This is a genomic window from Oerskovia merdavium (assembly GCF_014836755.1).
Taxonomy (GTDB): Bacteria; Actinomycetota; Actinomycetes; order Actinomycetales; family Cellulomonadaceae; genus Oerskovia; species Oerskovia merdavium.
In genome coordinates this window covers 205,399-261,959 of the sequence record NZ_JACSQF010000003.1, presented here as the reverse complement: position 1 = coordinate 261,959, position 56,561 = coordinate 205,399, and the positions used below count along the sequence as shown (strand labels likewise).

The window sequence follows — 56,561 nt, the reverse complement described above, 5'->3', positions numbered from 1 at the left end:
TGCGCAGCCTCGGCGTAGTCGGTCGCGACCGACGGCACGACCACGGCGTCCAGGTCACCCGTCGTGACGAGCGTCGGGACACCGAGCGGGAGCAGCGCGGTGGGGGATGCGAGGTCGTACCGGTCGTCCCGGACCCCGCTCGTGGAGCCGCCCATGAGCGCCTGGACGGCTCCCTCGACGGGCCCCTCGGCCCCGGCCGTCTTCAGGTCGTTCACGCCGGCCTGGGTGACCACGAGGTCGGGCCGGACGAGCGGAGCCGCGCCGGGGGCGCCGTCGGGCAGGGTGTGGCGGGCGGCGAGCCACAGGGCCATGGTCCCGCCCGCGGAGTGCCCGACGACGGCCACGCGCCCGGGTGCGAGCCCCGCCTCCCCGAGGGCATGGGGGAGGAGGTCGAGGCCTGCGGCGACGTCCTCGAACGTCCCGGGCCAGCCGCCCTCGTCGAGCGGGTCGGCCGCGCCGACGCCGCGGTAGTCGAGGTTCCACACCACGATGCCGTCGTCGGTCAGGTCACGGGCGACCTCGGTCTCGGACGAGCGGTCGTAGGCGGCGTCCCAGCCGCCGCCGTGGACGAGGACGACGACGTCGACGACCTGCGGCGCGGGAGCCTCGCTGCCGGACGGTGTACGCAGTTCCTCGGTCCGCTCGGTGAGCGACGCCGGCAGGATCAGGTCGGCAGTCTGCGCGGGGCGCGGGCCGTAGGAGTACGTCGTGAGCGCGGCGTCGTCGGGCTGGGCCGGGCGTGACGGCGCGTCGGTCGCGGCGGACAGCACCTCCGGGTCGGGCGACGCGGGCGCGGTACAGCCTGCTGCCGTGAGCGCGACCGCCAGCGCGAGGGCCGACAGCCGGCGAGCGCGGCGGGAGAGGGAGCGACGACCGTCCTGCCGTGCGAGGGCGAACATCATGTGCCCGACCTGTCGGCCGACGGGCGGGGGTGCGGTACCGAGGTGTCGAGCAGGCCCTCGAGCGCGACCGCGACGCCGTCCTCGTCGTTGGACGCCGTGCGGTGCGTGACCGCGCCCAGCACGTCGGGGTGCGCGTTCGCTACGGCGTACGAGGTTCCGGCCCAGGCCAGCATGGGCAGGTCGTTGGGCATGTCGCCGAACGCCCACACGTCCCTCGCCTCGATGCCGTGCGACGCGCACCAGGCGGACAGCGCGCCGGCCTTGGTCACGTCGGGAGGGAGCAGCTCGGCGAGCCCCGCGGCCCCCGAGTAGGCGAGCAGGGCCCGGTCGCCGACCGCGTCCAGCACGCGCTCGAAGAACTCGTCCTGCGAGGTGTCGTCGGTGCGCGCGAGCAGCTTCGCGACGGGAGCGTCGAGCGCACGCTCGACCGGTCCGCGCCATTCCTCGGGCATGCCCTCGTCGTGCCGGAACGTCGGGTCGAACACCGGCCCGTCGACCCGTTCGACGGCCAGCGCGACCCCCGGCACCGCCGCCCGCAGGTCACGGACCACGTCGCCCAGGGCGAGCGGCGCGAAACCGCGGGACTCGACGACCTGGCGCGTGCCGACGTCGTACACGCACGCCCCGCCCAGGCAGATGATGACGCCGTGGCCACCGACCAGCCGCCCGACCTCCGTGAGCCAGCGCGGCGGGCGAGCGGTCACGAACACGACCTGGGTCCCGGCGTCGTCGAGGGCTGCCAGGACCTCGCGCGTGCGCTCGGAGACGGAGCCGTCCGAGCGCAGCAGGGTCCCGTCGAGGTCGGTCGCGACGACGCGGGGCGGCCGCAGGGGGCTGGTCATGCAGAGCAGCCAGCAGGGTGGGCCGGGACGGCGCGGTGGACCCCGTGGCTCAGCACGGGCACCGCCGCCGGGAGTCGATGAGTGTCCACGCCGCGAGTCTAGGTCCGTGCGGCGGCGACACGCCCGCGCGTCGTGGGCGTGACACGGCGGGACCCGACACGCGGACGGGCGCGCCGCCGTCGGGCACGAGCCCGACCGGCGACGCGCCCGTCGCGAGAGGGTGTCAGCGGTAGTTCGTGTAATGGTGAACCCACAGGTCAGCGGCCCATTACGTGCCCTCAGTCCGCACAGAGTCCGCAGGAGATTCAAAAGCCGACATCATGAGACCAGCCGCAGCGGTGCGAGTCCGGTCCTCAGCGGTCGGCCACAGGTGCGAGTACGTCCCGAGCGTGATCGTCGGTGACGAGTGCCCCAGGGCGCGCTGGACGGTCACGACGTCGCAGCCGTCCGCAATGAGGCCCGACGCGTAGAAGTGTCGGAGGTCGTGCAGCGTGTGCTCCCCGAGGCCTACAGCGTCCCGTACGGCCCGCCACTGGTTGCCCGCCGAGTTCCGGTTCCACAGGTCCCCGGACGGTGCGCAGAACAACCACTCTTCCTCGCCTCGCGTCCCGAACCCCTCGACGTGCCGGGCGATCATCGTCGTCAGCTCTTCGGGGACGAACACTGTCCGCTCCGACCCGTACTTCGGCGGGACGATCTCCACCGTCTTCGACGTCGCACCCTGGACCTGACGGTCAACGCGGATCGTCCGACGCAGGAAGTCAACATCCGCGAGCTGAAGTCCCGCCGCTTCCCCGAGCCTCAGGCCGGCGAACGCGCACACCCCGATGAACGGTGCGAACCACTCCGGGGCCTCCCGTAGCGCGTCCCCGACACCCCGAGCTGTGGGTATCGCCATGCTCGCCTCGGCCTTGCGGATGCGGGGGAGCGGCACCCGGGAGGACGGGTCCTCGGGAATCACCCGGTCACGCACCGCAGCACTCAACGACATGCGCACGTACGTGACCCGTGTCTTGATCGTGGACGCCGCCAGGCCGCCCTTGCGCGACGCAGCAGGCTGCGACATGGACTTCACCCACGCCTCGACGTGCGAAGCCCTCAGGGCGCTCATGGGAAGGTCCCCGAACGTCACCGAGTCCGCAGCCTGCTTAGCCGCCTCGAGCGTGCCCCTGGCCCACACCTGCCGCGCCGACCAATCAGCCCACCACATGTCGAACGTGATCCGCCCGGCCTTCGGGTCTACGTACCGGCCCGTGACGACCGACGCCGTGACCTCGTCCAGCCACCTCTGAGCGTCGACCTTGCGGGGGAAGTGCTTCGCATGCTCCTTGCCCGCAGCGTCGCGGTACCGGGCGCGCCAGACGCCGTCAGCTCGTCTCTTCAGGCTCGCCATGGCTGGCCTCCTCCTTGTCGATTGCCCACTCCAAGGTGAACCTCTCGCGCGCCTCGACCAGTGTCTCCCGGTACCTGGGCGAGATCATCGTGCCCGTTTTGATGAGGTAGTCGACGCGCTCGCGTGCCTTGCGGAAGTCCTGGAGCGCGGCGACCAGGTCAGCGCACCGATTGCGCAGAGTCGACGCCGCAGCTCGTGCATGAGCATCAGCGGGCGACATCGACGACGTCAATCGGTCCAGGGGTACTTCGAGGATGCTCGCGACGTCCTGCGCCTCAGCCAATCGCAGCGGCCTCTTCCCGGACTCGACGCTCCAGACCGTCGCCTGCGACCACTTCCAACCCATGTCGCGCATGGCGTCCGCCAGTGCCTGCTGGGACCGATCTCCGCGCGCTGCCGCAACGGCGTTGCCAATGACCTCATCTCTACTCACCGTTGGAGCGTACTACGAATGCCAGTAGACGCATGACTACGTTTGTGGAAGACTAGGAACGAAGGTCCCTCCGGGACTAGGAATTGGAGTTGAAGATGACCGCTTTGCTGAGGACTGCCGAGGTGGCCGAGCTGCTCGGCCTGCCGGAAGCCACGCTCCGGTACTGGCGCCACTGCGGTACTGGCCCCAAGTCGTTCACCCTCGGCCCGCGCCGCGTCGTCTACCGCGAGGACGACGTCCTGGCATGGGTCCAGGCCCAGTACGACAAGGAACACGCCACGACGTGACCAACCCCGCCCCGACCGCTCCGAGTACCGCCCCGGACGCAGACACCCCAGACTTTGGCGTGCTCACAGTCACCGCCTGGGAGAAGCGCGTTGCCGCCCACCCAGACGCAGGCCACCTCTCCCGAGGCCAACGCCAACGCCTGGCCCTGAAGCTCCACAAGCGGGCGCTGAGAGCCGAAGACGTCGACCTGAACAAGGTCCTCCAGCACTCCGACGTCACAGGGGAGGAAGCGGTCGGTCTCTACGTTCGACAGCCCGCCCTCGACCGCGACCGACAGCCCTACGCACACCTACGACTCTGACCATGCCCAAGGAGGCACCTCGTGAACGAGAATCCACTGATTCACACCGGGGAGTACATCGCGTACTTCCCCGAGATCGGCAGGACCCTCGGCAGCACCGACCGTGCGATCGTGCTCCAGTACCTCTGGTACCGGCGCGACAGGACCACCGGACGCGCCGTCCTGCCCCTTGACGAGATCGCCGAGAAGACTGGCATCACATACGCGACGGTCCGTCGTGTGACCGACTGGCTCATCAAGAACGGCCACCTCGTCAAGCACCGGGCAAGCACCTGGGACCCGACCTCCACATGGGAGATTCGTTGGAACGACGGTGCTGCGCAATCTGAGCAACACGTGGTGCCCAATCTGAGCAGCAGTCTGGTGCGCAAAGTGAGCAGCACACAGGTGCGCAATCTGAGCAGCACTTCCTCTAAGAACCCTGAAGAACAATCTAAGAACACCCCTATAGTCCCCAGCGGCTTCGAGGAGTTCTGGGCTGCATACCCTCGCAAGGGTGGATCGCTCCCTGCCGCTCGTGCCGCATGGCTCGAGGCAAAGAAGAAGCTCGAACCAGTCGACATCATCGCCGCAGCCAAGCGTCACGCCGACGACCCCAACCGAGTCGACCGCTACACAGTCGCCCCGGCCAAGTGGCTCACCGAGGAACGCTGGAACAACGACCCCGAACCCTCACGAGCCGAGACCAGAAGCCACGACCCACAAGCCGACCTAGCCCGCGCCGAAATGGCGAAGGCGCTCGCACGAGCAAACCAGACAACCAACCCGACAATGATCGGAGCCTGACCATGAACGAGCCCGAAGCCCTCAACATCCTGATGTACCTCAACCGCGCTGGCCTCATCCGCATGATGGAAGACCAAGGCGCCGTCTGGGCAGACATCCTCCAGAACGTCGCGTTCAAAGACGCCGAGGCAGCCGCACGAGAGATCGCCAGGACCCGACTCTCCACCGACCGATGGGTCGTCCCCGGCGACATCCTCGCCCTCGTCAACAAGACTCGCAATCGGTACTACAACCAGATCCCCCCTGCTCTGCGCGAGGTGCCCGAACTGGAAGCATTCAAAGTCGCTGACAGGCCGTGGGAGAACGCGCATCCCCGGCAGTACCACACGTTCTCAATGACCTACACGCGCGCGCTCACGGACGGCCTCGACCCTCAGGCCGCGCTCGACATCGCCTGCGAGCGCGCAGGTATCCCCACCACCAAGCACGAAGCATGGGCCAACCACAAGGCCAACCAAGGCGCACTGCCCGCACGGTCCTACGAAGAGCCGCCCATCGACCGCCGCAACGAATGGATGTTCCGATGACCACGAACACCGAGCACGACAACCTCATCGCCCTCGCACAGAAGCACCTCGCGCACCGCCTCTACGGCCTCGCACGACGCACCGAGACCATGAGCGTCGACACCATGCTCGAGATGCACCGCCACCTCGACACGTTCAGGGACGAGCAGAAGGACAAGCTCAGGCTCCCCGCGAGCGACGCATGACCTGGAGACCCTGCTCCATCTGCGGCGAACCATGCGACGGCTACCGCTGCCCAGAACACACGCCACCACCGCCACCCAAGCGCTCGAAGGACGAGCGCGGGTACGACTGGACATGGGTCAACCTCTCGCGTCGCGCCCGCAAGCTCCAACCGTTCTGCACCGATTGCCAAACGACCGACGACCTCACAGCAGACCACCTCCCAATCGCCTGGGAACGCAAGCTCGCAGGCAAGACCATCCGACTCCAAGACGTCGAAGTCGTATGCCGCTCCTGCAATTCCAAACGCGGCCGGGCAAGACCAGGGGGGTTGGGGTCAACGACCCGCTAGTTCACCCTCTGGGTAAGGCATTTTCTCAGACTGACTTCCGCGCACGACCCCCTCAGGCAAGCGAGAAGGGGCCGTGCGCGTCTTTGTGCCCGGAATACGGGTTAGGACCACTGGACGACTAGACAGGCTCTCAGATCGCCGTACACGGCTTCGGGGCTTACAGACAGGAGAACCCATGGCGATGATGGGACCGAAGGCGAAGGTGACCGCGCCGCCGCTTGACCTATCCGATCTGCCGGCGAATGGGTGGAAGCGCGTGGATGCTTTCGCTCGGGAGTACTTGAAGGTGCCGAAGGGGACGGGCGCTCTGACGCCGTTCAAGTTGCGGAAGTGGCAGTTGGAGATCATTCGTGGGCTGTTCCCGGCCCGTGGGCAGCGCCCTCGTCAGGGGTTGCTGTCGATCCCGCGAGGCAACGGGAAGACGGCCCTCGCTGCCGTGCTCGGCGCCTACGCCCTGTTCGCAGACGGCGTCGAGGGTGCACAGGTTCTGATCGTCGCGTCGGATGAGCGACAGGCGGGCCATGTGTTCAAGGCTGTGAAGCGCATGATCGAACTGGATGAGCGGCTGGCCGAGCAGGTGCAGGTGTATACCGATCGAATTGTCGTCCCGCACACCAACTCTGAATTGCGGACCTTGCCGGCTGAGCCGGGCGCATTGCAGGGGTGGGACCCGACGCTCATGATTGTCGATGAATTGCACGTTGTGACGGAGCCTGTTTGGGAAGCTGTCACGTCGGCGTCAGGTAAGCGGGAACAATCCTTGACCCTGGCAATCTCGACACCCTCGGACACTCCGGAATCCATCATGTGGAAGCTGGTTGAATGGGGCCGGGAGAACAACGACCCGGCTTTCTACTTCAAGGAATATGCGGCGCCCGAGGGTTGTCTGGTCGGTGACGAGAAGGCGTGGAAGATCGCGAATCCGGCGCTCGGGGATTTCCTCCACATTGACGCATTGCGCGCCACGATGAAGACGACCCGCGAACCCGCATTCCGCAGGTATCGCCTCGGGCAGTGGGTTGGGCAGGCAGAGGGTTGGATGCCGTGGGGCGTCTGGGACCTGTGTGCTGACCCAACTCGCGAGGTGCGCGACGGGGAACGCGTGGTCCTGGGCTTCGACGGGTCCGCGTCGGGTGACAGTACGGCTCTTGTGGGATGCACGGTCGGTGAAGACCCGTTCGTGTTCGTCGTGGACATCTGGGCTAACCCTGGCGATCGGGGCTGGCGTGTGCCCCGTGAACAGGTCGACACGGTCGTCCATGCGGCGTTCAAGCGGTGGGACGTCGTCGAGCTCGCCGCCGACCCGTGGGGATGGCGGTCCGAGATTGAATCATGGGCGAAAGCGCACGGGGAAAAGAAGGTCCTCGAGTGGAACACGGCTAATGCTCACCGAATGGCGCCGGCAACTGACCGCATTTACCAGGGTGTGACGGCGCAGACCATGACCCATGACGGCGATGTTCGGCTAGCGGCTCACGTCGCGAACTGTAAGGCGAAGGCAACGCCGATGGGTGATCTTGTCACTAAGGACAAGCGCGGTTCGCCTCGAAAGATTGATGGCGCTGTTGCGGCCATTGTTGCGTTTGATCGTGCCGCTTGGCACGCGAATAAGTCCGTCCGACGAAAGGCAGTTTCCTTCCGATGAATGATCTCCTCAAGAACCTCAGTGACAAGCTCGATGCCTCCGGGGGCACGCTCGCCCGGCTCGACACGTACTACTCCGGCACGCAGCCCACGGCCTTCCTGAGCAAGGAGGCCCGCGAGGCGCTGGGGGACCGGCTCAAGGTCCTGGCAGTCAACTTCCCCCGCCTGGCCGTGCACGCTCTCGCCGAGCGGTTGCAGGTGTCGGGCTTCCGGCGGGCGGGCTCCGAGGCTCCGGACAGCGCACTGTGGGCTGACTGGCGGCGTAACCGCATGGAGGACGCCGCCGCGCAGGCCCACGTAGACGCCCTCGTGTACGGGCGTTCGTTCGTCATCGTGTGGGCTGGTCCTCGCGGACCGCTCGTGACCGTAGAGTCCGCCCGACAGGTCGCCGTGATCCGTGACCCCGCGACGCGTGAGGTCACGGCAGCGTTGAAGCGTTGGGTCGCTGACGGCAAGGGCCACGCGGTCCTCTACGAGCCGGACCAGATCACGCGGTACACGTCGGCCGCGAACGTCGAGGACCCGGCCGCGATGCCTGCGACGTCGTGGGAGCACGCAGAGACGATCGCGAACCCGCTTGGAGTTGTCCCGGTCGTGCCCATCGTGAACCGTGGCCGGTTGCTTGAGGTTGACGGTGTCTCGGAGATGGACGACCTCCTCGACCTGTCCGACGCCCTGAACAAGCTCCTGGCCGACATGATGGTCACGAGCGAGTTCTACGCCCGCCCGCGACGGTGGGCGTCCGGGCTCGAGATCCTTGAGGACGACGACGGCAACCCCGTGAAGCCGTTCAGTGCGGCCCTCGACGACATCTGGCAGTCGGAGGACCCGGTTACGAAGTTCGGGCAGTTCGACGCCGCCCGGCTCGACGGGTACGCGGACGCGGTCGCGCTCATCACGCAGCAGATCGGTGCACTGTCAACCCTGCCGCCGCACTACCTCGGGCTGAACGGTGACCAGCCGCCGAGCGCGGACGCGATCCGTTCCGCTGAGGCGTCCCTGGTGTCGCGCTGCTACCAGTTGCAGCGCACGTTTGGTCAGGCGTGGGCAGACGTCGCACGCCTCATCATCGCGGTTCGTGAGGGTGTGGACCCGCTCGCGATCGACCTTGACGTCGTGTGGGGTAACCCGGAGACCCGGACCCCCGCACAGGCCGCAGACGCCGCCGCCAAGCTCGTGAGCGTCGGTGTGCCGCTGACGGTCGTCCTCGAAGACCAGATGGGCTACACGCCCGCCCAGATCGACCGCGTGCGCACGGCACAGCGGACGCAGGCCCTCGACGGTGCCGGGGTCGACCTCGCCGGGCTGATCGCTTGACCTACCGGGACAAGCTCCACCTACTCGCCGGGGATGTCGAGGCAAAGGTCCTTGACATCTTCGGCGAGTACTCGGTGGGAAGGATCACGCAACCGGTTGCCGTCCGGCTCATCGCGGTCGTCATCGCCAAGGGAAACGCCCGTGCCGTCGCCCTGGCTGACATCGCGTTTGCCGCGAACATGATGCTTGCCCTCGGACAGCCCGTGCCGGTCCTGGGGCTCGTCCCGCGGCCGGGGGAAGTGGAACGCCTCACCAAGGCCGCGCAGACGCTCCTGAGCATCCAAGGAGTCACCTCCGAGCGGGTGGCCCGGCTTGGGCGCGTCGAACCCCTCAACACTGCCGTGACGACGTACTCAGAGGCAATGCAGAAGCGGGCCGGCAACGTGAAGGGCTGGACCCGGAACATGTCCGCTGACCCGTGCCAACTCTGCACCTGGTGGTCACGCGAAGGTCGCGTGTGGCCCGCGTCGCATCCCATGCAGCACCACAAGGGATGCACCTGCACACAGTCAGTCGTGTTCGTCGACAAGGTCGAAGAGACCGAATACACCCGCAAGCAGGCCCGGCTAGCTGCCGGGGTCGAGAACCGCAAGAGATCCGACCTATGGATCGACAAGCAACGAGCAAAGGAAGCCACCAAATGACCGCTGAGACCATCGAGAACACCGAGCCCCAGGACGTCGTCGAAGAGACCCCCGAGGACGTCGAAGAGACCACTGAGCCCACGACCGAGGACGCCGAGACATTCCCCCGGGAGTACGTGCAGAAGCTCCGCGACGAGTCCGCGAAGTACCGCACCCGGGCACAGCAGACCGACGCCCTCGCGCACCGCCTGCACGAGGCACTGACAGCCGCTACGGGCCGCCTGGCCGACCCTACGGACCTCCCGTTCGACGAGGCCCACCTGGACGACCCTGACGCCCTCAGCGCCGCCGTGGACGCCCTCCTGGTGTCGAAGCCTCACCTCGCGTCCCGCACGCCACGCGGCGACGTCGGGCAGGGTGCGAGCGGGGGTCCGGAAGGATTCTCCCTCGCGGGTGCACTCCGGGCCGGTGCCCGATGACAGATACCCCCTAGGGGTATACAATGGCGGGGACGGCCCAGGTGGCCGTCCCCGTCGCACGGGCCAGGCGTCCAAGTGCGAGAACCCATCCGTAGTTCTCACCTTGGAGTCATCTCATGGCAGTTTCCGTTTCGACCGCCGGCGAACTTACCGCCGAGCAGGTCCAGCACATCCTGGTCAAGCCGCTCGAGGCAAAGTCCGTCTTCCTCGCCGCTGGCCCCCGCATCTTCGACACGAACGGTTCCCCTGTTCGTATCCCCAAGGGTGGCGCACCGACGACCCCCACGTTTGTCGGGGAGAACACCCTCATTCCCGAGCAGGACGCGACGTTCGACGAGGTCGAGCTACTGCCCTCGACGATGAAGTCCGTCAAGGTGCTCACCCGGTACAGCAACGAACTGGCCCGCCAGTCCGTCGTGTCCCTCGACGCCGCACTGCGCGACCGCCTCGTCACCGACGTCGCCGCGACCCTCGACACCCAGTTCCTCGGGTCCACGGGTGACGGCATCGCGACCCCCACGGGCCTGTTCGCCTACGCGGGTGTGCAGAACGTCGCCGTGGCTGGTGCACTCGGGCTGGACCACCTCCTCGACGCCTGGGGCAAGGCCCTCAGCGCGAACGTCGACACGTCCGCCCTGAAGTGGGTCATGACCCCGCGCGAGTTCATCAAGCTCCGCAAGGTCAAGCAGGCCACCGGGTCCAACCAATACGTCCTCACGCCCGACGCCACGCAGGACGGCGTGTTCCGCCTCTTCGGGTCCCCGGTGATCGTCACCGGTCGTGTCCCGGACGCCGCCGGCACCCCGAACACCGGCCGCGCGGCCCTGGTCGACTTCTCCCAGATCGCCGTTGCCCGCGACCTGGCCCCCTCGGTCAAGATCCTCACCGAGCGGTACGCGGACTACGACCAGCAGGCCATCCGCGTCATTGCCCGCTACGACGCCAAGCCGATCAACCCGCAGGCGATCGTGACCCTCTCGGGGATCACTCTCTGATGGCAGTCACCGCCGCGCAGGTCGCGGCAATCCTCGGCCGGGGCGACGACAGCGAGACCGTCGCCCTGGCCGGGGCGCACCTGCCCTTGGTCACCGTCTTCGTCAAGGCGTACGTGCGGGGCAACGGCTTCACCGCCGACGAACCCAACGCAGACCTGTCCGCTGTCATCACGACCGCCACGGCCCGTCTCGTGGTCAACCCCGAGCAGGTCAAGCGGTACCAGACAGCCGACTACGCCGAGACGCCCGCAGTCCTCGACGGCTTCACGCTCCCCGAGCTCGCCGTCCTGCACCTCTACAGGCGGAGGACGGCGTGACGCTCGCCCTGGACTACTCCGCACCTGGCGTCGCTGCGGCCGACAAACCGCTGTGGGGCGCGACGAACTGCGACGTGGACTCCTACGGGTCGCCCGCGTCGCTGTACGTGCAGGCCACGGACAACGGCGCGCAAGCGGTACGCCCTGTCACGGGACTCGTCATCGGAGAGGACTACCGGGCCACGGTCACGGTTCACTCCTTCTCCGCGGCGAACCACTGGACCGTCAGCGCAGGTGGGGTCACGGTCCCCCTCGCGGTCGGTGCGGTGTCCGTCGATTTCACCGCGACGAGCACGACCGAGAACGTCGCTGTCGCCTACACGGCCGATGCTGGGGACTACCCATCCGTGTTCATGCGCGGCTTCGCGGTCGATCTCACATCGGTGCCAATCGAGCCTCCCGCGCCACTTGTCGTCACCGGCTCTGGTCTGCGCTTGCGGGACAAGGTCGAGATCCTCACGGCCGACACCTACGAAGACGGGCACGGCAACACGGAGTACGACTGGGACAACCCCATCGTCGTCGGCACCCTGCCCGCATACGTCGGACACACCACGACGAGTCTCTTCGCGGGCGAGGACGGACGTACCGCATTCGTTGAGGAGTTGCGCGCCATCACCCCGGCGTTCAACTTCGACCCCGTCGCGCACCGGCTCCGATGGAAGGGCGAGACCTACCTTCCGAACGGTCCCGCACTCCTGCGGATGCGCAACGGCAGGGATCACCACCTCACGATCCCCATCAAGGCCGTCAACGGCTGACGAGTCCGCAGATAGTCCGCAGGAACCCCGTAAGCGGCCCGTGACCACCAACGGTAAGAGGGCCAGGATCGTTGAGTTTCCAACGATCCTGGCCCTCACCCGTACCCGCCAATCCTTGACTAACGGTAGTTCGTGAACTGCACCGCGAAGTCCAGGTCCGCGCCCTTGAGCAGCGACTGGACGGCCTGGAGGTCGTCGCGCGACTTGCTGGTCGCGCGGACCTCGTCGCCCGTGATCTGCGTCTTGACGCCCTTGGGCCCCTCCTCGCGGATGATCTTCGTGATCTTCTTGGCGTTCTCGCCGGCGAGGCCCTCCTTGAGCACGCCCTCGAGGCGGTACTCCTTGCCCGACAGCTTGGGCTCCTTGTCGTCCGTGTCGAACGCCTTGAGCGAGATCCCGCGCTTGATGAGCTTGGTCTGGAAGACGTCGAGGATCGCGAGCACGCGCTCCTCGGAGTTGGCGATCATGACGATCTTCTCGCCGCTCCAGGCGATCGAGGCGCCGACGTTCTTGAAGTCGTAGCGCGTCTGGATCTCCTTGACGGCCTGGTTGAGGGCGTTGTCGACCTCCTGGCGGTCGACCTTGCTGACGATGTCCATCGATGAATCGGCCACGGTGCTCTCCTGACGAGGTAGGTGGATTGGTCTGGGGTCCACGGTAGTGGGCGGGCGGCGCGGATGCCGCCCCGGGCTGCGCGGTGTCGGCGCAGGCGGGCGTCAGCGCGTCGCGGCCAGGCGGGACGCGCGCATGGCGCGCAGGCCGTCGACGCTCAGGACGACGAGCGCGAGCCAGACCAGCGAGAAGCCTGCCCACCGCGCGGGCGGCATGGGCTCGTGGAACACGAGGAGCCCGACGAGGAGCTGGAGCACGGGCGCGAGGTACTGGAGCATGCCCACGAGGCTCAGCGGCAGACGGCGGGCGGCCGCGCCGAAGAGCAGCAGGGGCAAGGCCGTGACGATCCCGCTCGAGGCCAGCAGGAGCGCGTGGCCCGTGCCCTCGGCGCCGAACGTCCCGACCCCCGTCGCGCCCAGGAAGACCAGGTAGCCGAGCGCCACGGGGAACAGCAGGGTGGTCTCGACCGCGAGCCCCGGGAGGGCCTCGACGTCGCGGCCGACCCGGTTCTTGACGAGCCCGTACAGCCCGAACGAGATCGCGAGGGTCAGCGCGATCCAGGGCAGGCGGCCCAGGCCGATCGTGAGGATGATCACGGCCGACGCCCCGATCCCCAGGGCCACCCACTGTGCGGGCCGCAGGCGTTCCTTGAGCACGAGGACAGCGAGCAGCACCGTGACGAGCGGGTTGATGAAGTAGCCGAGCGCGGCGTCGAGCACGTGGCCGGACAGCACGCCGTAGACGTAGACGGCCCAGTTCGTGGCGACCAGGACGGCCGCGATCGCGAGCAGCCCGACGGTCCGGCGCACCCGGAACACCGCCCGGTAGGCGGGCAGCTTGCGCATCACGAGCAGCAGGAGCAGGCAGAAGAGCAGGCTCCAGACCACGCGGTGGGCGATGATCTCGAGCGGCCCGGCGGGCTGGAGCAGGGGGAAGAACAGGGGCATCGCGCCCCACAGGAAGTACGCGCTCGCGCCGAGGACCACGCCCAGGCGGTCGATCGGGGCGGGGCCCGCCTGGGTGCCCGGACGGGACGCGTCCGGTGGTGCGGAGAGGTCGTTCACGGGGTGCTGGGGGGCCTGGCTCACGGTCCACTGTAAGCGTGGGCGGGGTCCGCGCGCGGGGTCGATTTTTCACCAGGGCCCGATCGGCTGTACTGTTGCCACGCTCCCGCAGTTCGGAAGCGTCCTCTGGTTGCGCCTCGGCGCGGCCCGGTCGCTACCGTGTGGCGAGAGTGCACAACCGAACATGGCAGGTTGCCCGAGCGGCCAAAGGGATCTGACTGTAAATCAGACGGCACAGCCTTCGTGGGTTCGAATCCCTCACCTGCCACGCACCTGAACGAGGCGTCACCCCCTGGGTGGCGCCTCGTTCGCGTTGTCGGAGGTACGGGGCGGTCGGTCCGGCGGGTGTCGCGGTCCGGCAGGGAGCGGGGGGCGCACGCTCCCCGCCCGACGTCGGAGCTCGTCTCGGTCTCTCGGCCGGCGGGTCGTGCGGTCGGCGCGGGGGGTGAAGTCCTGACATGTCCGACGCGTGCGAGGTGTCGCGCGGGCCCCGGGGCGCACGGCCCTCAGGTCGAGAAATCGGCCTGATCACTGGGTTTCCGGGTGGTCGCAGAGGTCGATTTCGCACCACGGCAGAACCCGTGTAATCTTTTCACCGCTGCCCCGATAGCTCAGTCGGCAGAGCGTCTCCATGGTAAGGAGAAGGTCAAGGGTTCGATTCCCTTTCGGGGCTCTGTGAAGTGACGCGGGGTCGTCTCGCTGGAATACTGGCGACACGACCCCGCGTTCATCACGCGGCGGGGTAGCTCAGTTGGTCAGAGCGCACGGCTCATAATCGTGAGGTCGCGGGTTCGAGCCCCGCCCCCGCTACCACTTCCTGACATCACACCGTACGGCGGCCGGCGCCGTGCGGCCTAGCAAGCACGTAGCGCCCTCCGGAGGCGCGAGAGGTGGCACTACCGTGGCAAGCAAGAGCTCAGACGTTCGCCCGAAGATCACGCTCGCATGCGTGGACTGCAAGGAGCGCAACTACATCACGAAGAAGAACCGCCGCAACGACCCCGACCGTCTCGAGCTGGCGAAGTTCTGCCCGCGTTGCGGCAAGCACACCGCTCACCGCGAGACCCGCTGATCCAGCGGCTCCTCTGAGCAGCACCGACACGCATGGCGATCAACGCTGACTACGCCGGTCGTGAGTACCCGGCCACCGCCCCGTACTCCGTGGGCCGCGAGAAGATCCGCGAGTTCGCCAGCGCCGTCGGTTCGACCCACCCCGCGCACCACGATGTGGTCACAGCGCGGGGTTTGGGCTATCCGGACCTGATCGCGCCGCCCACCTTCGCGGTGGTCGTCGCGCAGCGCGCCGAGGCCCCGTTCATCCAGGACCCTGAGGCCGGCGTCGACTTCACGCGGGTCGTCCACGCGGACGAGCGGTTCGTGCACCACCGACCCATCGTCGCCGGCGACGAGCTGGTCACGGTCCTGCACGTCGACTCGATCACGCAGCGGGCGGGCATCTCGATGGTCACCACGCGCGCCGAGATCGGCGCCCTGGCGGCCGACGGCTCCGGAACCGTCGAGCCCGTCGCGACCGTCACGTCCAGCCTCGTCGTCCGCGGGGAGGACGCATGACCGAGCACACGGCTTCCCCGGTGAGCACCACGCGACCGGACCTCTCCGCTCTCGCGGTCGGTGACGTCGTCGGGACGCGGGAGATCGCTGTCGACCGCGCACGCCTCGTCCGGTACGCCGGCGCGAGCGGCGACTTCAACCCGATCCACTGGAACGACACCTTCGCCCAGAGCGTGGACCTGCCCGGCGTGATCGCGCACGGCATGTTCACCATGGGTGCGGCGGTGACCCTCGTCGAGGACTGGGCCGGGGACCCGGGGGCGGTCGTCGACTACCAGACCCGCTTCACGCGCCCCGTGCCCGTGCCGAACCCGGGCGAGGCGGTCATCTCGGTGTCCGGCACGATCGGCGCGATCGACCCCGAGGCCCGCACGGTCCGCGTCGACCTCACCGTCACGTTCGAGGGTGCCAAGGTACTCATGAAGTCGCAGGCCGTCGTCCGCCTCTGAGAGCCGGACGTCAGCGCCGCCAGCACGTCGACGAAGGGCGCCTCTCCCGCACGGGAGAGGCGCCCTCCGGCGTCGGTGGTAGGGCCGTGGGGACGGTGCGGCCGGACCTGACCCTGCGGCTCAGACGGCCGGGACAGGCCCGGTCGTGGTCCCGACGACGAGCGTGACGTCGAGCATCACGGTCTCGGGCTCCTTGCCCGCGAGGAGCGAGACCACCGCGCGGCCGAGCTCGGCGCCCTTCTCGGCGAGAGGCTGGTGCACGCTCGTGAGGGTGTCCGGGCTGAGCCACGGCAGGTCGAGCCCGTCGAAGCCTGCGACGGACACGTCCTCGGGCACGCGCAGGCCGAGCTCCTTGGCGCCCAGGACGGCGCCCGCGGCGAGCAGGTCCGAGTGCGCGATGATCGCGGTCGGGCGCTCGTCGGACGGTACCCAGGTCCCGAGGATCTCGACCGCTGCCGCGTGCCCGTGCTCGACGAGCGAGGCCTCGGTCTCCCAGGAGATGAGAGGTTCGACGACGTCGCGCACGCCCGCGAGCCGGTTGAGCGTGGGGGTGCGGTCGGCCTGGGCGAGGCGGTCGGCATCGATGACGCCGCTGCGGCGTGAGTTGTCGAGGGGGAGGGTGATCTCGGCGACGCGGGTGTGCCCCAGGTCGACGAGGTGGCGCACGACCTCGGCCGTGCCCTTGCGGTCCTCGATGCCGACGAGCGGGGTCCCCGGTACGGGGTGCCCCTCGCCGATCACGACGGGGACGCCGCGGCGCTGCAGCGCGGCGAGGGTCGCGTCGTCGGTCCCGATGCCCCACACGAGGACCGCGACGTCCATCGCTGCGCTCTCGATGAGAGGGTCGACCGCGCGGGACGGGTCCTCGGACGGGATGCCGGGGATGAGGAGCACGCCGAGGCCGCTCGTGCCGAGCGTCGAGACGAGCCCGTCGAGGACCTGGACCGCGACGGGGTCGCGGAACGCGCGCTTGAGCTGGTCGCCGATCACGACGCCGACGATCCCGGACCGTCCCGAGCGGAGCTGGCGGCCGAGCGGGTTGGGACCGGCGTAGCCGAGCTCGGTCGCGGCGGCCATGACGCGGTCGCGCGTCTCGGGGGTGATGGGGCCCGCGCCGGAGAACGCGAGCGACGCGGTGGACACCGAGACGCCGGCGAGCGCGGCGACACGGGCGAGGGTCGGACGGCCTGGCGGCTTGGGTGCCTGCTCGGTCTCGGTCATCGTTGCCCCTCTGCCGGTCTTCTGGACGAACTCGGATCCGCCGTGACGCACGGAAAAGGTGTTTGACGGCGCGGCCAGACTACCCGCAGACTTGTCACCATGTCTCGAATCGTTTCGAAGGCCACTCCCGACGCAGGTATCGAATCGATTCGACCAGCGCTCGACCCCGGCCTCTCCCGCGCCCGCTGGTCCCTCCTGGGGATCTTCCTGCTCAACGGCATCACCATGTCGAGCTGGCTCGCCCGCATCCCCTCGGTGCGTGACGCCCTGGGCATGACGCCCAAGGACCTGGGCTTCGTGCTCCTCGCCGGCGCTGTCGGTGCGCTCCTGACCGTCACGCTCGCCGGGCCGATCGTCAACCGCTTCGGCGGCCGCGCGGCCATGCTCGCCTCGACGGGCTTCTTCGCCGCGGCCCTCGTGCTCCTGGGCGTCGGCCCCGCGACGGGCTCGGTCCCGTTGCTGGCTGCGGGCATCTTCCTCAACGGCGTGGCCTTCTCGCTCGGCAACGTCCCCATGAACGTCGAGAGCGCGAGCGTCGAGCGTCGGACGGGCCGCACGATCCTGCCGCAGTTCCACGCGGCCTTCAGCATCGGTGCCGTCCTGGGCTCGCTCGTCGGCGCGGCGTGCGCCGCGGGCGACGTCCCGGTCCTGGCGCAGTTCGTGGGCACCGCGGTCGTCGCGACGGTCTGGCGGCTGGCCAGCATCCCGATGTTCATCCACGACACGCTGCCCCGCCCGCGGGTCGAGGGGCGCCTGGGCGACGCCGGCCCCGACGGGGGCGAGGCCGCCGCAGCGCTGCACCCGCGTTCGCGCCGCGTGCGCCTGGGGGCCGCGCTCGGTGCGTGGCGTGAGCCCCGCACGCTGCTCATCGGCCTCGTCATCATGGCCGCGGCACTGTCCGAGGGGTCCGCGAACGACTGGCTCTCGCTCGCCGTGGTCGACGGGTTCGACCAGACCGAGGCCGTGGGCGCGGTCGTGTTCGGCGCGTTCGTCGGCGCGATGACCGTCATGCGCCTGCTGGGCACGCGCCTGATCGACCGCTACGGCCGCGTCGCGGTGCTCCGGGTCTCGGGGGTCGCCTCGATCGGTGGCCTCCTCCTGTTCGGGTTCGCCCCGAACCTCGCCCTCGCGGGCGTGGGCGTGGTCGCGTGGGGCCTGGGTGCAGCGCTCGCGGTCCCGATCGGCATCGCCGCGGCCTCGGACGAGCCGATGCAGGCGGCGAGCCGTGTCTCGGTCGTCTCGGCGTTCTCGTCCATGGCCTCGCTCGCGGCCCCGCCGCTGCTGGGCATCGCTGCCGAGGCCATGGGCGCGCGTCACGCGCTCGTCCTCATCGTGGTCGCGATGGTCGTCAGCGTGCTGCTCTCGAAGAAGGTCGCGCCGCTCGTCGCGGGGGAGCGCCCGGCACCGCTCGCAGGGCCCGACGGCGGGGCTCCCGTCCCGCCCGCGGGTCGCCGAGCGGTCGGCACCGGCACGGACGACGCCCTGCTCGACGGTGACGGCGACCGCGACGTGCGCGCCGAGGACACCTTGGCGGGCGCTCCTGACGCGACCGCGAAGCCTGACCAGGTGGTAACTCATCACGCGGTACCGTCGACCCTGCGCACGCGCCGCCGTCGTGGTGTGCGACGACACCGCGCGACCGACCCTGCACCGACCGGCTCGACCTCCCACCGACGCGAGGAGACCCCCGCATGACCACCCCGCCCGCCCCCCGCTCCGGGGAGCAGCGCGCAGCGAGCGCCGCCCGCGTCGTCCAGGCAGCCACCTGGGCCGTGTTCGCGGTGTTCTTCCTCAACGGCTTCAACTTCGCGAGCTGGGCCTCGCGCCTGCCCGCGGTCCGGGACGCGCTCGGGCTCTCCGAGGGCAGCATGGGCTTCCTGCTGCTGTTCGCCGCGATCGGCTCGCTCCTCGCGCTGCCGCTCTCGGGCATGGTCGTCCAGCGCGTCGGCGCCTCGCGCGCGGTCGTGATCTTCGCGACGGTCAACGTGGCGGGGCTCGTCGTGGCCGTCACGGGCGTGTCCCAGGGCTCGGTCGACGTCGTACGGGTCGGCCTGTTCCTCTTCGGGATCGGCACCGGGGTCTGGGACGCCGCGATGAACATCGAGGGCGCGGCGGTCGAGCAGCGCCTCGGCAAGGCGATCATGCCCCGCTTCCACGCGGGCTTCTCGTTCGGGACCATGGCAGGGGCCGGCGTCGGCGCACTGGCCGCGCTCGCAGGGGTCCCCGTGCAGTGGCACCTCGCGGTGGCTCTCGCACTGAGCCTGCTCGCGGTCCTGTGGTGCGTGCGGTCCTTCCTCCCCGCAGGTGCGGTCACGGACGAGGCCCTCGCGGCGTCGTCGGGCGACCTGCGGGACGACGCGGCGGGCGAGGACCCCGCGACCGCGGTCCACGGCAAGGGCGCGCGCAGCGCCCTCGCCGCGTGGAAGGAACCGCGCACGCTGCTCATCGGCCTCGTGGTCCTGGCCGCCGCCCTGACCGAGGGCGCGGCGAACGACTGGGTCGGGCTCGCGGTCGTCGACGGGTTCGGCACGTCCGACGCGATGGGCGCCGTCGCGCTCGGGATCTTCCTCACCGCCATGACGGGCATGCGCCTGCTCGGGACGGGCCTGCTCGACCGGTTCGGCCGGGTGGCCGTGCTGCGCATCTCGGCAGGCCTCGCGTTCGTCGGCCTGCTCGTGTTCACGCTCGTGCCCAACCTGTGGGTCGCGCTCGTGGGCGTGGTGCTGTGGGGCATGGGGGCGGCGCTCGGCTTCCCGGTCGGGATGAGCGCGGCCTCGGACGACCCCGCGCACGCCGCGGTCCGGGTCAGCGTCGTGTCGACCGTCGGGTACTCGGCGTTCTTCGTCGGCCCGCCGCTCATCGGGTTCCTGGCCGAGCACATCGGCGGCTACCGCCCCGCGCTGCTCGTCATCGCGGTGCCGCTCGTGATCGGTCTGCTCGTGGTCAACGCGGCCAAGCCGCTGCCCACCGCGGCAGGCGGCGCGGGCACCGCGACCCCCTGACGGTCGCCAGGGCGAGGAGCGGGAGCGGCGTCGAGAGAGGGGGCGGGCGGCGGCGAACTAGGCTGGAGCCATGACCGCCCCCTCCTCGCGCCGCGTGTCCGCCGTCGAAGCCGTCACCGAGGGTGCCGCGCCCGGTCCGGGCGAGGTGCTCGAGCAGCCCACGCTCGCCGACCTCACGACGCTGCGCGTCGGCGGCCCCGCCGACGCGTACCTCGAGGCGAGCACCGAGGCAGAGCTCATCGACGCGGTGCGCGCGGCCGACGACGCGGGCGAGCCGCTCCTCGTCCTCGGGGGCGGCTCCAACCTGCTCGTGAGCGACGAGGGGTTCGGCGGTGTCGTCGTGCGCGACGTGCGCTCCGAGATCCGGATCGACGCCGAGGACACGTGCGGGGGCGGCAGCCTGACCGCGACCGCGGGCCAGGACTGGGACCAGCTCGTCGCGCAGACGGTCGCGCAGGAGTGGGTCGGGATCGAGGCGTTGTCAGGCATCCCGGGCACGGTCGGGGCCGCGCCGGTGCAGAACATCGGCGCGTACGGCCAGGAGGTCGCGGGGGTCGTGGCGTCGGTGCGCGTGTGGGACCGCGAGCAGGCGCGCATCCGCACGCTGCCTCTCGTCGACCTGGACTTCGGCTACCGCACCTCCCTCCTCAAGCGGACCATGCACGCGTCGCCCGACGGCGGCGACATCTGGTACCCGTCCCCCCGGTTCGTCGTCCTCGACGTCAACCTCCAGATGCGGCTCGGGACGCTCTCGGCACCGATCGGCTACCCCGAGCTCGCCCGTCGGCTCGGGGTCCAGGTGGGCGAGCGGGCGCCGAGCGCCGAGGTCCGCGCCGCGGTGCTCGAGCTGCGCGGGAGCAAGGGCATGCTGCTCGACGACCCGTCGGCCCCCGACCACGACCGCTGGAGCGCGGGCTCTTTCTTCACGAACCCGGTCGTCGCCGCGGACCAGGCCGACCTGCTGCCGGCCGACGCCCCGCGCTTCCCGGTCCGGTCGGCGCTCCCGTCGCGCACCACGGGCCCCAGCCTGGGCGAGATCGACCCGACCCTGGTCAAGACCTCGGCGGCCTGGCTCATCGAGCACGCGGGCTTCACCAAGGGGTTCGGGGTGCACGGCCCGTCGAGCGCGGCGCGGCTCTCGACCAAGCACACGCTGGCGCTGACGAACCGGGGGGCCGCGACCGCGGCGGAGATCGTCGAGCTCGCGCGCACCGTGCGCGACGGCGTGCTCGACGCGTACGGGATCGAGCTCGTCCCCGAGCCCGTGCTGGTGGGCGTCGCGCTCTGACGCACCGGGCGCCCGCGGGGTGCCGGTGCCGGGGACAGAGGCCCGCTACCCCGCGGACCGACTGGCTGGGCTGGTCAGTAGACGATCACGGCCGTGCCGGCCGGGGCGCCCCACGAGTCCCAGATCCAGTTCATGGCGCCGTTGGAGACCCGCACGCACCCGTGCGACGCGGGCGACGGGGGGACCGAGCCCGAGCCGTGGACCGCGATCCCGCCGTTGAAGAACTTGGGCCGCCACATGCTCCCGAGCTCGAGCGAGGACTCGTAGCTCCCGTCGACCTGGCGCCCCACCTGGAACGTCCCGGCGGGGGTCCGGGCGTAGTACGTGCGGCCCTTGGCCTCGTAGCGCTCGCCGTTGCCGGACGAGGCGTTGATGATCGCGGTGACCCGCCCGTCGTCGACGGCCAGGACGAGCTGACGGGCGATGTCGATCTCGATCACGTGGCCCGACGAGCTCTGGGGCGTGGGCCGCACGCCCTGGTCCAGTGCGGCCTGGGTCTTGGGACCCACCCGGCCGTCGCGGCTGATCCCTGCGGCCTTCTGGAGCGCCCAGACGGCTTGCTGCGTGCCCGGACCGTAAATGCCGTCGGGGCTCGCTCCGAGGTAGCCGAGGTCGGCAAGCCGTTGCTGGAGGGCGACGACCCGTTCTCCCGTGCTCCCGCGCACGAGCTCCTCGGTCGCGGGGTCGGGGGCCGGCGTGACGGGCGCGGGCTCGGCTGCCGGGGGAGCGGGCGTCTCGACGGGAGGGGCCGGTTCGACGGGAGCGGCTGTCTCCGGCGCAGGGGCCGGGGTCTCGCTGGGCGTCGGAGTGGGCGTGGGCGTCGGTGTCTCGGAAGGAGAGGGCGACGAGGTCGAGGCGGGCGGGGCCGAGGTCCCGCCGTCGCCGGGGCTCAGGACGTCGCACCCTCCGACGAGCAGCAGCGCGACGAGGGCGGCCGTCGCGGCCGTCCATCTCGTCCTCGTCGATCGTTCCTTCGACATGCGTGATCCCCCTCGATGCCCGGCGTCCTGCCGGAGAACTGGCACGACCACGTTCTCACGCCGCGCGCGCAGGGTCCGCATCGCCGACCCGGGGGATGCGCAATCGTTGTGAAGCGTCCTGCCTCAGGCCTCAGGCTTCGTGCCGGCGCAGGAGCTCGCCTCGCACGAGGTCGACGATCGCGTCGTCGTCGAGCCCCGCCTCGCGCACCGCAGCGACGAAGGCGCGTGCGGCCTGCCGGGCGACGACGTCGGTGGGGGCCACCCCGTCGGCGACGACCGTGCCCGCGCGACGGCGCGTCGTGGTGATGCCGGCCGACTCGAGCTCGCGGTAGGCGCGCGCGACGGTCCCGGCGGCGAGGCCCAGGTCTGTCGCGAGGGCCCGGATGGTCGGTAGCCGGTCGCCGACCACGAGGCGCTCCGCGGCGATGTGCGCGACGACCTGCGAGCGGATCTGTTCGTAGGGAGGTACACCCGACGCGGGGTCGATCTCGAGCTGCAGCCCGGAGGCGGAGGGCCGCTCGGTCCCGGCGATCTCAGGCGCCCAGGTGTGCGACGGGCCTGGGTGCAGGCACCTGGACCACCGGCCGGGCGAGGTCCTCGAGGGGTGTGAGCAGACCGCCTCCGTGGCTTTGTGTCATCATGTCGATACAATGACATCCACAACGTCCGGTGTCAACGACCGCGTGAGAGGTCTCTCACGCGCCCCTCATCCCCGCATCACGTCGGACCGCTTGGGTCGCTCTCATGGACACCGCTGCGCAGCTGCTCACCGGCCCCCGGGCCGGGGACCTCCTGGAGGCGGCGCTCGCCGTCGACCACGTCGCGCTCGGTTCGTGGCGCGTGCACCAGGTGCACGCGCGGCCGGGTGCCGAGGTGAGCGTCGGGTACGAGGTCACCGTGCGCGGTCGCGCCGGGGGGCCGCGGACCGCCGGACGTCGCGACGAGTACCTCGTGGCGACCACGGCCGACCTCCCGCCGGACGTCGTCGAACGGCACGGCATCCTGCGCATGGTCGACGGTGACCGGACCGTCCACGTGTGGCGCCACCCCGTCGACCCCCTCCTGCCGGGGCTCGCGACGGCCTGCGACGCCGCGACGCTGACCGACCGGTGGCGCTCGATCGACCCGCACGCCCCGCTCGTCCTGGGGCTGGACCTGGTCGCCTACCGCCCCCTGCGCCGCGCGGTCCTGCGCGCGCGGACGACCGCGGGAGACGTCTACCTCAAGGTCGTCCGCCCGGACCGGGTCGCCGAGCTCCGGCTGCGCCACGACCTCTTCCTGGTCGCCGAGGCCGCACCGCAGGGCTGCAGCCTGACGGCGCCGCTCGCAGCCCCAGGGTCCTGGCCTCGCTCGGCGAGGGCATCCTCGTCCTCGGTGCGCGCCCTGAGGAGACCATGGCTTCCGCCGTGGCCTCGACCCCCCGGCACGAGCAGGCGCTCGCGGTCGACCCGCACGAGCTGGTCCGGGCGCTCGACGCCCTGCCCCCGGACGCCGTCCTGCTCGAGCGCCGCCCCGCCTGGGCCGAGCGGTCCGCGCACTACGCACGCTCCGCCGTCGGGCGTCTGCCGGCTCTCGCCCCGCGGATCGAAGCCCTCGAACGAGGCGTGCGTCGCATCGTCGAGACACGGGACCCCGGTCCCGTGGTCGCGACGCACGGCGACTTCTACGAGGCCAACGTCCTCCTCGTCGGTGGCGCGGGCTGCCGCCGGGTGGCCGCTGTGCTCGACGTCGACACACTTGGCCCGGGTCACCGCGTGGACGACCTCGCGTGCATGACCGGGCACCTCGCGGTCCTCGAGACCCTCGCGCCCCAGGTGTACCCCGGGGTCCGGGGACTCGTGGACCGCTGCCTCGCGGCGTTCGGCGAGAGCACGGACCCCGTCGGGCTGCGGGCACGCACCGCCGGCGTCGTCCTCTCGTTGCTGCCCGGCGCGCCGCGCGACGCCCTCGCCGAGGTCTGGCTCGCTGTTGCCGAAGAGCTCCTCGCAGGGGCCGAGGACAGGCTGCCCCTCGGCTGAGAGACGGGACACGGACCCGCGCCCGCCGCCGACGGGTCAGGCCGCCGGGTCCGCCAACCGGTAGCCCATGCCGCGCACCGTGACCACCCGCTCGGGACCCAGCTTGTTGCGCAGGTAGCGGACGTAGACGTCCACGACGTTGGAGCCGGGGTCGAAGTCGTACCCCCATACCCGCGAGAGCAGCTGCTCCCGGCTCAGGACCTGGCCCGGGTTGCGCAGGAACGTCTCCGCGAGGGCGAACTCCCGGGCCGAGAGGTCGGCCTCCCGGTCCGCGGTGCGGGCGCGACGCGTGCGCAGGTCGAGGCTGAGCGAGCCGTGCGAGAGCACCGTGACCTCGCCTGCGGGCTCGGTCCGCAGGCGCAGGCGGATGCGTGCCAGCAGCTCCTCGAAGCGGAACGGCTTGACCATGTAGTCGTCCGCCCCGCCCTCGAGGCCCGCGACCGTGTCGGTGACCGAGGACCGGGCCGTGAGGATGATGACGGGGATCGTGTTGCGCGCCGCGCGGAGCCGCCGCAGGACCGTGAATCCGTCCTGGTCCGGCAGACCGAGGTCGAGGATCATCAGGTCGTGGTCGCCCGTCTGTGCCAGGTCGTAGCCCTCTCGACCTGTGGTCACGGCCGTGCTCGCGTACCCGGCCGCGCGCAGCCCCTTGGACACGAACGACGAGATCCGTGTCTCGTCCTCGACGACGAGGATCTGGCTCACAGCGATGTCCTTTCACCCAGGTGTGCCGGGACGACCACGGGGATCTCCACGGTCAGCGGAGTCAAGAGGTCGTGGTCCGCCCTGCCCGGCCCCGTCCCGGCGGGTGACGGGGAGGAGGACCTGTGGTCGTGGTCCGGCCCCGGGACGGGGAGAGCCTGGCCGGGTTCGAGCGGGAGGTCGAGAGTGAACGTGGAACCGAATCCTCGGGTCGAGGTGACCTCGACCCGTCCGTCGTGCCCGCCCGCGATCGCGCTGACGATCGCCAGGCCCAGGCCCGCGCCGTCGCGGAACGCAGGGTCGCGCTCGGCCTGGGCGAAGCGCACGAAGATGCGTTCGAGCTGGTCGGGCGAGACGCCGATGCCCTCGTCCCGGACCCAGAGCCGGATCCGGCCGTCGCGCACCGCGGAGCCCAGGGTGATCTTCGATCCCGGTGCGGAGAACTTCACGGCGTTCGAGGCGAGCTGGAGCCACGCCTGGGTCAGGCGCTGCTCGTCGACGAGCGCCGTGGCCCCCGTCCGCGCGTCGATCTTCCACCTGCGGTCGCCCAGGAGACGGGCCTTGTCGAGGATGTCGTCGGTCAGGCGCCCCAGGTCGGTCTCCTCGAGGCGGACGAAGTCCGGGCTCCCGGCGGTCGCGAGGGTCATGAGGTCGTCGACGAGCCGGTGCATGCGGTCGAGCTCGTCGAGCGCGAGGCTGCGCGTGGCCGCCGAGTCCTCGGGGTCGTGCGGGTCCATGAGCTCGAGGTGCCCGCGGACGATCGTCAGCGGGGTCCGCAGCTCGTGCCCTACGTCGTCGAGGAGCTGGTGCTCGGCGTCGGACGCGGCGGCGAGACGGTCGAGCATCTCGTTGAAGGCCTGGGTGAGCTCGGAGACGTCGTCGTTCCCCGTGACCGGGATGCGCTCGGACGTGCGGGTGTCGCTGATCCGACGAGCGGTCTGGCCGAGCAGGCGTACCGGACGCAGCAGGCGACCCGCGACGACCCAGCCGACCGCGCCGATGAGCAGGAGCGAGACCACCGCGATGATCGCGTACGTCCGGAACACCTGGTCGAACTCGGCGTGCTCGGCGTCCCGGTCGTACGCCAGGACGAGGGCGGAGGGCTCCTTGCCGTCCGTCACGGGCACGACCAGCGCCCGGTAGCTGGTGGTGGGCGTCGAGATCTCGCGCAGGACGACCCGGCCCCCCGTGGTCAGGGGCTCGAGGGCGTCCATGAGCGCCTCGTCGTCCTCGAGCCGGAGCGGCACGGGCGACGCCGCGATCCACTGGGCGCGTCCGGCGCGGAAGCCCACCATGCCCTCGTGCGGGGCGGGCACGGTCTGTCGCATCGCGAAGTTCACCAGGTCGTCCGACGACGTGAACCGCTCGCCCGTGGAGGGGTTGACGCCGTCCTGGGCGAGGGCCTCGAACTCCTCGAGCGAGCGCGTGAGGGACAGGGCCATCCGGTCGTCGACGTGCCGGCGCTGGGACGTGAACGCGACGCCGCCCGCGATGATCAGCCCCAGGGCCGCGAGGGCGAGGACCGCGCCGAGGATGCGGACGCGGACGGTCAGCAGCCGCGCGGTGGTCCGGGGACGGTGGGGCGCGGCGGGATCGAGGGGGGCGGACATCATCCGTTCCCCGTGTCGGGAGTCCACATGCCGTCGTCGTACTCGTCCGAGGGCCGGTACATGCCGTCGTCGTACTCGTCGCCGGGGTGGTACATGCCGTCGTCGTACGGCAGCTCGCCGGTCGAAGGCGCCGTGCCGGTGCCGCTGTCGACGGTGCTCCCGATCCGGGGCGGCGCGGGCTGGACGGGGACGAGGGACCCGTCGCCCGGCTTCTCGACCGGCTCGACGGGCTCGCCCGGTTCCTCCTCGACGGGCTCGACCGGGGCCGGGACGGGCGTGGGGGTCACGGTCTCGACCGGGGCCGGGCTCAGGACGACCTGGTTCCCCAGGTCGCGGTCCGGAGGGCTCGCGGAGACGAGTGCCACGGCGGCCGTGCCGACGCCGAGGAAGCCGAGCACCAGGGCGCCCACCCACGTCGTCGTCCGTCGCATGGCGCGAGTGTCCCGTGCCCTGATGAGAGGGGCATGAGAGGGCGCGTCACCCACGGGGTGCCTCGCCCGTGGGCGGAGCCTCGGCGATCCACTCGTCGACTCCCGCGAGCAGCCGCGCCGTGGTCGAACGGCTCGCCCGGCTCGCCCGGATCGAGGAGCGCGCGAGATCGGCCAGCTCCTCGTCGGAGAACCCGTGCTCGGTCCGCGCCGACTCGTACTGCGCCACGAGCCGCGAACCGAAGAGCAGCGGGTCGTCGGCCCCGAGCGCGACCTGCGCGCCCGCGTCGACGAGCGCCCCGAGCGGGACCTGCGCGCCGTCGTCGTACACCCCGAGCGACACGTTCGAGGCGGGGCAGACCTCGAGCGCGACGCCCCGCTCGACGACCTGCTCGAGGACCCGCGGATCCTCGACGGACCGGACCCCGTGGCCGAGCCGGTCCGGGTCCAGGTCCGTCAGGACCTCGCTCACGTGGTCCGGGCCGAGGAGCTCGCCACCGTGCGGGACCAGGGCGAGCCCCGCGCGGCGCGCGATCGCGAACGCGGGCGCGAAGGCCGCGGTGTCCCCGCGCCGCTCGTCGTTGCTCAGCCCGAAGCCCAGGACCTCGCCCGGACCGTCGCCCACGTACTGCGCGGCGAGGCGTGCGAGCGTGCGCGCGTCGAGCGGGTGCCGCATGCGCGACGCGGCGACGATCACGCCCACCTCGGTCCCCGTCGCGGCGCTCGCCTCGCGCGCCGCGTCGAGCACGATCTCGACCGCGGGCGAGATGCCGCCCACGAACGGCGCGTACGACGTGGGGTCGACCTGGATCTCGAGGCGCCCCGACCCCTCGGCCGCGTCGTCCTCGGCGGCCTCGTGCACGATCCGGCGCATGTCCGCCTCGGAGCGCACGCACGCGCGCGCGGCGTCGTACAGGCGCTGGAAGCGGAACCAGCCACGCTCGGTCGCGGGCAGGCGCAGCGGGTCGCCGTCGAGCAGCGCGGACGGGAGCCGCACCCCGTACTGCGCCGCGAGGTCCCGCAGCGTCTCGGGCCGCATGGACCCGGTGAAGTGCAGGTGGAGGTGGGCCTTGGGGAGCTTCGCCAGATCACGCACAGGGGCAGTCTTCCATCAGCAGGTCCCCCGCACGGGGAGGTCCGTTCCCCGGCCGGGTGAGATCGGGGGCGACCTCACGCGCCGGGCAGGATCCCGCGCTCGATCGCGACGGTCACGGCGCGCGTGCGGTCGTCGACCCCGAGCTTGGCGAACGCACGCAGCAGGTGCGTCTTGACGGTCGCCTCGGAGATGAACAGCTCACGCCCGATCGCCGGGTTGCTCAGCCCGCGCGCGACCAGCGCGAGGACCTGCGACTCGCGGGGCGTGAGCCGTTCGCCCGCGCCCCGGACCGACGTCACGAGCCGGGTCGCGACCGTGGGGGCCAGGACCGTCTCGCCGCGCGCCGCGGCCCGGATGGCCGCGACGAGCACGTCGCGCGGCGTGTCCTTGAGCAGGTAGCCCGTCGCGCCGGCCTCGACCGCACGCAGGATGTCGGTGTCGGTCTCGTACGTCGTGAGCACGACGACGCGGGGCCGCGTGGGCCGCGCCTCACCGGGGGAGCGGGGGCCGGCGAGGATCTCGCTGGTCGCACCCACGCCGTCGAGCACGGGCATGCGCAGGTCCATGAGCACGACGTCGGGGCGCAGCTCGCGCGCGAGCCGCACGCCCTCGTGCCCGTCGCCCGCCTCGCCGACCACCACCAGGTCGGGCTCGGCAGTGAGCATCCCGACGAGGCCCGAACGGACCACGGGGTGGTCGTCGACCACGAGGACGCGGACCTGGGGATCCGACGGCGTCGCTCCGGTCGCGGTCGCCGCGGCGGTCCCCGGATGAAGGGTGGGTGAGGGCGCTGGGTGGTCGGTGGGGGAGGTCACGGCTGGCTCCGGGGGAGTAGGGCGGGATGCGTGGGGGCGTCGGCGGGGTGGTCGGCGGGCACCGGCAGCTCGACCCGCACGTGCGTCCCGCCGCCCGGGACGGACGCGACGCTCACCGTGCCGCCGCTCGCCGCGACACGCTCGCGCATGCCGCGCAGGCCGAACCCTTCCACGATGCCCGGCCCCAGCCCCTGACCGTCGTCCGCGACGTCGAGGACGACCGTGGTGCCGTCGGGCCTCACGTCCTCCGAGCGAACGGTCCCGACGCCCTCCCCGGGCCCCAGGGAGACGACGACGGAGCGCGCCGCCGCGTGGCGGCGCACGTTGGCCAGGGCCTCCTGCGCGGACCGCAGCAGGACGACGTCCTCGGCACTGCCCAGTCCTGGGACGGCCGACAGCCGCAGCGTCACCGCGACCCCCGACTCGTCCTCGAAGCGAGCGGCCAGGCGCTCGATCGCCTCGACGAGCGTCGCGCCCTGCAACGGCAGGGGAGCGAACGCCGTGACGAGGGACCGGGCCTCGGCCAGGTTGTCGCGGGCCGTGGCCTCGACGAGCGCGAGCCGGTCCCGGGCTGCGCCCACGTCGTCACGGTCGAGGTCGGCGTTCGCGGCCTGGGCGAGCATGACGACGCTCGTGAACCCCTGCGCCAGGGTGTCGTGGATCTCGCGCGCCATGCGCTCGCGCTCGGCCGCGACCCCGGCCGCGTGGTGGACCGTCCCGAGCTCGGCCTGCGTGGCGTTCAGCTCGTCGACGAGCTGGGCATGGCGTGCGGTCTGGAGCATCGCCTGGCCCACCCACGTGCCGAGCAGGATCGAGAACACGAGTCCGACGCCGATCTGCGGTGCGGCCCTCGTGAGGGCCTCGCGGGAGAACCCAGACGCGGCCGTGAGCGCGAGGGTCGTGCCGACCGCGAGCAGCACCGAGAGCGTGAGACTCACCCAGCGGTACTCCGAGAGCATCCAGATCTGGGTGAACGCGACGAACAGCAGGAACGTCCCGAGCGGGTTCTGGACGACGGCGACATCGGTCGCGACGATCAGGGTCAGCAGGTACGCCACGGCCAGACGCTGGTCCCGGTTCCGGGCGGCACGCCGGCCCAGGAACGTGTACGCCAGCAGGATCACCCCGATCGCCCCCAGCGCCAGCGCGAGCCGGTCGGGCTCGACCCCGGCCGAGACCAGGGCCAGCGCGCACAGGGCCACGACCACGTAGAAGCCCACGTCCCACCACACGACGACCCGGTCCCACGAGCCCTCGAACCGTCCGAGGGCCGAGGAGCCGGGATCGAGCGCCGGGTCGGGATCGGGCGCCGGGCCGGGGGAAGGGGGCACGGGCGCGCCCGAGGCGGCCGAGCCGGAGGGCCCCGCCGCCACGGACCCCGTCGACGGACGGTCCACCGGGCTCTCAGCCGTCGTCACGCCGCCTCCACCTGAACGTCCGGACCCCCACCACGAGGCCCACGACGAGCCACGCCACCAGTACAGCAGCCGTCGCGCCGTGCTGCCACGAACCGCCCACCTCGAGCGCGGCGGCCTCGGGCGGCAGGAAGACCGACCGCATGCCCTGCGCGAGCCACTTGAGCGGGAAGACCGACGCGACCTGCTGCATCCACGACGGGAGGGCGAAGAACGCGAAGAACACGCCCGAGATGAACTGCAGGACCAGGACGATCGGCGTCACCACGGCGCTCACCGACTTTCCCGAGCGGGGGACCGAGGAGAACGCGACACCCAGCACCGAGCCGGTCGCGGTGCCGAGCACGAACACCCACGCGAACGTCGCCCAGGCCGACGCGGTCGAGGGCATCGGGACGTCGAACGCCGTCGCGGAGAGCAGCAGCAGGGCGGCGGTCTGGACGGTCGTGACGAGCAGGACCTGCCCGATCTTCCCCAGGAAGTACGAGGTCGCCGGCAGAGGGGTCGCCCGCAGGCGCTTGAGCGTGTCGTCGTCGCGCTCGACCGAGATCGAGATCGCGAGGTTCTGGAAGCTCGTGAGCATGACGCCCGTGGCGACCATGCCCGGCAGGAAGTATTGCGCGAACGGTACGGACCCGGCCGCGTTGCCCTGGTCCTGCTGCCCGAAGACCGTCGCGAAGATCGCCATCATGATGAGCGGGTACGCCAGGATGAAGACGACCGCGTCACGCTCGCGCAGGAACGCGAGCATCTCGATCCAGGCCCGTCGCAGGCCCGTGCCGAGGACGCCGGGCAGGGGCCGCTCCGCGGGCACCGCGCGGGTGGGGGACGTCTGGGTGCTCATCGGGACGCCTCCTCGGCGACGGGAACGGACGGTACGGCAGAGGATCGAGTGTCGGACGGGAGTCCTGGTACCGCCTCGGCCGACGAGGTGGTGGGCAGGGCGGTGGGCGCGGCGCCGATGAGCTCGAGGTACACGTCCTCGAGGCTCGGCTGGAGCACCCGCAGACCGGGCACCTCGCCGTCGGGTCCGGCCAGGCGTGCCGCGAGCGAGGCGACCAGCGCGGTCGGGTGGTCGGTGCGCTCGACGTGCGTGACGCCGTCGGCCTCCCAGCGCACGACGGGGCGCAGCGCGCCGGGCCCGCCCAGGTCGGCCGGCGCCCCGAGGGCGACGACCTTCCCGTCACGCACGACGGCGGCTCGGTCGGCCAGGTGCGCGGCCTCGTCGAGGTAGTGGGTGGTCAGGAGGATCGTGGTGCCGCCCGCGCGCAGGCTCAGGACGAGGTCCCAGAAGCTGCGGCGGGCCTGCGGGTCGAAGCCCGTGGTGGGCTCGTCGAGGAAGAGCAGCTCGGGGTCGCCCACGATCCCGAGCGCTACGTCGAGCCGTCGGCGCTGGCCGCCCGAGAGCTGGCGCGAGCGCGTGGACGCCTTCTCCTCCAGCCCGACGGCGGCGATCACCTCCTCGGGATCGCGCGGGGCCGGGTAGAACGTCGCGAAGTGGTGCACGAGCTCGCGCACCGTGAGCTCGGCCTGGTCGCGCGGGTCCTGCAGGACGACGCCGATCCGGCTGCGCCACGCGCGGCCTGCGAGCGCGGGGTCTTCGCCCAGGACCTGGACCTGGCCGCCGTCGCGCTTGCGGAAGCCCTCGAGGATCTCGACGGTCGTGGTCTTGCCCGCGCCGTTGGGGCCGAGGACCGCGAAGATCTCGCCGCGCTCGACCGTGAGGTCCAGGCCGTCGACGGCCTGCTTCACGACGCCGCGCTTGGTGTACCGCTTGGTGAGCCCGCGGACCTCGATGGCCGGGGTGCCCGTTCCTGCTCGGGGGGCTGTCCTGTCTGTGCTCATGGCTCCAGCGTGGCGTGGGTGGGGTGCCCGCCGCGACGACCGGTCGGGGGGACGTGGGGTCCACCGGTCGGTGGACGCCGGGGGTGACGGGCCTGCTCGCCGACGGTGACGGGCCTGCTCACCGGCGGTGACGGGCCTGCCCGCCGGGGGTGACCGGAAGACTCACCCGCGGTGACGGGATGTCCGCCGCGAAGGCCCACCGGGGGTCCACTACTGTCAGCCGCATGAGCGATGCCGCGATCACGCTGACCGTTCTGGGCGCAGCGGTGGTCCTCTTCGTGTGGAACAGGCTCCCGGTCGGCGTCGTGGCGCTCGCGGTCGCGGTCTCGCTCTACCTCACGGGCGTCCTCACGGTCGAGGAGTCGCTCGCGGGCTTCGGCACCCCGACCGTGATCCTCATCGCCGCGCTCTTCGTGGTCGCCGAGGCGCTCGACGCCGCAGGTATCACGGCGTGGGCGGGTCAGCAGCTGATCGACCGGGCGGGGACGAGCCCCGCGCGGCTCATGGTGCTCATGCTCGTGCTCTCGGCGGTGCTGTCCGCGCTCGTCACGCCGAACGGTGCGGTCGCGGCCCTGTTCCCCATGGTCGTGGTCCTCTCGACGCGGCTCGGCCGCTCGCCCTCGCAGCTCCTCATGCCCCTCGCGTTCGGTGCGCACGCCGGGTCGCTCCTCATGCTGACGGGCACGCCCGTCAACGTGATCGTCTCGGCGACGGCCCTCGAGGAGACGGGCACGGGACTGGGGTTCTTCGAGTTCGCGCTCGTGGGCGTCCCGCTGCTCGCGGGGACGATCCTGGTGTGCGTCCTGTGGGGTCCGCGCCTGCTGCCGCACCGCAGCGCGCGCTCGCTCTCGCGCGACCTCACGGGCCTGCCCGCGGACCTGCTGCGCGACTACGCGCCGGTCGGCAGCATCGCGCGCCTGACCGTGCCCGCGGGCTCACCCCTCGTCGGGGTCGCGGCCGACGCGATCGACACGGGTGACCGCTCGGTGCACGCGGTCGCGGTGCAGGACCGGTCGGGGCGGCCCACGTCGGAGGTCGTGGCAGGCGGTCAGCTCGTGGTGCGCGGGAGCCGCGGGGGGATCGACGAGTTCGCGGCCGTGGGCGGCCTGGTCGCCCCCACGAGGCCCGACGGCGAGGACGTCACCTGCGGGCTCGTCTCCCGCGAGCACGGGGTCGCCGAGGTCATCGTGCGCCCGCGCTCGGGCCTGATCGGCGAGCGCGTCTTCCCCGGCATGGTCACGGACTCGGGCGAGCTCGTGGTCCTGGCCGTGAAGCGGCTCGGAGAGGTCCTCGACCCGGCCACCGACGAGGGGGAGAACCGTCCTGCTGCTGACCCACGCGACCACGAGGTCACGCTGCGCGCAGGCGACGCGGTGCTCCTGCAGGGGCCGTGGGACGCGCTCGACCGCCACACCGACGACCCCGACGTCCTGGTGGTCGACACACCGGACTCGATCCGCCGACAGGCCGCGCCGCTCGGGCGCCGTGCCGTGCCGGCCATCGTGGTGCTCGTGCTCATGGTGGCCGCGCTCGCGACGGACGTGCTGCCGGCCGCGGTCACCGCAGTGGGGGCCGCGATCGCGATGATCCTGCTGCGGGTCGTCACGACCCGCCAGGCGCAGCGCTCGATCTCGCTCACGACCGTGATCCTCGTGGCGGGCATGATCCCGCTCTCGACCGCGATCACGCAGACCGGCGCCGCGGAGATCGTCGCGACGGCGCTGATCGACGTGGTCGGCGGGGGAGGGCTGACGCTCCTGCTGCTGGGCATCTTCGTGCTGTGCGCGGTGCTCGGGCAGCTCATCAGCAACATGGCCACGGCCCTGGTCATGATCCCCATCGCCGGGTCGGTCGCGCTCGAGCTCGGGATCTCGCCCGTGCCGCTCGTGATGTGCGTCGCGGTCGCGTCCGCCGCGGCGCTCCTGACGCCCGTCGCGACGCCCGGCAACATGATGGTCATGGAACCCGGCGGCTACCGGTTCGGCGACTACTGGAAGCTCGGCCTGCCCGTGCTCGGGGTCTACCTGCTGGTCGCAGTGTTCCTCGTCCCCCTGATCTGGCGGCCGTAGGGCTCGCCTGGCATGTCCTGCACGACCCGCACCGCACCCGCCCCGGCACCGGCCGTGGCCCGAGAGATGGAGCACGCCATGGGTGACGCACCCTTCGACCCGATCCCGTCCGACACGGCCGTCCGCGCCGTGGAGGTGTCCGTCGACGCAGCGCCCGCAGGGGGCACGACCGGGGTCCTGGTCACCTCGGACGGCGACGTCCCGGCCGCGATCGGCGCCGACCGCGACGAGCTCGCCCGTTGGGGCTTCACAGGGCGTGCGGGGCAGAGCCTCGCCCGTCCCTCGGTGGGGGCCGACGTGGTCGCGGTCGGCGCCGGACCGGCCGAACGGCTCGACACCGCAGCGGTCCGCGACGCCGCGGCCCACCACGCCCGGGCCGTCGCGCGCGACACGATCGTGACGGTCTCGCTCGCGGGCACCGAGGGCCTCGACCTCGGGGACGTCGCGAGCGCGGTCGTCGAGGGCGTCCTGCTGGGGCGCTACCGCTACGACCAGCTCCGCACCGAGCCTGCGACGGTCCCGGTCACGGGCATCGTCCTGGTCACCGACGGCGACGCGGCCGAGGCGCTCGCGGGCGCCCGGCGCGGCCTGGTCCTCGCCCGCGCGGCGCTCGTCTCGCGCGACCTCGCGAACACCCCGGCGGGCTACCTCACGGCCCCCGACCTGGCCGACGTCGCGGTGCGCCTGGGAGCCGCGAACGGCCTCGAGGTCGAGGTCTTCGACAAGGCAGCGCTGACCGAGATGGGGTGCGGCGGCATCCTCGGGGTCAACGCGGGCAGCGTCGTCGAGCCACGCCTGGTCAAGCTGACGTACCGCGGTGGCGAGGGGCACCTCGCGTTCGTCGGCAAGGGCATCACCTACGACTCGGGCGGCATCAGCCTCAAGCCCTCGAACGCGATGCACGCGGCCATGAAGATGGACATGTCCGGGGCCGGGGCGGCGCTCGCGGCCCTCTCGGTGCTCAAGGACCTGGGCGTGGGCACGACCGTCACGGCGTACCTCGCGTGCACCGACAACATGCCCTCGGGCAGCGCGACCAAGCTGGGTGACGTCCTGACGACGCGCAGCGGCCGCACGATCGAGGTCGTCAACACCGACGCCGAGGGCCGGCTGGTCATGGCCGATGCGATCGCGCTCGCGGTCGAGGACGGCGTCGACGCGATCGTCGACATCGCGACCCTCACGGGCGCGGCGCTCGCGGCGCTCGGCACGGCGCGGGCCGCGCTGCTCGGCAACGACGACGCGCTGGCTGCCCAGGTCGAGTCGGCGTCGGCAGCGACCGACGAGCGCGTCTGGCGTCTCCCGCTCGAGCACCGCTACCGGCCCCAGCTCGACTCGGACGTCGCGGACATCAAGAACCTGGGTGGCGAGTTCGCGGGGGCCATCACCGCTGCGCTGTTCCTCGCGGAGTGGGCGGGCGACGTGTCGTGGGCCCACCTCGACATCGCGGGCACCATGAAGTCGGACACCGACGACGCGGTCTGGACCAAGGGAGCCACGGGCTTCGGCGCGCGCCTCCTCGCCGAGCTCGCGGGCGCGTTCACGGTCCCGGTCGCGTAGGTCCTGTGGACGGGAGAGGCCGGCCGCCCGCACTGCGGGCGACCGGCCTCTCGTCATGTCCTCGTCACGTCACCCGGGAGGCCCCCGGCGGGGCGACCCGTGCCCGACGACGTACGCTCCGCCGTCGGGCCCTGCCTCACTGCAGGTAGATCTCCGCGCCCGGGCCCAGCGGCAGACCCAGCAGGTACCAGCCCACGAGCAGCGCGGTCCACACGAGCAGCAGCGCGACCGTGTACGGCAGCATGAGCGAGATGATCGAGCCCACGCCGACCTTCTTGCGGTACCGCTCGGCGAAGATCACGATGAGCGCGAAGTACGGCATGAGCGGGGTCGCGACGTTGATCGGCGAGTCGCCCACGCGGTAGGCCGCGACCGCGAGGTCGGGCGAGATGCCGAGCTGGATGAACAGCGGCACGAAGATCGGGGCGAAGATCGCCCACTTCGGCACCACGCCGCCGATGAAGATGTCGATCACGGCCGTCATCGCGATGAGACCGATGATGAGCGGGACCGTCCCGAGGTTCGCCTGCTCCAGGGCGTCGGCCATGTTCACGGCCGCGACCGTGCCCAGGTTCGAGTAGTTGAAGTAGGCGATGAACTGGCTGATGATCAGCAGCAGGAAGATCAGCCCGGACAGGCCCGCGATGGTCTTCGTCATGGGGTTGATGACGTCCATGCTGCCCTTGATCGTCCCTGCGCCCTTGCCGTAGCACAGGCCCATGACGAAGAAGTAGATCAGGATCAGGAAGATGATGCTGCCCATGAGGGGTGAGCCCTCGATGAGGCTGCCGGTCTCGGGGTTGCGCAGCGGCCCCCAGGACGGGAGCGCCAGCAGCAGGATGAGAGCGGTGACGCCGATCAGGCCGAACCCGGACCACTTGAGCCCGCGCTTCTCCGCGGCGGTCAGCTCGCCCGAGGGGGCCGGGGCGGCGGCCCCGCCCGAGTCGTGGTCGTCGGCCGCAGGGGCCTCGTCCTCCCGGTAGGTGCCCAGGCGGGGCTCGACGAACTTCTCGGTCACGAGCGTCGCGACCAGGGTCACCACGATGGTCGAGACGATCGAGAAGTAGAGGTTGCCCGTGATCGAGACGTGCTGCGCGGGGTCCGCGATCGACTCGTTGGTGATCTCGGCGAGCATGCCGTCGATCGGGGTGATGAGCAGGTTCACGCCGAACCCGCCGCCCACGCCCGCGAACGCCGCGGCCAGGCCTGCGAGCGGATGTCGGCCGAGCGTGTGGAACACCGCGGCGGCGAGCGGGATGAGGACCAGGTATCCGGCGTCGGTCGCGATCGAGGACAGGACGCCCAGGAAGACCACGATGAGCGTGATGAAGCGCGCCGGCGTGACCCTGACGAGGCGCTTGATGAAGGCGCCGATCAGGCCGACCTCCTCGGCGAGCCCCACGCCGATCATGGCGACGACGATCACGCCGACGACGCCGAACCCGTTGAAGTTCTCGACCGGCGACGTGAAGATGAACCGGATCCCGTCGGCGCTTAGGAGCGACTCGACCGAGACCGTGACCTGCTCCACGTGGGGGTCTTCGCTCTGGTAGGGCGCGTCCCCGATGAGCTCCTCGCCGCTCGGCTCGACCTGCTCGGCGACCTGCGCCTGGTCGAACGTGACCGAGGTCCCGGCGAGGTAGAACGCGTGCGAGAGCACGATGATGAGGGCGATGAGGCCAAGGAAGATGATGGCGGGGTGCGGGACCTTGTTCCCCACCCGCTCGATCCCGTCGAGCATGCGCTCGAGGGGGGTGCGACGTACGACCGCGGCTTCCGACATGTCGCCCTCTCGTGTCCCGGTCGCCTCGTGCGGGGTGCGCGAGGACTCGGGGGTAAGTATTGCGAGGAGAACGTGTGGACGTGCGGTGAATCACCGGGAGAGGATGATCGGATCCCGGACGAGCGGGTGAGATCTGCGGACCGTCGTCTAGCGTGGGTCGTGAAGGACGGTCGCGACGGGTGCTGAGAGGTGCTTCGTGTGCGGTCACCTGGTGGGGCCCGGCGGGCTCCGACGGGGCGTGACGAGGGCCGGTTCGACCACGGCGCTCGGTTCGCGTACAGTATTCCTTCGGTGGCAGGTGCCCACCCGATGATCTCTGCCTTCTCGGTAGGCTCTCGGGGTGGCGTCGATCACGAAGGGCAGTGGCGCAATTGGTAGCGCAGCGGTCTCCAAAACCGCAGGTTGCAGGTTCGAGCCCTGTCTGCCCTGCAAGGCGTCGTCCCCCCAGGGGCGTGCGCGTAGTCCGGTAACGGGTTACACCACGAAAGGTCAGCATCGGTTTCGGTTTCAACGTCACGTAGTGGGGATGAACAGTGAGCGAATCGCCATCAGAGGCGCTGGGTGCTGAAGGCGTGCGCGCCGGCGGTGACAAGAAGAAGGGCGACGCGAAGAAGGGCAACATCTTCTCGCGGATCGCCCTGTTCGTCCGCCAGGTGATCGCCGAGCTCAAGAAGGTCGTCACCCCCACTCGTTCCGAGCTGATCACCTACACCACCGTCGTCCTCGTCTTCGTGGCCGTGGTCATGGCGTTCGTGACGCTGCTCGACTTCGGGGTCGGCATCGCCGCCCTGTGGGTCTTCGGGGGCTGATTCCCGGAGGGCGCCTCGTGCCGCGAGCATCTCGCGGCACTGCACGAGTACGCGCCCGGAGCGTGAGGACCGTGAGCGGTCCCGTCAATAGCATGTTCGAGTAGTCAGTAGAAAGCAGGTTCGTTCGTGTCCCAGGAGTCGCTGGACCAGGCGGAGAACGTCGATCCCACCGAGCCCGTCGCCGAAGGCGCCGAGGTCGAGCTCGACGCACCCGAGGCTGCCATCGACGAGGTCGAGGCGGACGACGAAGAGCTGGACACCGAGACGGACGAGGAGCCGGCCGAGGCCGACGACGAGCCCCGTGTCGACGAGGACGGCGACATCCTCGACGACCTCGACCCGGTCGAGGAGTTCAAGAAGGACCTGCGCACCAAGCCGGGCGACTGGTTCGTGATCCACTCCTACGCGGGCTACGAGAACCGTGTGAAGGCCAACCTGGAGAACCGCATCCAGAGCCTGAACATGGAGGACTTCATCTTCCAGATCGAGGTCCCCATGGAAGAGGTCGCGGAGATCAAGAACGCGCAGAAGAAGATCGTCCGTCGCGTCCGCATCCCCGGCTACGTCCTGGTCCGCATGGACCTGACCGACGAGTCGTGGGGCGCAGTGCGCCACACGCCCGGTGTCACGGGCTTCGTGGGCCACACCCACCAGCCGGTGCCGCTGACGCTCGACGAGGTCTTCTCGATGCTCGCCCCGACGATCGAGCCCAAGGCCGAGGCCGGCAAGCCCGCAGCGTCGGCCAAGGCCCCCTTCGAGGTCGACTTCCAGGTCGGCGAGTCGGTCACCGTCACGGACGGTCCGTTCGACACGCTCCCCGCGACGATCTCCGAGATCAACGCCGAGGGCCAGAAGCTCAAGGTCCTCGTCTCCATCTTCGGCCGGGAGACCCCGGTCGAGCTGTCGTTCAACCAGGTCGCCAAGATCTGATCCTGTCGGACGACAGCACCTGCAACCGGGTCATCGCCCACGGCGTCGGCCCAGACACAGAAAGCACGGAATCTCATGCCTCCCAAGAAGAAGGTCTCTGGGCTGATCAAGCTCCAGATCAAGGCCGGCGCAGCAACTCCCGCCCCGCCGATCGGCCCCGCGCTCGGTCAGCACGGCGTCAACATCATGGAGTTCTGCAAGGCGTACAACGCCGCGACCGAGTCGCAGCGCGGCAACGTCATCCCCGTGGAGATCACGGTCTACGAGGACCGCTCGTTCACCTTCATCACCAAGACCCCCCCGGCTGCTGAGCTCATCAAGCAGGCTGCCGGCGTGGACAAGGGATCGCCGACCCCGCACACGGTCAAGGTCGCGAAGCTGACCTCCGCCCAGGTGCGCGAGATCGCTCAGACCAAGCTCGAGGACCTCAACGCGAACGACCTCGACGCTGCATCGCTCATCATCGCGGGCACCGCTCGCTCCATGGGCATCACGGTCGAGGGCTGACCCAGCTCCACCCCCAGCCTCCGGGCTGAACCTCATTTTCATGAGCCCGCCGGTCTCTGACCGGCGGGCAGTGGCAGGGTCCGCGCGGATCCGTAGACCACGACTGCTCGACAAGGAGAAGCAGATGGCAACGCGCAGCAAGGCATACCGCGCCGCCGCGGAGAAGATCGACCGCGACGAGCTCTACACCCCGCTCCAGGCGGTTCGTCTCGCCAAGGAGACGTCGCCCACCAAGTACGACGCGACCGTCGAGGTCGCTTTCCGTCTCGGTGTCGACCCCCGCAAGGCGGACCAGATGGTTCGTGGAACGGTCAACCTGCCTCACGGCACCGGTAAGACCGCCCGCGTCCTGGTCTTCGCGAACGGCGAGAAGGCGGAGCAGGCTCGTGCAGCCGGCGCCGACATCGTCGGTGGCGACGAGCTCATCGAGAAGGTCGCCGCTGGCTACACGGACTTCGACTCCGCTGTCGCGACGCCGGACCTCATGGGCAAGGTCGGTCGCCTCGGTAAGGTCCTCGGCCCCCGTGGTCTGATGCCGAACCCGAAGACCGGCACCGTGACCATGGACGTCGCGAAGGCCGTCGAGGACATCAAGGGCGGAAAGATCGAGTTCCGCGTCGACAAGCACTCGAACCTCCACTTCATCATCGGCAAGGTCTCGTTCGACGAGAAGGCGCTCGTGGAGAACTACGCCGCAGCGATCGAAGAGGTCCTGCGTCTGAAGCCGTCCTCCTCCAAGGGCCGCTACATCAGCAAGGCGACGCTCTCGACGACGATGGGCCCCGGCATCCCCGTGGACCCGTCCAAGGCGACGAAGCTCCTCGAGGAGGACGCGGCCTGATCAGCCCGTTCTCTTCCTGACCGACGGCGTCTCTCCCCTCACGGGGAGAGGCGCCGTCGGTCTTTTCGTCGTCGGGGCGTGACGGCGTCCGAGGTGCCGGTCCGTGCGGTGCTGCGTGCCGTCGTCGGGCATAGTTGAAATGTCTGGTATGTGCAGCGGGTGGACCGAATCGCGGCCCGCGCGACGCAGACGTTCACGGCCCCGATCGTCCCGGTTCATCCCTGGTCTGCCTGGCGCGGTCAGAGTGAGGCCTGTCTGGACAGGTGAGTCTCGCGGCTCGTCCGGACACCGCATCCATGACGTGCACCATGACGACTGAAGGGTTGGACATGCGCAAGATCGCACACCTGGCACTCGCCGGGTCGCTGGCAGCAGGGACGTTCCTCGTCCCGGCCGCCGCCTTCGCCGCCGACGGCGAAGCCCCCGTCCTGCAGGGAACTCGTACGGACAAGACCCTCGTGATCGGGCTCGACGGGGCTCGGCTCGACAAGATCGAGGCGGCCTCGACCCCCACCCTCCACGCGCTCATGCAGCGCGGGACCTCGGGTCACAGCCTCCTGTACGCCACGAGCGACGCACCCGAGGTGAGCCAGCGCGGCGCCCAGACGGTGTCCGGCGCGGGCTGGTCGACGATCCTCACGGGCGTGTGGACGGACAAGCACAACGTCCGCGACAACACCTTCGCGGGCAAGAACTACGCGCAGTACCCGAGCTTCCTCGATCGCCTCGAGCAGGTCGACCCGAGCATTGCGACGTTCGCGGCCTCGACCTGGGCCCCGATCACGTCGTCGGCGAGCAACGGCGACATCGTCTCCGACGGGATCGACCTGCGCATCGCGACGGGCTCGGACGTCAAGACCGAGCAGGCCGCGATCACCTACCTCGGGACGCAGAACCCCGACGTGGCGTTCCTCCACCTCGACGACATCGACGGCGCCGGTCACAGCCACGGCGCGGACGCGGCCCAGTACGCCGCCGAGCTCGAGGTCCAGGACGCACGCATCGGCCGCATCCTCGCCGCGATCGACGCGCGGCCCACGCGGGGGCCGAGAGCTGGAACATCATCGTGACGGCCGACCACGGCCACCTGCCGAAGGGCGGGCACGGCGGCCGGGCGCAGACCGAGCGCGCGACGTTCGTCATCGCCGCGGGCGACGGCATCGAGCCGCGCGGTCGCCAGGAGAACCTCGCGATCACCGACATCGCGCCGACGGTCATGCGGCAGGCCGGTGTCGCGGTGGACCCTGCGTGGGGGCTCGACGGCACCCCGATCGGCGACGACGTCTCCGACGACTTCGACTCCCTGCGCCCCGCGCTCGCGCCCCGGGTCGACGAGACGGGCGTCCCGGCCGGGACGCTCGGCTTCACGACGACGCCCCCGACGGGCTGGAGCGTCGACAACTCGGCCATGCCGTCGGGTGGCGTGACCGAGTGGCGCGGTTGGTCGTTCACGACCCAGACGTTCTGGTCGGCGGCCGAGGCGGGCCAGGCGCGGGAGAACTTCACGCGTGGGCGCGACGTGATCGCGGTCGCCGACTCGGACGAGTGGGACGACAAGGCCCACGGCGCGGGGAAGTTCGACTCGACGCTCGTCACGCCCGACTATGCGGTCGCGGGCAAGGAGCAGGCAGTGCTGACGTTCGAGCACTCGTACCGTCATGACCGCGTGCAGGTCGCGGAGGTCCTCGTGAGCTTCGACGGCGCCGCCCCGGTCCAGGTGGCCTCGTTCCCCGCGAGCGACAACGGGAAGCGCGCGATCGTCACCGACGTCCCGGCCGGGGCGAGGACCGCGCAGTACCGCTTCCACTACAGCGGCACGAACGACTGGTTCTGGGCACTCGACCAGGTACGGTTCGCGGCGCAGGGCCAGACCGACCCCGCGGGTGCCGAGGGCATCGCGCTCGAGGCCGTCGTGGAGGAGGTCGTGACCGAGGGCAAGCTCTCGATGACCGTCGCGGGCGACGGCGCGCCCGTGCGGCTCGCGGGCGGGCTCGACGGTGACCACCTGGCGTACACCGCGGCGCTGCCCGTCGTGAGCGTCTCGGACACGCGTCGTGACGCTGCGGGCTGGGCCGTCTCGGGCCAGTCGACCGCGTTCTCGGCGGGGTCGACGACGTTCGGCGCGGACCGGCTCGGCTGGTCACCGCGCCTGGTCGTCGACAAGCCGGGCGTGACCGCCGGGCAGCGCATCGCCTCGGCGCAGGCCGGGGGAGCAGGGCTGTCGACGCCGCAGACCCTCGCGGGGGCCGACGCGATCGGCCGCAAGGGCACGAGCGACGTCACGGCCGACCTCGCTCTCGAGCTGCCGGCCGACACCGCTCCCGGCTCCTACGGAGCGACGCTGACGGTCTCGCTCTTCCCGGTCGACTGACGTCCCGCGCCGCGCTGCCGCTCGCCCCCTTGCGGCCGGCAGCACGGAGCCGCCCGGCTCTCCTTCCCTGGGGGAGGAGAGCCGGGCGGCTCGGTCGTCACGGTGACGGTACCGCCGTCACCGGGGGACGGGGCTCAGCAGGCGCCGAGGTCCTTCCACACGCCCCAGTCGCTCGGTGCCGGGGCGTCGCCGCGGGTCCACCACTTGGCCTGCCAGGTGTGGCCGTTGTGCGCCACGGTGTTGCCACCGGTGTAGATGCTCGAGGCGTCCCACGCCGCGGCCGAGCAGGTGCCCGAGCCGCCGGTGCTGCCGCCCGTCGTCCCGCCGGTCGGGTCCGTGCCGCCGGTGCTGCCGCCCGTGGGGTCGCCGCCGGTGCTGCCGCCGGTGGGGTCGCCGCCCGTGCTGCCGCCGGTCGGGTCGGTGCCGCCGCCGCCCGAGCCGGTGCCGAGGCGGGCGCCCACCGCGGTGGCGAGCGCGTAGTTGTTCTTCTTGTCCCAGTTGATCGACCAGGTCATGACGCCGCCGATCTTGCCGTACGGAGTGGCTGGCTTGAACGTGCCGCAGCCCGTCCCGGTCTCGAGGCAGTCGACGGCCTTGATGACGTTGGCGATGGGCTGGTAGCCGCCGCCGGCAGCGGCCTGGACCGCGGGGACGCCGATGCCGACCTGGTCGGGGCGCAGGCCCATCTCGAGCTGGATGCAGCTGAGCGAGGTGAGGAAGTCGATGCTGCCCTGGCTGTAGACCTGCTGGTTGCAGCCCATCATGGCGCCCGAGTTGTAGTACTGGGTGTTGACGATCGTCAGGATGTCCTTGATCGCGAGCGTGAGCTGGTAGTACCCCATCGAGGTGGCCTGGTAGTCGATGGTCTGCGGTGCCATCGCGATGATGAGGTTCGGTCCGGCCTTGGCCGAGAGCTGGTGCAGCGCGCTCGACATGTACGTCGCGTTGATGCCGTGCTCGAGGTCGATGTCGACGCCGTCGAACCCGTACTCCTGCATCAGGCCGTACGCGGTGTCTGCGAAGTTCTTCGCCTCGGTCGCGTTGGAGACGATCACGTTCCCCTTCTCACCGCCGACCGACAGGATGACCTTGCGGCCCTGCGCCCGGATCGCGGCGATGTCGGCCTTGAACTGGGGCACCGTGTACCCGTTGAGCTCGGCGCTCGACAGGTTGAACGTGATGCCACCGGGCGTGCCGGTCAGGTTGTCGGCGAACGCGACCGCGACGAGGTTGTACGCAGCCGGGATGTCGCTCAGCGGCATGACGACCGAGCCGTTGTTGAAGTTGTGCCAGTAGCCCGTGAGCCACTGGTGGCCGGGAGCGGCTGCGGCGGCGACCGTCGCCGGCTGGGCGGCGGGCAGCGGTGCGGCCTGGGCGCTCGTGCCGGCGAGCGCGAGGCCGCCGAGCGCGACGGTCGCGGCGGTCAGCGCCGCGAGCAGACGAGCCGGACGGCGGGTGCCGTCGGCGGGGTGGCGAAGGGTTCTCACGTGTAGCTCCTCTAGCAGGGGGTCCGGGACGTCGTCGTCTCACCGGGACCGTCGGAGTGGACCGGTCGTGGTCGGTCAGGCCGACCGTACGTGACCTGGGTCACGCGTGTGATGAGGGATTCCACGACTCTCTGCGCCCTGTCCATACGTGGATCCCCGTACGGGTCACGTACCCGTAGTGGCTCTGCGAGCCTGCCCGACGGCGCAGCGGGGGCCGGGGCCGCGCAGTCGCCCGAGGTGTCGGCGGGATCGTTCGGGAAAGATCTCACGAGCGTGTATCAAACGCGACGAACCTCCCTCCCTCCCAGCAGGAAGAGGTCCGACGACCAGTCGGCCTGTCCGTCGAGAGTGCCGCGAGAGCGGGTCGGAGGGAGGTGCTGCTATGGCGGAAATGCTTGTCCCACCTGCACGAACACCTCTAGACTCGGGTTCCCCCGAAGTACCCGAGCACGACCGAGAGCAGACGGCGCACCCAGCCATGACACGGATCACCGAGGACGTCCCGGAAGTCGACGAACCGGAGGTGAGCCTCGGCGATCGAGCCGCGGCCGCTCTCCTCGACTATCGGGAGGGCAAGCACCAGGCACTGGCCGACTTCGTCAAGGAGGCGACCCCGCTGCTGTGGCACACGGCGCGGGCGCAAGGTGCCGACCGAGAGCACGCCGACGACGTGGTCCAGAACACCTGGATGGCGCTCGTGCGCAACGCTCACAGCATCCAGGAGCCGCACGCGGTGCTCAAGTGGCTCCTCGTGACCGCCAAGCGCGGGGCGTGGGAGGTCGTCCGCAAGCAGCGCGACGACCAGAAGCGCCGCACCGAGCTTCCCGACGACCTGCTCGACGGCCCTGTCGGCGCGCTGCCGTCCTCTGACCCCACCCCGGAGACCCAGGTCCTCGAGGTGGAGCGAGACCGCCACCTGTGGCGGGCCGTCCTCCAGCTGCCGGACCGCTGCCAGCAGTTGCTCCGGCTGATCTCGTTGGCGGACCGCCCTGACTACAAGTACATCTCGAGCGCCATCGGTATGCCGGTGGGAAGCATCGGATCCAACCGCGGGCGCTGCCTGGCCAAGCTCCGCGACATCATGGAAAGCGATCAGGGGGACAGGACATGGGAAACATCATGAGCGCGCCGATCGGATACAGCCCCGACGACCCGTTGGACACCGTCGACCTCGAGATCCTCGCGGACCTCGCGCGGATCAGCGCGATGCTCGACCCGGTACCCGGGGGTCTCGTCGAGAGGTCGCTCTTCGCGATCACGTTGGCCGGCCTCGAGGCAGAGGTCATGGAGCTCGAGTACGTACGCGTACCGGAGATGTCCGTCCGCGGTGAAGCGCCGCCGGTCGAGGCACGGACCATCACGTTCACGGCCGAGTCGCTGACCGTGATGATCACGCTCTCGACCCGGGACGACACCAGGATCAGGATCGACGGCTGGGCTGCGCCCGCTGGAGAGCTGGCGGTCGAGCTGCACCGCCCGGACGGGATGGTCTCGACCACCACCGACGAGGACGGCCGGTTCGTGTTCGAGGACGTCGCCCCCGGCCCGGCGAGCCTCCTGCTGCGGACACCCGGCGCGGACGGCGACGCAGTGACCACGCCCATCATCGAGCTGTAGCGAACTCGCGACACCTACTTCACGCGCCGGCGGCCCACCGCCTCGGCGGTAGCCCCCTTCGTGCATTGGAGCACCGATGAGTGAGACCCCAGAGCAGTCGGCCACGCCGCCCGTCCCGCCGGGCGGACGGCCCTTCGGGGACCGGCCGAGCCGGCTGCAGTGGCGAACGCGGACTCTCGACCCGATCACCGCGCCGCGTCGGGCCGGGCAGTCCTCGCCGCACCCCACGTGGTACGTGGGGGACCGGGTCCTGGTTCCAGAGTCTCCGGACGACCTGACCGGCAACCGTTCGCTGCGGTGGCTCGAGGAGGCTGCGGAGAAGTTCGACCTGACGGTCGAGGTCGAGGAGGCCAGCAAGAGCGACGCGGAGCTCATCACCCGGGCGAGGCTCGATCGTGAGACGACCCGCGACCTGCGACGCGTGTTCGGGCTCTCGGCTCGCCTGCGGCAGAAGGGCGGCAGCGAGGGGGAGCTCCCGGACGCGTGGAAGGTGATCGAGAAGCTCGGCGGGCGCCTGTGCCCGGACGACAAGTGCAGCCCACGGGTTGGCCTCGACCACATGATCGCGCCGTCGGCGGGACCGGCCATCGGTGGCCAGCCGTACACGCAGCCGTTCCCCTACACGCAGCCCTTCCCGTACACGCAGCCCTTCCCGTACACGCAGCCCTTCCCGTACACCCAGCCCTTCCCGTACACCCAGCCGTTCCCGGTCACGGGTACCGCAGAGTACGCAGCCCCCGGCTCGGGCGGTCGGACCCCGGTGAACTGGGTAGGGCCCGTCCCAGCGCGTCGCCTGGCGGTCGGAGACGACGAGTACACGGCGGCCGACGGGACGCGTCGACCCGTGGTCGCGGTCCTGGACACCGGCGTGGGGGCGCACCCTTGGTTCGACGCGTCCCTCGAGTCGCGCGGGACGATCGTGGTGCGGGACCCCGAGCTGCTCGGAGAGCCGCTGTCCGTGCTGCCGGAGACGGAGTACGAGTACGAGGACCCGGAGATCGGTGGCGTGTCGATCTCTCCCTTGACGGGCCCGCTCGACCCTGTCGCCGGGCACGGAACCTTCATCGCCGGCCTCGTCCACCAGAAGTGCCCTGATGCGGTCATCCTGGCCCCTCGCCTCTACGGCGGTGCCGGGGTCATCCCGGAGCGAGACCTCCTGCGCTCGCTGCGCCGGGTGCTTCTCTGGCACGTGCTCGGACTCGTCGGTCGGAAGGGCTACTCCCCGATCGACGTCCTGGTGCTCTCGCTCGGGTACTACCACGAGCGACCCGAGGACGCGGACTTCGACGCCCCGTTCGGCACCGTCCTGCGGGCGCTCCGGCGCTACGGGGTGCTGGTCGTCGTCTCGTCCGGGAACGACGGGCAGACGAGGCCGAGCTATCCCGCGGCCTTCGCACCGAGGATCGATCGTCGACAGACGCCGCCCGTACCGCTCCCGGGCGTCGCTCTCCTGAAGGACGAGCCGCCCGTGCTCACGGTCGGGGCCCTGAACCCGGACGGGACGACCGCCCTGTTCAGCAACGACGGGCCCTGGGTCACCTGCGTGCGTCCCGGGGCGGCGCTCGTCTCCACCGCTCCGACGACCATGGACGGCGCGGTCGCCCCCACCCGTTGGCTCAAGGAGCTCTGGTCGGAGGGCAACCGCGCCACGATCGACCCGGAGGGCTTCCAGGGCGGGTTCGCGAGCTGGAGCGGCACGTCGTTCGCAGCCCCCGTGCTGGCCGGCGAGCTCGCGTCCTACCTGCTGGACGACTCCGCGGCGGACCCGACGTCACCGAGCGCGCTGGTACCGGGTGAAGGAGCTCCGGGACGCTGCGCGTGGCTGTGGGAGTCCATTACCCTGGCCACTGGACTGGTCCCCACGGAGGTGACCGCGGAATGAGGTGACGGCGTGACGCGCAGCGTTGGTCAGACCCTGCGCGCACGCCTCGAGTTCGCGTCGGCCACCAATGCCCGGGGGCGTCACGCAAGGGCCGCTCAGCTCTACCGCACTCTCCTCGCGGACCTCGAGGAGCCGGCCTTCGAGACGGACCCGGACAAGAGCTACGCGCACGTCCGGGCGCTCATCGGTCTGGCGATCTCCAGGTTCGAGTACGAGGGCGATGTCGACCGCTCGCTGGATCTCCTCGAGGAGGCCCGGGCGTGGGTCGAGGCCCACGGGCCCGAGGACCTCCAGCTCGTGGTCGGCGGGCAGCGCGGTCTGCTCCGGCTGCGCACCGGACGGGTCGTCGAGGCGGTCGAGGAGATGGATGCCGCTGCTCGATTCATCGACGTGGCCCGCCCGCTCGATGCCGCGGTCCTCCTCCTCAACCGGGGGTCGCTGCACCTCGAGCTGGGCAACCTTGGTCGGGCCGAGTCGGACCTCGCCGAGGTGGTCCGTCGTGCGGAGGACCTGGGCGATGCGCTGCTCGCGTCCAAGGCGCAGCACAACCTCGGATACGCCAAGTACCTCGGGGGCGACCTGCCGAGCGCTCTGCGTGACATGGAGGAAGCCGCGAGAGGCGCTCCCGACCGGCACGCGTCGGTCGGTCTCATCGACAAGGCCCAGGTTCTTCTGGAGGCAGGACTGCTCTCGGACGCGGACGCGACGCTCGCCGAGGCGCGCGAGCACCTGGCCCGCAACCGGATGGTCCGGGACGTCGCCGAGGTCGAGCTCTTGCGCGCTCAGTGCCTCGTGGGGCTGCGCCGCTACGCGGAGGCGCAGCGTCAGGCCCGTGCCGCAGCGGCCCGGTTCGACCGCATCGGCAACGATCCCTGGGCTGCACGGGCTCGGGTGGCCGAGCTCCAGGCGCGGCTGGCCGAGGACCGGTCGGTCGGCGTCTCGATCGGCGTGGCCCGGCGGAGGGCCGCTCGCGCGCTCGCGCTCGCAGACGTCGGGACGTCGCTCGGCGCGGCCGTCGGCCGGGGGGTGACCGTGCCCGCCCAGCTCCTGGCTGCCGAGTGGTTCCTCGCGGCGAAGGACCCTGCGGGCGCGCGCGAGGTCCTCTCTCAGGTGCCGGGTCACCTCGGACGTGTGGCGCTGCCGCTGCGTCTGCAGCACCAGGCCGTGACCGCCCAGCTCGCGTTCGCCGCGGGTGAGCGCGGAGCGGCGCTGCGTGCGGTGCGCCGGGGCCAGCGCATGCTCGCCGAGCACCGGGAGGGGGTGGGGTCCGTCGACGCCATCACAGCCTCGGCGGTGCACGGCGTACGCCTGGGGCACGTGGACGTGGCCGCGGCCCTTCGCACCGGACGTGCCTCCGCGCTCCTCGACGCCGTCGAGCGTGGGCGTGCGACCGTCGCCGGCAGCGGGAGGGTCCGGCCACCGTCGGACGTCGAGTCCGCCGAGCTCCTCACTCGCGCACGCCAGGAGATCGAGTCGGCCAGGCTCCTGGGAGCGAACCCCTCGGGCGAACGTCTGGAACGTCGACGTACGCACCTGAGCGAGGCCCGTCGGTTGCAGGAGGCCGCGAGACGTCGGGCCTGGCAGGAGGGAGGGGGAGCCGCGACGCCGACCGCCGTCACCGCCCGTCGCCTGCGCAGCGCCTTGACGTCGAGGAGCTCGTCGACGGTCGTCGCGGACTTCGTGGTCGCGGACGAGTCGCTCCGTGTGCTGCGTGCGGACGCATCCGGTCTGAGCATGGTCCGACTGGCACCGATGGTGGAGATCGGTGAACGGATCCGACGCACCCGGGCAGACCTCGACGTCCTGGCGAACGACCTGATCCCCGCACCTATGCGCGCAGCGGCCCGCGCCTCGCTCGAGCGCGGCCTCGCCTGGCTCGATCGCGAGCTCCTCGCCCCGATCGACGCGCAGGGCGACCTGCACGTCGCCGCTCGCGACCTTCTCCTGGCCGTCCCGTGGTCGTCGCTCCCGTCCAGGGTCGGTCGCCGGACCTGGGTCAACTCCTGGATCGACCTGCAGGAGGCAGCCCCTGTACCGGCCGATCCGGACGTCGTGGTCGTGGCCGGACCCGGCTTGCGCGCGGCCGAGGCGGAGGCCGAGGCGGTGGCCGGTGCGTGGGGCAGCGCGACGCTCCTGTCCGGTGAGGACGCGACGTGCGCGGCGACGATCGAGCGGCTTCCCGGGGCGGGGGTCGTCCACCTCGCGACGCACGGCAAGCACGAGACCGACAACCCGTTGTTCTCGTCGTTGCGGCTCGCCGACGGTCCCTTGTTCGCCCACGAGCTCGACGGGGTGGACCTCCGAGGTGCCGTCGTCGTCCTCTCGGCGTGCGAGGCAGGTCTGTCGTCGGTCCGGATCGGTGGCGAGCCGCTCGGCCTCACGAGCGTCCTGCTCCGGCTCGGGGCGAGGGCCGTCGTCGCGAGCGTCGCTCCGCTGCGCGACGACGTCGCCGCACGGGTCATGCCCGGGTTCCACGGTGAGCTGCGCGCGGGGGCCGCGCCGGGAGAAGCACTCGCGACAGCTGTCGAGCGTGAGGACGAACCCGTGCCCCTCGTCTGCTTCGGGCCGCTCGCGCTCTGACCCAGGGAAGAGCCATCCATAGACATGTCGTTGACGTCAAACTAGTGTCGGCCTGGACCATGAAGCGGTTCATGGCAAACACAGGGAGTCACGATGAAGAAGTTCTTGAAGCGCGCTGCAGTGTCCACGTTCCTTGCTTCGACGACGGTTCTCACGGTTGGGGCAGCGATCGCTGCGGCAACGCCGAAGACCGGTAGCCACTGACCTGAGATTCGTGGGAGGCGCTTTCCTGTCGCGATGGTGGCAGGAAAGCGCGTTCCCTTCTGTAGATCGTCTCTGACCGGGAAGCGGGCCTGATTGACTGGGCTCGCTCGGCGAGGATGGGGGGTTGGCAAACTGCACGTCACGGGGTGGGTCCCACAGCGCTGCGCTCCGGCCGTTGCTCCGGGCGCTCATCGTAAGCGCCGCCCCCGCTGCGGGTCATGCCCAGGTTGCACGCGGAGTTTGCTCAAGAGCCACGCCGGGGGAGGCGCTCGCACGCGCGATCCGTACCGAGGACGAACCCGTGCCCCTCGTCTGCTTCGGACCGCTCGCGATCTGACCCGCGCGTGCGGTGCGCCGCCCGCCTGAGCCGTCCGGAGCGCGCGGTGCGCGGCGCCGTCGGGCCGGATTTGGACCACACGCCCGCGTCACGTACTCTGTTCCAGTACCCAAGACCGCCGGTCGTACCGTCCTGCCCGCTGACTCGTCAGCTGCAGTCCGGACCGAAGTCCCGCAGAAGTGCGGAGGCCAGCGCAGGTGAGAGTTCACGGAGCGGGCGAGAGCCTGCACTTCGAGCCCCGCGCCTGCGCGGGGCTCTTCTCGTCTCCGCAGGACCTCACCCCCCAGGGCCCCCGCCCTGCGGAGACCGGTGGCACCACCACCGGAAGGATTGCCATGGCGAGGCCGGACAAGGCAGCCGCAGTCGCAGAGCTCACGGAGAACTTCCGCGAGTCGAACGCGGCCGTGCTGACCGAGTACCGCGGGCTCACCGTCGCGCAGCTCAAGCAGCTGCGTCGGTCGCTCAGCGGCAACGCAACCTACGCCGTGGTGAAGAACACGCTGACCGCCATCGCGGCCAAGGAAGCCGGCATCGAGATCGACGCCGACTTCAAGGGCCCCTCGGCCATCGCCTTCGTGACCGGTGACCCGGTCGAGGCGGCCAAGGGCCTGCGTGACTTCGCCAAGGCGAACCCCGCACTGGTCATCAAGGGCGGTGTCCTCGACGGACGCTCCCTGACCGCTGCGGACATCACCAAGCTCGCGGACCTCGAGTCCCGCGAGGTCCTGCTGGCCAAGCTGGCCGGCGCGTTCAAGCAGCCGCTCTACCAGGCGGCATACCTGTTCAACGCGCCCGCCTCGCAGGCCGTTCGCACCATCGATGCCCTGCGCCTCAAGCAGGAATCGGAGAGCGCTGCAGCCTGACCCTCCTCGGAGGATCACGCAGCACGCACACACCCCCTCTGCTTCCAGCAGGGCTCTGTGGATCGTTGACAGGGCCGCTGCCGAGCACCAACCGAAAGGACCGCCATCATGGCGAAGCTCAGCACCGAAGAGCTCATCGAGCAGTTCAAGGGCCTCTCCCTCATCGAGCTCTCTGAGTTCGTGAAGGCGTTCGAGGACGCTTTCGAGGTCACCGCAGCCGCTCCGGCCGCCGTCGCCGTTGCGGGCCCCGCGGCCGCTGCCGCCGAGGAGGTCGAGGAGAAGACGGAGTTCGACGTCATCCTCGAGGCTGCCGGCGACAAGAAGATCCAGGTCATCAAGGAGGTGCGTGCCCTCACGAGCCTCGGCCTGAAGGAGGCCAAGGACCTCGTTGACGGCGCCCCCAAGCCCGTCCTGGAGAACGTCGCCAAGGACGCTGCTGACAAGGCCAAGGCTGCCCTCGAGGGCGCCGGCGCAACCGTCACCGTCAAGTGATCACTGCCCTTCGGGGCGGTATCGCATGACAGGTCGCCTCGCGCGACCTGACAGGTAGCACAGGCGACGAGGCCCGCACCCTCCGGGGTGCGGGCCTCTCGTCGCTTGTGCGTCTCCCGGCCCGACGCCGGAGCCCACCTTCCAGGAGAAGGTGACAGGCGCCGTCGGGCAGGGATCTTTTTCGTGTTCTTGGGCGGCATATGGCGGCCACCGAGAAGATGTCCTCACCGGTCCGGTGGGGGAGTGGAACGCGGCTCGACAACGGTCTTGACAGGCCGTGATTTGGCGTCGCTGGACACGCTTGACCGGACCGGGTATGCTAGCGCTTTGCGCTCGCGTGTGCCCTCGGCACCCTCTGAACTGCCCGAACCGTCTTCGGTGTGCGTCCATCGTGCACCACGGCAGCCTCAGGGGGAAGAGGTCCTCCAGCCACGCAGCGTACAGCGTGCAATCGATCTGCAGGGAAGGACCCCTCTTGGCTGCCTCGCGCACCCCTTCTGCTCCGTCCGCCGACGCTATCGCGAACCGCACCGCTTCCCGGCGCGTCTCTTTCGCCAAGATCTACGAGCCTCTCGAGGTGCCCGACCTGCTCGGGCTCCAGACGGAGAGCTTCGACTGGCTGCTCGGCAACCCGGCGTGGCGCGCACGCGTCGACGCCGCGGCTGCTGCCGGTCGCCAGGACGTCCCCGCGACGTCGGGTCTCGAGGAGATCTTCGAGGAGATCTCCCCGATCGAGGACTTCGGCTCCTCCATGTCTCTCTCCTTCTCGAACCACCGTTTCGAGCCCCCGAAGTACACGGCCGAGGAGTGCAAGGAGAAGGACTTCACCTTCGCCGCACCGCTCTTCGTCACCGCGGAGTTCGTGAACTACAACACCGGTGAGATCAAGAGCCAGACCGTCTTCATGGGCGACTTCCCGCTCATGACCGCGCGCGGCACCTTCATCATCAACGGCACCGAGCGCGTCGTCGTCTCGCAGCTCGTCCGTTCGCCCGGCGTGTACTTCGAGCGCCAGGCCGACAAGACGAGCGACAAGGACATCTACTCCGCGAAGATCATCCCGTCGCGCGGTGCGTGGCTGGAGTTCGAGATCGACAAGCGTGACGCCGTGGGCGTCCGCGTCGACCGCAAGCGCAAGCAGTCCGTCACGGTGCTGCTCAAGGCCCTCGGCGTGACCGAGTCGCAGATCCGCGAGGAGTTCGCGGACTTCCCGGCCGTGCTCGACACGCTCGAGAAGGACCACGTCCACACCGAGGAAGAGGCGCTCGTCGACCTCTACCGCAAGATCCGCCCGGGCGAGCCGCCCACGGTCGAGGCCGGTCGCTCGCTCCTCGAGAACTTCTACTTCAACCCCAAGCGCTACGACTTCGCGAAGGTCGGCCGCTACAAGGCGAACAAGAAGCTCGGCGTCGACGCGCCCCTCGCGGACTCCACGCTGTCCGTCACGGACATCGTCGCGACGATCAAGTACCTCGCGGCCCTCCACGCAGAGGTCACGACGCTCCCCGGCACGCGTGCCGGCGAGCCCGTCGAGATCCGCGTCGAGACCGACGACATCGACCACTTCGGCAACCGTCGTATCCGCGCCGTGGGTGAGCTCATCCAGAACCAGGTGCGCACCGGTCTCTCGCGCATGGAGCGTGTCGTGCGCGAGCGCATGACGACCCAGGACGTCGAGGCGATCACGCCGCAGACCCTGATCAACATCCGCCCCGTGGTGGCGTCGATCAAGGAGTTCTTCGGCACCTCGCAGCTGTCGCAGTTCATGGACCAGAACAACCCGCTCGCCGGCCTGACGCACAAGCGTCGTCTGTCCGCGCTGGGCCCGGGTGGTCTGTCCCGTGACCGCGCCGGCATGGAGGTCCGTGACGTCCACCCGTCGCACTACGGCCGCATGTGCCCCATCGAGACCCCTGAAGGCCCGAACATCGGTCTGATCGGCTCGCTCGCCTCCTACGGCCGGATCAACCCCTTCGGGTTCATCGAGACGCCGTACCGCAAGGTCGAGAACGGCAAGGTCTCCGACGAGGTCGTCTACCTGACGGCCGACGACGAGGACCGTTACGTCATCGCCCAGGCGAACACCGAGCTCAACGTGGACGGCTCGTTCCGTCAGGAGCGCGTCCTGGTCCGCACCAAGGGTGGCGAGACGGCTGACGTCCTCGGTACCGAGGTCGACTACATGGACGTCTCGCCGCGCCAGATGGTGTCGGTCGCGACCGCCCTCATCCCGTTCCTCGAGCACGACGACGCCAACCGCGCACTCATGGGTGCCAACATGCAGCGTCAGGCCGTGCCCCTGGTCCGTTCCGAGGCCCCGCTCGTCGGGACCGGCATGGAGCGTCGTGCAGCCATCGACGCCGGTGACGTCATCGTCGCCACCAAGCCCGGTGTCGTGACCGAGGTCTCGGCCGACATGATCGTCGTCGCCAACGACGACGCGACCACGACGAGCTACCGCGCGGCCAAGTTCCGCCGCTCGAACCAGGGCACGTCGTACAACCAGCGTGTCGTCGTCGACGAGGGCGCACGCGTCGAGGTCGGCTCCGTGCTGGCCGACGGCCCGGCGACCGACGAGGGCGAGCTCTCGCTCGGCCGCAACCTGCTGGTCGCGTTCATGTCCTGGGAAGGCCACAACTACGAGGACGCGATCATCCTGTCGCAGCGCCTCGTGCAGGACGACGTCCTGTCCTCGATCCACATCGAGGAGCACGAGGTCGACGCCCGCGACACGAAGCTCGGCCCCGAGGAGATCACGCGGGACATCCCGAACGTCTCCGAGGACGTCCTGGCGGACCTCGACGAGCGCGGAGTCATCCGCATCGGTGCAGAGGTCGGCGCGGGCGACGTGCTCGTCGGCAAGGTCACGCCCAAGGGCGAGACCGAGCTGACCCCCGAGGAGCGCCTGCTGCGCGCCATCTTCGGCGAGAAGGCCCGCGAGGTCCGAGACACGTCGCTCAAGGTCCCCCACGGCGAGTCCGGCACCGTCATCGGCGTCCGCGAGTTCAACCGTGAGGACGGCGACGAGCTGCCCGCCGGCGTCAACCAGCTGGTCCGCGTCTACATCGCGCAGCGACGCAAGATCACGGACGGCGACAAGCTCGCCGGCCGTCACGGCAACAAGGGTGTCATCTCGAAGATCCTCCCGGTCGAGGACATGCCCTTCCTCGAGGACGGCACCCCTGTGGACGTCATCCTCAACCCGCTGGGTGTCCCCGGTCGTATGAACGTCGGCCAGGTCCTCGAGACCCACCTCGGGTGGGTCGCCAAGCAGGGCTGGGACATCTCGCAGACGGACGGCGCAGCAGGCGAGGGCGACCTCTCCTGGAAGGAGCGCCTCCCCGTCGTCGCGGCATCGTCCGAGCCCGGTCGCCCCGTGGCCACCCCGGTCTTCGACGGCCTCGAGGAGGAAGCCCTCACGGGTCTGCTCTCCACGACGCTGCCGAACCGTGACGGCAACCGCATGGTCGGGCGCGACGGCAAGGCCCGTCTGTTCGACGGCCGCTCCGGCGAGCCGTTCCCGGAGCCGGTCTCCGTGGGCTACATGTACATCCTGAAGCTCCACCACCTGGTGGACGACAAGATCCACGCCCGCTCGACCGGTCCGTACTCCATGATCACGCAGCAGCCGCTGGGTGGTAAGGCGCAGTTCGGTGGACAGCGTTTCGGCGAGATGGAGGTGTGGGCGCTCGAGGCTTATGGCGCGGCGTACACCCTCCAGGAGCTGCTGACGATCAAGTCCGACGACGTCCCGGGCCGTGTCAAGGTCTACGAGGCGATCGTCAAGGGCGAGAACATCCCCGACTCGGGCATCCCGGAGTCCTTCAAGGTTCTCCTCAAGGAGATGCAGTCGCTGTGCCTGAACGTCGAGGTGCTCTCCAGCGACGGTGTCTCCATCGAGATGCGTGAGTCGGACGACGACGTGTACCGCGCTGCCGAGGAGCTCGGCATCGACCTCTCGCGTCGCCCCAACGCAGCATCCAGCATCGACGAGATCTGATCTCGGAAGCGGGGGGGGGGGGGGGGTGG

Annotated in this window: 53 protein-coding genes and 4 tRNA genes (1 of these 57 running past the window's edge); 38 read left to right on the top strand and 19 right to left on the bottom strand. The window is 70.5% G+C overall.

All coding sequences use genetic code 11. From position 1 onward, the window contains the following. From H9641_RS04860 to H9641_RS04845, 4 genes are all read right to left on the bottom strand, one after another. Nucleotides 1-902, bottom strand: the 5' portion of a protein-coding gene (locus H9641_RS04860) for an alpha/beta hydrolase family protein (RefSeq protein WP_191801495.1). The gene continues 130 nt to the left of window position 1, outside the view; the window shows 902 of its 1,032 coding nt (coding positions 1-902); its start codon is at nucleotides 900-902; the stop codon falls past the left edge of the window. After that, nucleotides 899-1,744 carry an HAD family hydrolase gene (locus tag H9641_RS04855; RefSeq protein ID WP_191801493.1) on the bottom strand — a complete coding sequence of 282 codons (846 nt, stop codon included), beginning with the start codon at nucleotides 1,742-1,744 and terminating at the stop codon, nucleotides 899-901. The genes H9641_RS04860 and H9641_RS04855 overlap by 4 nt, the downstream gene beginning before the upstream one ends. Before the next feature lie 268 nt (nucleotides 1,745-2,012). After that, entirely contained in the window at nucleotides 2,013-3,137 is a 1,125-nt protein-coding gene (locus H9641_RS04850; protein ID WP_191801491.1) for a tyrosine-type recombinase/integrase, read from the bottom strand. Continuing rightward, on the bottom strand, nucleotides 3,112-3,570 hold the full coding sequence (locus tag H9641_RS04845) for a helix-turn-helix transcriptional regulator (protein ID WP_191801489.1): 459 nt from the start codon (nucleotides 3,568-3,570) through the stop codon (nucleotides 3,112-3,114). The genes H9641_RS04850 and H9641_RS04845 overlap by 26 nt, the downstream gene beginning before the upstream one ends. A gap of 95 nt (nucleotides 3,571-3,665) precedes the next feature. Here H9641_RS04845 and H9641_RS04840 point away from each other — a divergent pair, with 95 nt between their 5' ends. The 12 genes from H9641_RS04840 (at nucleotide 3,666) to H9641_RS04785 (ending at nucleotide 12,083) form a co-directional block, all read left to right on the top strand. Further along, nucleotides 3,666-3,857, top strand: coding sequence for a helix-turn-helix transcriptional regulator (locus H9641_RS04840; RefSeq protein ID WP_191801487.1), 192 nt, complete (start codon nucleotides 3,666-3,668; stop codon nucleotides 3,855-3,857). Then, the gene (locus H9641_RS04835) at nucleotides 3,854-4,159 is read left to right on the top strand and encodes a hypothetical protein (RefSeq protein ID WP_191801485.1); all 306 of its coding nucleotides are present in this window, start codon (nucleotides 3,854-3,856) and stop codon (nucleotides 4,157-4,159) included. The genes H9641_RS04840 and H9641_RS04835 overlap by 4 nt, the downstream gene beginning before the upstream one ends. 21 nt (nucleotides 4,160-4,180) lie before the next feature. After that, nucleotides 4,181-4,945 (top strand): hypothetical protein, encoded by a 765-nt coding sequence (locus tag H9641_RS04830; RefSeq protein ID WP_191801483.1) that lies wholly within the window; start codon nucleotides 4,181-4,183, stop codon nucleotides 4,943-4,945. Between the two features lie 2 nt (nucleotides 4,946-4,947). Then, nucleotides 4,948-5,472 carry a hypothetical protein gene (locus H9641_RS04825; RefSeq protein WP_191801481.1) on the top strand — a complete coding sequence of 175 codons (525 nt, stop codon included), beginning with the start codon at nucleotides 4,948-4,950 and terminating at the stop codon, nucleotides 5,470-5,472. Beyond that, nucleotides 5,469-5,657: a hypothetical protein gene (locus tag H9641_RS04820; protein ID WP_191801479.1), complete on the top strand. Its 189-nt coding sequence runs from the start codon at nucleotides 5,469-5,471 to the stop codon at nucleotides 5,655-5,657. The genes H9641_RS04825 and H9641_RS04820 overlap by 4 nt, the downstream gene beginning before the upstream one ends. A 504-nt stretch (nucleotides 5,658-6,161) precedes the next feature. Continuing rightward, nucleotides 6,162-7,631 (top strand): terminase large subunit domain-containing protein, encoded by a 1,470-nt coding sequence (locus H9641_RS04815; protein ID WP_225219972.1) that lies wholly within the window; start codon nucleotides 6,162-6,164, stop codon nucleotides 7,629-7,631. Further along, entirely contained in the window at nucleotides 7,628-8,947 is a 1,320-nt protein-coding gene (locus tag H9641_RS04810) for a phage portal protein (protein WP_191801477.1), read from the top strand. Before H9641_RS04815 ends, H9641_RS04810 begins: the two co-directional genes overlap by 4 nt. Further along, on the top strand, nucleotides 8,944-9,591 hold the full coding sequence (locus tag H9641_RS04805) for a hypothetical protein (protein ID WP_191801475.1): 648 nt from the start codon (nucleotides 8,944-8,946) through the stop codon (nucleotides 9,589-9,591). The genes H9641_RS04810 and H9641_RS04805 overlap by 4 nt, the downstream gene beginning before the upstream one ends. After that, the gene (locus H9641_RS04800) at nucleotides 9,588-10,010 is read left to right on the top strand and encodes a hypothetical protein (protein ID WP_191801473.1); all 423 of its coding nucleotides are present in this window, start codon (nucleotides 9,588-9,590) and stop codon (nucleotides 10,008-10,010) included. The genes H9641_RS04805 and H9641_RS04800 overlap by 4 nt, the downstream gene beginning before the upstream one ends. Before the next feature lie 116 nt (nucleotides 10,011-10,126). After that, nucleotides 10,127-11,005 (top strand): phage major capsid protein, encoded by an 879-nt coding sequence (locus tag H9641_RS04795; protein WP_191801471.1) that lies wholly within the window; start codon nucleotides 10,127-10,129, stop codon nucleotides 11,003-11,005. Next, a complete protein-coding gene (locus tag H9641_RS04790) occupies nucleotides 11,005-11,322 on the top strand; it encodes a hypothetical protein (RefSeq protein WP_191801469.1) in 318 nt (105 codons plus the stop codon). The genes H9641_RS04795 and H9641_RS04790 overlap by 1 nt, the downstream gene beginning before the upstream one ends. Further along, nucleotides 11,319-12,083 (top strand): head-tail adaptor protein, encoded by a 765-nt coding sequence (locus tag H9641_RS04785; RefSeq protein WP_191801468.1) that lies wholly within the window; start codon nucleotides 11,319-11,321, stop codon nucleotides 12,081-12,083. Before H9641_RS04790 ends, H9641_RS04785 begins: the two co-directional genes overlap by 4 nt. 119 nt (nucleotides 12,084-12,202) lie before the next feature. Here H9641_RS04785 and H9641_RS04780 read toward each other — a convergent pair whose 3' ends face one another. Then, nucleotides 12,203-12,697, bottom strand: coding sequence for a YajQ family cyclic di-GMP-binding protein (locus H9641_RS04780; protein WP_191801466.1), 495 nt, complete (start codon nucleotides 12,695-12,697; stop codon nucleotides 12,203-12,205). A 102-nt stretch (nucleotides 12,698-12,799) separates the two neighbouring features. Beyond that, nucleotides 12,800-13,783, bottom strand: coding sequence for an EamA family transporter RarD (gene rarD / locus H9641_RS04775; protein WP_404821922.1), 984 nt, complete (start codon nucleotides 13,781-13,783; stop codon nucleotides 12,800-12,802). A gap of 162 nt (nucleotides 13,784-13,945) precedes the next feature. On the opposite strand from rarD, the gene H9641_RS04770 reads away from it, so the two are divergent. The 6 genes from H9641_RS04770 (at nucleotide 13,946) to H9641_RS04745 (ending at nucleotide 15,780) form a co-directional block, all read left to right on the top strand. Next, a tRNA-Tyr gene (locus H9641_RS04770) sits at nucleotides 13,946-14,027 on the top strand. A gap of 332 nt (nucleotides 14,028-14,359) precedes the next feature. Beyond that, nucleotides 14,360-14,432: transfer RNA gene (locus H9641_RS04765), tRNA-Thr, on the top strand. A gap of 63 nt (nucleotides 14,433-14,495) precedes the next feature. After that, nucleotides 14,496-14,572 (top strand) — tRNA-Met (locus H9641_RS04760). Between the two features lie 88 nt (nucleotides 14,573-14,660). After that, nucleotides 14,661-14,831, top strand: coding sequence for a 50S ribosomal protein L33 (rpmG, locus tag H9641_RS04755; RefSeq protein WP_030151977.1), 171 nt, complete (start codon nucleotides 14,661-14,663; stop codon nucleotides 14,829-14,831). A gap of 32 nt (nucleotides 14,832-14,863) precedes the next feature. After that, entirely contained in the window at nucleotides 14,864-15,331 is a 468-nt protein-coding gene (locus tag H9641_RS04750; protein WP_056653682.1) for an FAS1-like dehydratase domain-containing protein, read from the top strand. Beyond that, entirely contained in the window at nucleotides 15,328-15,780 is a 453-nt protein-coding gene (locus H9641_RS04745) for a MaoC family dehydratase (protein ID WP_191801463.1), read from the top strand. The genes H9641_RS04750 and H9641_RS04745 overlap by 4 nt, the downstream gene beginning before the upstream one ends. A gap of 120 nt (nucleotides 15,781-15,900) precedes the next feature. Here the strand turns inward: H9641_RS04745 and H9641_RS04740 are convergent, their stop codons facing one another. Further along, complete coding sequence (locus H9641_RS04740) at nucleotides 15,901-17,001, bottom strand: LacI family DNA-binding transcriptional regulator (protein WP_191801461.1); 1,101 nt, start codon at nucleotides 16,999-17,001, stop codon at nucleotides 15,901-15,903. A 99-nt stretch (nucleotides 17,002-17,100) separates the two neighbouring features. Between H9641_RS04740 and H9641_RS04735 the strand changes: the two genes are divergently transcribed. The 3 genes from H9641_RS04735 (at nucleotide 17,101) to H9641_RS04725 (ending at nucleotide 21,291) form a co-directional block, all read left to right on the top strand. Next, nucleotides 17,101-18,696, top strand: a complete 1,596-nt coding sequence (locus H9641_RS04735) for an MFS transporter (protein ID WP_225219971.1) — start codon at nucleotides 17,101-17,103, stop codon at nucleotides 18,694-18,696. Further along, entirely contained in the window at nucleotides 18,693-20,003 is a 1,311-nt protein-coding gene (locus H9641_RS04730) for an MFS transporter (RefSeq protein WP_191801459.1), read from the top strand. Before H9641_RS04735 ends, H9641_RS04730 begins: the two co-directional genes overlap by 4 nt. Nucleotides 20,004-20,073: 70 nt before the next feature. Then, nucleotides 20,074-21,291 carry a UDP-N-acetylmuramate dehydrogenase gene (locus tag H9641_RS04725; protein ID WP_191801457.1) on the top strand — a complete coding sequence of 406 codons (1,218 nt, stop codon included), beginning with the start codon at nucleotides 20,074-20,076 and terminating at the stop codon, nucleotides 21,289-21,291. Nucleotides 21,292-21,365: 74 nt separating this feature from the next. Here the strand turns inward: H9641_RS04725 and H9641_RS04720 are convergent, their stop codons facing one another. Both H9641_RS04720 and H9641_RS04715 read right to left on the bottom strand, forming a co-directional pair. Next, a complete protein-coding gene (locus H9641_RS04720) occupies nucleotides 21,366-22,271 on the bottom strand; it encodes a L,D-transpeptidase family protein (RefSeq protein WP_191801455.1) in 906 nt (301 codons plus the stop codon). 130 nt (nucleotides 22,272-22,401) lie between these two features. Further along, on the bottom strand, nucleotides 22,402-22,722 hold the full coding sequence (locus H9641_RS04715) for a GntR family transcriptional regulator (protein WP_318244383.1): 321 nt from the start codon (nucleotides 22,720-22,722) through the stop codon (nucleotides 22,402-22,404). A 586-nt stretch (nucleotides 22,723-23,308) separates the two neighbouring features. Between H9641_RS04715 and H9641_RS04710 the strand changes: the two genes are divergently transcribed. Next, the gene (locus H9641_RS04710; protein WP_318244377.1) at nucleotides 23,309-24,289 is read left to right on the top strand and encodes a phosphotransferase; all 981 of its coding nucleotides are present in this window, start codon (nucleotides 23,309-23,311) and stop codon (nucleotides 24,287-24,289) included. A 36-nt stretch (nucleotides 24,290-24,325) separates the two neighbouring features. On the opposite strand, the gene H9641_RS04705 is transcribed toward H9641_RS04710, so the two are convergent. The 8 genes from H9641_RS04705 to H9641_RS04670 all read right to left on the bottom strand — a co-directional run bounded on the left by H9641_RS04705 (nucleotide 24,326) and on the right by H9641_RS04670 (nucleotide 32,200). Continuing rightward, nucleotides 24,326-24,994 (bottom strand): response regulator transcription factor, encoded by a 669-nt coding sequence (locus H9641_RS04705; protein ID WP_191801451.1) that lies wholly within the window; start codon nucleotides 24,992-24,994, stop codon nucleotides 24,326-24,328. Then, nucleotides 24,991-26,601, bottom strand: coding sequence for a sensor histidine kinase (locus H9641_RS04700; RefSeq protein ID WP_225219970.1), 1,611 nt, complete (start codon nucleotides 26,599-26,601; stop codon nucleotides 24,991-24,993). Before H9641_RS04700 ends, H9641_RS04705 begins: the two co-directional genes overlap by 4 nt. Continuing rightward, entirely contained in the window at nucleotides 26,601-27,032 is a 432-nt protein-coding gene (locus tag H9641_RS04695) for a hypothetical protein (RefSeq protein WP_191801449.1), read from the bottom strand. The genes H9641_RS04700 and H9641_RS04695 overlap by 1 nt, the downstream gene beginning before the upstream one ends. Before the next feature lie 46 nt (nucleotides 27,033-27,078). Beyond that, complete coding sequence (locus H9641_RS04690; protein ID WP_191801447.1) at nucleotides 27,079-28,125, bottom strand: adenosine deaminase; 1,047 nt, start codon at nucleotides 28,123-28,125, stop codon at nucleotides 27,079-27,081. 74 nt (nucleotides 28,126-28,199) lie between these two features. Beyond that, nucleotides 28,200-28,832, bottom strand: a complete 633-nt coding sequence (locus H9641_RS04685; RefSeq protein ID WP_318244382.1) for a response regulator transcription factor — start codon at nucleotides 28,830-28,832, stop codon at nucleotides 28,200-28,202. A 104-nt stretch (nucleotides 28,833-28,936) separates the two neighbouring features. Further along, nucleotides 28,937-30,358: a sensor histidine kinase gene (locus H9641_RS20615; protein WP_318244376.1), complete on the bottom strand. Its 1,422-nt coding sequence runs from the start codon at nucleotides 30,356-30,358 to the stop codon at nucleotides 28,937-28,939. Beyond that, nucleotides 30,345-31,199 carry an ABC transporter permease gene (locus H9641_RS04675; protein ID WP_191801443.1) on the bottom strand — a complete coding sequence of 285 codons (855 nt, stop codon included), beginning with the start codon at nucleotides 31,197-31,199 and terminating at the stop codon, nucleotides 30,345-30,347. The genes H9641_RS20615 and H9641_RS04675 overlap by 14 nt, the downstream gene beginning before the upstream one ends. After that, nucleotides 31,196-32,200: an ABC transporter ATP-binding protein gene (locus H9641_RS04670; protein WP_191801440.1), complete on the bottom strand. Its 1,005-nt coding sequence runs from the start codon at nucleotides 32,198-32,200 to the stop codon at nucleotides 31,196-31,198. The genes H9641_RS04675 and H9641_RS04670 overlap by 4 nt, the downstream gene beginning before the upstream one ends. A gap of 224 nt (nucleotides 32,201-32,424) precedes the next feature. On the opposite strand from H9641_RS04670, the gene H9641_RS04665 reads away from it, so the two are divergent. Both H9641_RS04665 and H9641_RS04660 read left to right on the top strand, forming a co-directional pair. Then, entirely contained in the window at nucleotides 32,425-34,269 is a 1,845-nt protein-coding gene (locus tag H9641_RS04665) for an SLC13 family permease (protein WP_191801438.1), read from the top strand. A gap of 78 nt (nucleotides 34,270-34,347) precedes the next feature. Beyond that, a complete protein-coding gene (locus H9641_RS04660) occupies nucleotides 34,348-35,829 on the top strand; it encodes a leucyl aminopeptidase family protein (protein ID WP_191801436.1) in 1,482 nt (493 codons plus the stop codon). 136 nt (nucleotides 35,830-35,965) lie between these two features. On the opposite strand, the gene H9641_RS04655 is transcribed toward H9641_RS04660, so the two are convergent. Next, nucleotides 35,966-37,612: an AbgT family transporter gene (locus H9641_RS04655; protein ID WP_191801434.1), complete on the bottom strand. Its 1,647-nt coding sequence runs from the start codon at nucleotides 37,610-37,612 to the stop codon at nucleotides 35,966-35,968. 356 nt (nucleotides 37,613-37,968) lie between these two features. Here H9641_RS04655 and H9641_RS04650 point away from each other — a divergent pair. The 7 genes from H9641_RS04650 (at nucleotide 37,969) to H9641_RS04620 (ending at nucleotide 43,070) form a co-directional block, all read left to right on the top strand. After that, nucleotides 37,969-38,041: transfer RNA gene (locus H9641_RS04650), tRNA-Trp, on the top strand. Between the two features lie 104 nt (nucleotides 38,042-38,145). Beyond that, nucleotides 38,146-38,421, top strand: a complete 276-nt coding sequence (gene secE / locus H9641_RS04645) for a preprotein translocase subunit SecE (protein WP_191801432.1) — start codon at nucleotides 38,146-38,148, stop codon at nucleotides 38,419-38,421. Nucleotides 38,422-38,547: 126 nt separating this feature from the next. Further along, nucleotides 38,548-39,351 (top strand): transcription termination/antitermination protein NusG, encoded by an 804-nt coding sequence (gene nusG / locus H9641_RS04640; RefSeq protein WP_191801430.1) that lies wholly within the window; start codon nucleotides 38,548-38,550, stop codon nucleotides 39,349-39,351. A 75-nt stretch (nucleotides 39,352-39,426) separates the two neighbouring features. Beyond that, a complete protein-coding gene (gene rplK, locus H9641_RS04635; protein WP_191801428.1) occupies nucleotides 39,427-39,858 on the top strand; it encodes a 50S ribosomal protein L11 in 432 nt (143 codons plus the stop codon). 124 nt (nucleotides 39,859-39,982) lie between these two features. Beyond that, nucleotides 39,983-40,699, top strand: a complete 717-nt coding sequence (gene rplA / locus H9641_RS04630; protein ID WP_191801426.1) for a 50S ribosomal protein L1 — start codon at nucleotides 39,983-39,985, stop codon at nucleotides 40,697-40,699. 329 nt (nucleotides 40,700-41,028) lie between these two features. Next, nucleotides 41,029-41,769 carry an alkaline phosphatase family protein gene (locus H9641_RS04625; protein ID WP_191801425.1) on the top strand — a complete coding sequence of 247 codons (741 nt, stop codon included), beginning with the start codon at nucleotides 41,029-41,031 and terminating at the stop codon, nucleotides 41,767-41,769. Continuing rightward, entirely contained in the window at nucleotides 41,766-43,070 is a 1,305-nt protein-coding gene (locus tag H9641_RS04620) for a hypothetical protein (protein ID WP_191801424.1), read from the top strand. Before H9641_RS04625 ends, H9641_RS04620 begins: the two co-directional genes overlap by 4 nt. Before the next feature lie 134 nt (nucleotides 43,071-43,204). Here H9641_RS04620 and H9641_RS04615 read toward each other — a convergent pair whose 3' ends face one another. Next, nucleotides 43,205-44,557: a glycosyl hydrolase family 18 protein gene (locus H9641_RS04615; protein WP_318244375.1), complete on the bottom strand. Its 1,353-nt coding sequence runs from the start codon at nucleotides 44,555-44,557 to the stop codon at nucleotides 43,205-43,207. 478 nt (nucleotides 44,558-45,035) lie between these two features. Between H9641_RS04615 and H9641_RS04610 the strand changes: the two genes are divergently transcribed. The 7 genes from H9641_RS04610 to rpoB all read left to right on the top strand — a co-directional run bounded on the left by H9641_RS04610 (nucleotide 45,036) and on the right by rpoB (nucleotide 56,532). Continuing rightward, nucleotides 45,036-45,680: an RNA polymerase sigma factor gene (locus H9641_RS04610; protein ID WP_191801423.1), complete on the top strand. Its 645-nt coding sequence runs from the start codon at nucleotides 45,036-45,038 to the stop codon at nucleotides 45,678-45,680. After that, nucleotides 45,677-46,174, top strand: a complete 498-nt coding sequence (locus tag H9641_RS04605) for a carboxypeptidase-like regulatory domain-containing protein (protein WP_191801422.1) — start codon at nucleotides 45,677-45,679, stop codon at nucleotides 46,172-46,174. Before H9641_RS04610 ends, H9641_RS04605 begins: the two co-directional genes overlap by 4 nt. A gap of 76 nt (nucleotides 46,175-46,250) precedes the next feature. After that, nucleotides 46,251-48,056, top strand: a complete 1,806-nt coding sequence (locus H9641_RS04600; RefSeq protein ID WP_191801421.1) for a S8/S53 family peptidase — start codon at nucleotides 46,251-46,253, stop codon at nucleotides 48,054-48,056. Nucleotides 48,057-48,065: 9 nt separating this feature from the next. Continuing rightward, entirely contained in the window at nucleotides 48,066-50,636 is a 2,571-nt protein-coding gene (locus H9641_RS20610; protein WP_191801420.1) for a CHAT domain-containing protein, read from the top strand. An 876-nt stretch (nucleotides 50,637-51,512) separates the two neighbouring features. Then, a complete protein-coding gene (rplJ, locus tag H9641_RS04590; protein WP_030151947.1) occupies nucleotides 51,513-52,040 on the top strand; it encodes a 50S ribosomal protein L10 in 528 nt (175 codons plus the stop codon). 108 nt (nucleotides 52,041-52,148) lie between these two features. Next, nucleotides 52,149-52,532: a 50S ribosomal protein L7/L12 gene (gene rplL / locus H9641_RS04585; protein WP_030151946.1), complete on the top strand. Its 384-nt coding sequence runs from the start codon at nucleotides 52,149-52,151 to the stop codon at nucleotides 52,530-52,532. A gap of 475 nt (nucleotides 52,533-53,007) precedes the next feature. Then, nucleotides 53,008-56,532 carry a DNA-directed RNA polymerase subunit beta gene (gene rpoB, locus H9641_RS04580; protein WP_056762583.1) on the top strand — a complete coding sequence of 1,175 codons (3,525 nt, stop codon included), beginning with the start codon at nucleotides 53,008-53,010 and terminating at the stop codon, nucleotides 56,530-56,532. Nucleotides 56,533-56,561: the final 29 nt, after the last annotated feature.

What these genes read in the sequence shown, in the direction of transcription:
- H9641_RS04855 (WP_191801493.1), bottom strand. Translation starts at nt 1,744, where the DNA reads ATGACCAGCCCCCTGCGGCCGCCCCGCGTCGTCGCGACCGACCTCGAC.
- H9641_RS04850 (WP_191801491.1), bottom strand. Translation starts at nt 3,137, where the DNA reads ATGGCGAGCCTGAAGAGACGAGCTGACGGCGTCTGGCGCGCCCGGTAC.
- H9641_RS04840 (WP_191801487.1), top strand. Translation starts at nt 3,666, where the DNA reads ATGACCGCTTTGCTGAGGACTGCCGAGGTGGCCGAGCTGCTCGGCCTG.
- H9641_RS04825 (WP_191801481.1), top strand. Translation starts at nt 4,948, where the DNA reads ATGAACGAGCCCGAAGCCCTCAACATCCTGATGTACCTCAACCGCGCT.
- H9641_RS04820 (WP_191801479.1), top strand. Translation starts at nt 5,469, where the DNA reads ATGACCACGAACACCGAGCACGACAACCTCATCGCCCTCGCACAGAAG.
- H9641_RS04815 (WP_225219972.1), top strand. Translation starts at nt 6,162, where the DNA reads ATGGCGATGATGGGACCGAAGGCGAAGGTGACCGCGCCGCCGCTTGAC.
- H9641_RS04810 (WP_191801477.1), top strand. Translation starts at nt 7,628, where the DNA reads ATGAATGATCTCCTCAAGAACCTCAGTGACAAGCTCGATGCCTCCGGG.
- H9641_RS04800 (WP_191801473.1), top strand. Translation starts at nt 9,588, where the DNA reads ATGACCGCTGAGACCATCGAGAACACCGAGCCCCAGGACGTCGTCGAA.
- H9641_RS04795 (WP_191801471.1), top strand. Translation starts at nt 10,127, where the DNA reads ATGGCAGTTTCCGTTTCGACCGCCGGCGAACTTACCGCCGAGCAGGTC.
- H9641_RS04790 (WP_191801469.1), top strand. Translation starts at nt 11,005, where the DNA reads ATGGCAGTCACCGCCGCGCAGGTCGCGGCAATCCTCGGCCGGGGCGAC.
- H9641_RS04750 (WP_056653682.1), top strand. Translation starts at nt 14,864, where the DNA reads ATGGCGATCAACGCTGACTACGCCGGTCGTGAGTACCCGGCCACCGCC.
- H9641_RS04745 (WP_191801463.1), top strand. Translation starts at nt 15,328, where the DNA reads ATGACCGAGCACACGGCTTCCCCGGTGAGCACCACGCGACCGGACCTC.
- H9641_RS04740 (WP_191801461.1), bottom strand. Translation starts at nt 17,001, where the DNA reads ATGACCGAGACCGAGCAGGCACCCAAGCCGCCAGGCCGTCCGACCCTC.
- H9641_RS04735 (WP_225219971.1), top strand. Translation starts at nt 17,101, where the DNA reads ATGTCTCGAATCGTTTCGAAGGCCACTCCCGACGCAGGTATCGAATCG.
- H9641_RS04730 (WP_191801459.1), top strand. Translation starts at nt 18,693, where the DNA reads ATGACCACCCCGCCCGCCCCCCGCTCCGGGGAGCAGCGCGCAGCGAGC.
- H9641_RS04725 (WP_191801457.1), top strand. Translation starts at nt 20,074, where the DNA reads ATGACCGCCCCCTCCTCGCGCCGCGTGTCCGCCGTCGAAGCCGTCACC.
- H9641_RS04720 (WP_191801455.1), bottom strand. Translation starts at nt 22,271, where the DNA reads ATGTCGAAGGAACGATCGACGAGGACGAGATGGACGGCCGCGACGGCC.
- H9641_RS04700 (WP_225219970.1), bottom strand. Translation starts at nt 26,601, where the DNA reads ATGTCCGCCCCCCTCGATCCCGCCGCGCCCCACCGTCCCCGGACCACC.
- H9641_RS04695 (WP_191801449.1), bottom strand. Translation starts at nt 27,032, where the DNA reads ATGCGACGGACGACGACGTGGGTGGGCGCCCTGGTGCTCGGCTTCCTC.
- H9641_RS04675 (WP_191801443.1), bottom strand. Translation starts at nt 31,199, where the DNA reads ATGAGCACCCAGACGTCCCCCACCCGCGCGGTGCCCGCGGAGCGGCCC.
- H9641_RS04670 (WP_191801440.1), bottom strand. Translation starts at nt 32,200, where the DNA reads ATGAGCACAGACAGGACAGCCCCCCGAGCAGGAACGGGCACCCCGGCC.
- H9641_RS04665 (WP_191801438.1), top strand. Translation starts at nt 32,425, where the DNA reads ATGAGCGATGCCGCGATCACGCTGACCGTTCTGGGCGCAGCGGTGGTC.
- H9641_RS04660 (WP_191801436.1), top strand. Translation starts at nt 34,348, where the DNA reads ATGGGTGACGCACCCTTCGACCCGATCCCGTCCGACACGGCCGTCCGC.
- H9641_RS04655 (WP_191801434.1), bottom strand. Translation starts at nt 37,612, where the DNA reads ATGTCGGAAGCCGCGGTCGTACGTCGCACCCCCCTCGAGCGCATGCTC.
- rplK (WP_191801428.1), top strand. Translation starts at nt 39,427, where the DNA reads ATGCCTCCCAAGAAGAAGGTCTCTGGGCTGATCAAGCTCCAGATCAAG.
- rplA (WP_191801426.1), top strand. Translation starts at nt 39,983, where the DNA reads ATGGCAACGCGCAGCAAGGCATACCGCGCCGCCGCGGAGAAGATCGAC.
- H9641_RS04625 (WP_191801425.1), top strand. Translation starts at nt 41,029, where the DNA reads ATGCGCAAGATCGCACACCTGGCACTCGCCGGGTCGCTGGCAGCAGGG.
- H9641_RS04610 (WP_191801423.1), top strand. Translation starts at nt 45,036, where the DNA reads ATGACACGGATCACCGAGGACGTCCCGGAAGTCGACGAACCGGAGGTG.
- H9641_RS04605 (WP_191801422.1), top strand. Translation starts at nt 45,677, where the DNA reads ATGAGCGCGCCGATCGGATACAGCCCCGACGACCCGTTGGACACCGTC.
- H9641_RS04600 (WP_191801421.1), top strand. Translation starts at nt 46,251, where the DNA reads ATGAGTGAGACCCCAGAGCAGTCGGCCACGCCGCCCGTCCCGCCGGGC.
- rplJ (WP_030151947.1), top strand. Translation starts at nt 51,513, where the DNA reads ATGGCGAGGCCGGACAAGGCAGCCGCAGTCGCAGAGCTCACGGAGAAC.
- rplL (WP_030151946.1), top strand. Translation starts at nt 52,149, where the DNA reads ATGGCGAAGCTCAGCACCGAAGAGCTCATCGAGCAGTTCAAGGGCCTC.